The following is a 57,671-nucleotide window of genomic DNA, read 5'->3' as shown; positions in this document are numbered from 1 at the left end:
TGGTGGCCTGGTTGGTGATCGACGTCTGGCCGCAGAAGAGGAACACCGGACGAACGTTCTGGCTGCGCTCGGCGGTGAGCCGGGCGAGCAGCGCGTACTCCTCCCTGCCGTTCTCCACGCGGTAGCGCTCCGAGCCGACGAGGAAGCAGCCGCGGTCCGGACCCGGTTCGGCGTCCACGTTCACCCGCACCCCGGGAAGCAGGGAGGACAGATGGGCCGCCATACGGCGGTTCGACGCCGGCCCGCCCACGCAGAACTCGGTGCGCTCACCGAAGCCCTGGCGTGCGGTGTCGTGCGGGAGGATCTGCGCGTGGGCGTTGCAGTCCTTGATCAGCGCGGCGAGTTCGAGAAGCGCGAACACGTCATAGCGCATCACCGTCAACTCCGGCCCCGTGGCACCGCGGTTCACGACCAGCAGGGACTCGGAATTGTCGGGCAGCCCGAAGAACGCCTGCTTGCGGCGGAGCTTGCGCCGGTAGAGATAGGTGCGGGCCACCCAGCCGAGCGCGGCGCTGATGCCCGCCGCTATCACGCCCAGGACGATGTTGCGCACGTCGTCATTCATGGGCGCGCATGGTAGCGGGCCCGACGCACCGGTGTTCGACGCCTGCCTGACGCTGCCATGGCGATGAATTAAGCTGCGCGGACGGCCTTTGACTGGAGGTGCGGATGCGTCGCCCTGTCGCACGGAATCTGACGGTCCTGGCGGTTTCGGCCGCCGTGGTGGTGTCGGTGGGAGCGGCGGCGCCGCCACCCGCCGCCCAGAGCCCCGGGGGTGAGAAATCCCCGCTGGCCGTCGGCTACGGCGGCGCCGTCTCCAGCGTCGACCCCGACGCGTCCGCCGCCGGGATCGAGGTCCTGCGCAAGGGCGGCAACGCCGTCGACGCGGCCGTCGCCACGGCCGCCGCGCTCGGCGTCACCGAGCCCTACTCCGCCGGCATCGGCGGAGGCGGCTACTTCGTCTACTACGACGCCGAGTCCCGGACCGTACGCACCATCGACGGCCGAGAGACCGCCCCGCTGAGTGCCGACAAGAACCTGTTCGTCGAGAACGGCTCGCCCGTCCCCTTCGCCGAAGCCGTCAGCAGCGGCCTCAGCGTCGGCACCCCCGGCACGCCCGCCACCTGGCAGACGGCGCTCGACCGGTGGGGCAGCAAGCGGCTCTCCAGCGTGCTGAAGCCGGCCGAGCGGCTCGCCCGCGACGGCTTCACCGTCGACGAGACCTTCCGCTCGCAGACGGCGTCCAACGAGACCCGCTTCCGCTACTTCCCGGACACCGCCGACCTGTTCCTGCCGGGCGGCCGGCTCCCCGCCGTCGGCTCCACCTTCAAGAACCCCGATCTCGCCCGTACGTACGCCGAGTTGGGGCGCAAGGGCGTCGACGCGATCTACCACGGCCGACTCGGCCGGGACATCGTCGACACGGTCAACAAGCCGCCGGTGGACCCGGACTCCGGCTGGAACGCCCGGCCCGGCGACCTGACCGCGAAGGATCTGGCCGCCTACCGCACCAAGCTCCAGGCGCCCACCAGGACCTCCTACCGCGGCCTCGGTGTCTACTCCATGGCGCCGTCCTCCTCCGGAGGCACGACCGTCGGTGAGGCGCTCAACATCCTCGAGCGGACCGATCTGTCCAAGGCGAGCAAGGCGCGCTATCTGCACCGCTTCATCGAGGCCAGCCGGATCGCCTTCGCCGACCGGGGCCGGTGGGTGGGCGACCCCGCCTTCGAGGACGTGCCGACGAAGGAACTGCTGTCGCAGCGGTTCGCCGACTCGCGCGAGTGCCTCATCAAGGACGACGCGGTGCTGGCCAGCCCGGTGACGCCGGGCGATCCGCGCGACCCGAAGGCCTGCGGCTCCGGCGGTACGGCCGCTCCCACGACCTACGAGGGTGACAGCACCACGCATCTGACCGTGGCCGACAAGTGGGGCAACGTCGTCTCCTACACCCTCACCATCGAGCAGACCGGTGGCAGCGGGATCACCGTCCCCGGGCGGGGGTTCATCCTCAACAACGAGCTGACGGACTTCTCCTTCACCCCGGCGAACCCGGCCGTGCACGACCCGAACCTGCCGGGGCCGGGGAAGCGGCCCCGGTCCTCGATGTCGCCGACGATCGTGCTCGACCGGCACGAGCGGCCCGTGGTGGCGCTGGGGTCGCCGGGCGGCGCGACGATCATCACGACGGTGCTGCAGACGCTCACCGGGTTCCTGGACCGGGGGCTGCCGCTCGTCGACGCGATCGCCGCGCCCCGGGCGAGTCAGCGCAATGCCGCGCAGACCGAGCTGGAACCGGGGCTCGACGGTGACGTGAGGAAGCGGCTCGAAGCGATCGGGCACTCCTTCAAGGCGAACCCGGAGATCGGTGCGGCCACGGGTGTGCAGCGGCTGCCCGGCGGGAAATGGCTGGCAGCAGCGGAGACCGTACGGCGTGGCGGCGGATCGGCGATGGTGGTGCGGCCTGTGCGCTGAGGGCCGGGTGCGGGGGCGTGGGGACTGAGCGCGCCCACGCGGCGGAGCCGCACATCGAGACAGCCCCGCGCCCCTCTAGGGCTCGGTCGCACCCTGCGTCTCGAAGACCAGGCGGTTGTCCTCCACGTCCACCGTCACCCGGCCGCCCTCGTCGACCCTGCCGTCCAGCAGCAGGCGTGACAGCTCGTTGTCCACCTCGCGCTGGATCGTGCGGCGGAGCGGGCGGGCGCCGTACTCCGGCTGGTAGCCGCGCTCGGCCAGCCATTCCACCGCCCGGTCGCTGAAGGTCACCGTGATGCCCTTGCCCTCCACCAGGGACCGGGTGCGGTCCAGCAGGAGGTTGGTGATCCGGCGCAGCTGCTCCGTGGTGAGCTGGCGGAAGACGACGATCTCGTCGATGCGGTTGAGGAACTCGGGGCGGAAGTGCTCGCGCAGCGGGCGCAGGATCTGCTCGCGCCGGGCCTCCTCGTCCGCGTCCGCGCCGCCCGACGCGAAGCCCACGGAGGCGCCGCGGCGGGTGATCGCCTCGGAGCCGAGGTTGCTGGTCATGACGATGACCGTGTTGGTGAAGTCCACCGTGCGGCCCTGGGAGTCGGTCAGGCGGCCGTCGTCGAGGACCTGGAGCAGGATGTTGAAGACGTCCGGGTGGGCCTTCTCCACCTCGTCCAGCAGGAGCAGCGAGTACGGGTGGCGGCGCACGACCTCGGTGAGCTGGCCCGCCTCCTCGTGGCCGACGTAACCGGGCGGGGCGCCGACCAGGCGGCTGACGGTGTGCCGCTCCTGGTACTCGCTCATGTCGAGGCGGACCATGCGGTCCTCGCTGCCGAACAGGACCTCGGCGAGCGCCCGGGCCAGTTCGGTCTTGCCGACGCCCGTCGGGCCGAGGAACAGGAAACTGCCGATCGGCCGGTCGGGAGACGCGAGCCCGGCGCGGGAGCGCAGCACCGCGTCCGAGACGACCCGCACGGCCTCGTCCTGTCCGACCACCCGCTGGTGCAGGTGCTCCTCCAGGCCCAGCAGGCGGTCCTTCTCCTCCTGGGTGAGGCTGCTGACCGGGATGCCGGTCTGCCGGGACACCACCTCGGCGATCGCCTCGGCCCCGACCACCAGGTCCTGGCCCTCGTCGACCTCGCCGTCGCCGCCGGCCTCGGTGATCCGCCGCTTCACGTCCACGATCCGGTCGCGCAACTGGGTGGCCTGCTCGTAACTCTCGTCCGCGACCGCCTGGTCCTTGTCCCGGGTCAGCTGTTCCAGCTCCCGTTCCAGGGCTCGTACGTCCGTGCCCTTGGTCCGGGCCCGCAGCCGCACCCGGGCACCGGCCTGGTCGATCAGGTCGATCGCCTTGTCGGGCAGCCGGCGGTCGGTGAGGTAGCGGTCCGACAGCTCCACGGCCGTGACCAGGGCCTCGTCGGTGTAGCGGACCTGATGGTGGGCCTCGTAGCGGTCCTGCAGGCCGCGCAGGATCTCGATCGCGTCCGCGGCGGTCGGCTCCGGCACCATGATCGGCTGGAAGCGGCGGGCCAGCGCCGCGTCCTTCTCGATCCTGCGGTACTCCTCCAGCGTGGTGGCGCCCACGATGTGCAGCTCGCCCCGGGCCAGGGCCGGCTTGAGGATGTTGCCGGCGTCCATCGAGCTGCCGTCGCCGCCACCGGAACCGGCGCCCACGACCGTGTGCAGCTCGTCGATGAAGATGATCAGCTGGTCGGAGTGGGCGCGGATCTCACCCACGATGTTGTTCATCCGCTCCTCGAAGTCACCCCGGTAGCGGGTGCCCGCGACCACGCCCGTCAGGTCCAGGGCGACCACGCGGCGCCCGATCAGCACGTCGGGCACGTCCGCCTCGGAGATGCGCTGCGCCAGCCCCTCCACGATGGCCGTCTTGCCGACGCCCGCGTCACCGATCAGCACCGGGTTGTTCTTGCCGCGCCGGGAGAGGACCTCGACGGTCTGCTCGATCTCCTCGTCCCGGCCGATCACCGGGTCGATCCGGCCCTGCCGGGCCAGCTCGGTGAGGTCACGGCCGTACTTGTCGAGGGTCGGCGTGTTCGTCGGGCGCGGGCGCTCGGACTGCGGCACCTCGGGCGCCTCGGGCGGTTCGGAGGGGGCGAAGCGGGCCGCGTTGAGGATGTGCCCGGCCGCCGAGTCGGGGTTCGACGCGAGGGCGCTCAGCACGTGCTCCGGGCCGATGTAGCCGTAGCCGCGGGCCCGGGCCATGTCGTGCGCGTCCAGCAGGGCCCGCTTGGCGGCCGGGGTGAGCGAGAGGGCGGTCGGCGGCGGAGCGTCGTCCGGCGTGTGCTGGGCGGGCCCCGACCGGTCGTCGATCTGCGACGCCAGTGAGTCGGGATTCGCGCCGGCCTTGCTGAGCAGGGTGCGGGTGGGCTCGGTGGCGAGCGCCGCCCGCAGCAGATGCTGCGTGTCGAGGTCCCGGCTGCCGTGCTCGGCGGCGTACTGGGCGGCGCCGCGGACGAGCTCCCGGGCCGGCTGACTGAGCAGCCGGCCGAGATCGATCTGCCGGGGACCGGGACGCGGTCCGCCGAAGAAGCGTGCGAGGAATTCTCCGAAGGGATCCGAGCCGTAGCCCTCCGGGCTGGTGAAGCCGCTGCTCATGGGCCTTCCGTTCCCGGCGTCCCCGGCGCGCGGGCGAGGGACGCCCTCGCTGGTCGACGTGCCGGGGTCGGGTAACCCGGGTGGCAGCCGGTTACACCTGGGGCGCGCTCGTAGAACACCTTCGCACGATCGTCGGCCAGGGGCACCTTCGGGGCATACCGGGAGGAAAAGGAACGTGTGGTGAGGTTGTCAGCGGGCGGTCAGGATCCTCGGCCCGGACTCCGTGATCGCCACCGTGTGCTCCGCGTGGGCGGCGCGGGAACCGTCGTTCGTCTTCAGGGTCCAGCCATCGGGGGCCGCGTGGAAGTCGTCCGTGCCGCCCGCGATGACCATGGGCTCGATCGCCAGCACCATGCCGTGCCGGAGCCGCATGCCGCGCCCGGGACGGCCCTCGTTCGGCACTCCGGGATCCTCGTGCATGCGGCGGCCGATGCCGTGGCCGCCGAAGCCGTCCGGGATGCCGTAACCGGCGCTCCGGCACACCGTGCCGATCGCATGGGCGATGTCGCCGATGCGGTTGCCCACGACGGCCGCCTCGATGCCGGCCGCGAGGGCCCGCTCGACGGTCTCGATCAGGCGGAGATCCGCCTCGCGCGGGGTGCCCACGACGAAGCTGAGCGCGGAGTCGCCGACCCAGCCGCCCAGCTCGGCACCGAAGTCGATGGAGACGAGGTCGCCGTCGCGCAGGCGGTAGCGGCCCGGGACGCCGTGGACGATCGCGTCGTTGACGGAGACGCAGAGGACGGCCGGGAAGGGGGTCGGTGCGAAGGACGGGCGGTACCCCAGAAAGGGTGAGGTCGCGCCCGCCCCGCGCAGTACGTCGTGCGCCACCTCGTCCAGTTCCAGCAGGGAGACGCCCACGTCGGCGGCCTTCTGCGCGGCCGTCAGGGCGCGGGCGACGACCTGGCCCGCCTCGTACATCGCGTCGATGGAAGTGTCTGTCTTGAGCTCAACCATGCCAATTACTATACCGGTATTAGAATGGGGCCATGGTACGCACCCCTCTCACCCCCGAAGAGCGCGAACGCGGCGAGCGGCTCGGCAAGCTGCTGCGTGAGGCGCGCGGCGGCCGGAGCATGACGGAGATCGCGGCGAGCGCGGGCATCTCCGCGGAGACCCTCCGGAAGATCGAGACCGGGCGGGCTCCGACCCCGGCCTTCTTCACGGTGTCCGCGCTTGCCGGAGCGCTCGGGCTGTCCATGGACGAACTGGCCGGGCGGTGCGCGCTGGCGCCCCTCTGAGGCTCCCGCGCCGCGCGTGAAAACTCCCCGTAGCACGCCCGTAACACGACTGGTGTTGCCTACGGGACGGAGTGCTCCGGTCTCACGGGAGTTGAGCGATGGCGGCGGATCAACTCCCGGCTGAAGTCGGGGAGTTCGCGACCTACCTGGGCGGTCTGCTGGCGCGTCTCGACCCGTCCGGCGGCTGGTGCGCGGTGTTCTGGCAGCGCGACCCGGAGGGCATGCGGGCCTGTCTCGACGGGCGCGAGATGCCGCCCTGGGACGTGGTCGAGGCCCTGCTCCAGGACCTCGCCGGGCAGTACGGCCCGGGGGGAGCCGACCCGGAGACGGACCACGCCCGCGCCCTGCACGCCGCCGCACTCGCCGCGTACGACACCCGGCCCGGGGGCCGCGACGCCCTCGGCGACCGCCTCGACGCCATGCTGCGCGAACAGAAGTACGCCGCCGAACGCCAGGCCGCCCTGGCCCGCCACCTCACCTCGGCCACGACCCGCGAACAGGCGGACGCCCTGCGCCTGGACCTGGCCTGGGCACGCGACGACCACGAACGGGCCGGTGCGCGGTGCGCGGAACTCCGGGCACGGCTGGCTCACGTGGACCGGCGTGAGCAGCAGGTGTCCCCGAGGGCGTGGGACGACGGCGACGGGCTGAGCGGCACCGGGTCCGAACCGCCACCCACCGGAGATCCGTACGAGCCCGGGACACCCCCGGCCGGGACCGGCGCCGCCGGAGCCCCGCGGGCGGGGCGGCTCACCCGGCAGCATCCGGCGGGCCGGGCCGCGCCCGGGGAGGCCGTCGCGGGTGGCATGTCCGGCCCCGGCCCCCGGCGCTACGACGGAACCGATGCCGCCGGGCGGTATGACGCCGGGGACGGTGCCGGGGCCCCGGGGGCGGGGCGGCTGGCCCCGCAGTATCCGGCGGGTCGGGCCGCGCACCGGGAGGCCGTCGTGGACGGCACGTTCGACGGGCCTCCCGCCTGGGCTTCAGCCCCGGCCGTCCCCGGCGTGTTCGCCGCTCCGGTTCCCGAACCGCCGGCCCCTCCACCCCCTGCCCCCAAGCAACGCAAACGCCGTCGCGGCAGTGCCCGCTTCGCCGGGATGGTGGACGAGGAAGCCGTACCCGTCGCCGTGCCGCCCGCTGCCGTCCGGGACCTGCCCGCACCCGCCCCCACGGCCACCGGCCGCACCCCCCGGGGCGCGCGCTTCGCCGGGGTCGCCGAGGAGGCGGTGGTGCAGCGCCCGGCTCGGGAGGCCGGTGTGGCCGGGGCCGCGGACCGGGCCGACGTCGGACGGACCGTGGAAGTGCTGGCCCGGCTGCGGAGCGAGGGCCGCAGTGGGGAGGCCCACGCGGTGCTGGCCGAGGTCGCCTCGTGGCAGCCCGCCCGGTTTCCGCTGCTCGCGGAGCGGCTGCACCTCGCCGGGCTGGACGCCGACTGGCAGACCGTGCTGTGGGAGGCCGCCGCACTGCCCGCCGGGCGGCTGGTCGCCGCCGCCGACGCGCTGGTCGCGGCCGGGCGGGCGGGGGACGGGCAGCAGATGCTGCGGCAGGGCGTCGCGCGGCCGCCGGGCGAAGTCGGGGAGGCCGTCCTCGCCCTGGCCGCCGAGGGGCTGCACCGCGAGGTGCGCGTGCTGCTCGACGCGTATGTGCGGGCCCGTGCCCCCGAGGAGACCGCCCGCAGCGCCGAACCCGATCCGCGTCGCCTCGTACCGCTCCTGCTGGAGGCCGCCCGGGGCGTGTCGGACGAGCGCCGCTGGGATCTCGTGCATGCTCTGCGGGTCGCCGGATTCCCCGCCTGACCGGTGACGTCGCACCCCGGGCGACTCACCCGCAGGAGTGTGAATCGCGCATTGCCCAGCGGGTTGGCGACGATGGTCTTGGCAACCCCGTGCCAGAGGCTTACGTTCGTGGCTCTACGGCTCGCTTCTACGGGCGTAGAGGCGCAGACGTCGCGTCGAAGGAGCAGCTCATGGCCAACGTCGTACGTGCCGCCCTGGTCCAGGCCACCTGGACCGGCGACACCGAGTCCATGGTGGCGAAACACGAGGAGCACGCCCGCGAGGCGGCCCGCCGGGGCGCGAAGATCATCGGTTTCCAGGAAGTCTTCAACAGCCCCTACTTCTGTCAGGTCGAGGAGCCGGAGCACTACCGCTGGGCCGAGCCCGTCCCCGACGGGCCGACCGTGCGGCGGATGCGGGCGCTCGCGCGCGAGACCGGCATGGTGATCGTCGCGCCGGTGTTCGAGGCGGAGCAGCCCGGCTTCTACTACAACACCGCGGCCGTGATCGACGCCGACGGCACCTACCTCGGCAAGTACCGCAAGCACCACATCCCGCAGCTCAAGGGCTTCCGCGAGAAGTTCTACTTCAAGCCCGGCAACCTCGGCTGGCCCGTCTTCGACACGGCCGTCGGCAAGGTCGGCGTGTACATCTGCTACGACCGCCACTTCCCGGAGGGCTGGCGGCAGCTCGGCCTGGCCGGGGCCCAACTGGTCTACAACCCCTCGGCCACCCACCGGAGCCTGTCGTCCCACCTGTGGCGGCTGGAGCAGCCCGCGGCGGCCGTCGCCAACGGGTACTACATCGCCGCGATCAACCGCGTCGGGCAGGAGGAGTACGGCGACAACGACTTCTACGGCACGAGCTACTTCGTCGACCCGCGCGGGCAGTTCGTGGGGGACGTCGCCAGCGACAGCCAGGAGGAGCTCGTGATCCGGGAACTGGACATCGACCTCATCGAAGAAGTGCGGCAGACGTGGGCCTTCTACCGCGACCGCCGCCCCGACGCCTACGAAGGGCTGGTGCAGCCGTGACCAACGACCTCCTGGGCCGCCACCGGGCCGTGCTCCCGGACTGGCTCGCCCTCTACTACGAGGAGCCCCTCGAGATCACCCACGGCGAGGGCCGCCACGTCTGGGACGCGCAGGGCAACCGTTACCTCGACTTCTTCGGCGGCATCCTCACCACCATGACGGCGCACGCGCTGCCCGAGGTGACCAAGGCGGTGAGCGAGCAGGCCGGCCGGATCGTCCACTCCTCCACTCTCTACCTCAACCGCCCGATGGTCGAACTCGCCGAACGCATCGCGGCGTTGAGCGGCATCCCGGACGCCCGCGTCTTCTTCACCACCTCCGGCACCGAGGCCAACGACACCGCCCTGCTGCTGGCCACGGCGTACCGGCGCAGCAACACCATCCTGGCGATGCGCAACAGCTACCACGGCCGTTCCTTCAGTTCCGTCGGCATCACCGGCAACAGCGGCTGGTCCCCGACCTCCCTCTCCCCGCTCCAGACGCTGTACGTGCACGGCGGCGTGCGCACGCGCGGCCCGTTCGCCTCCCTCGGCGACGACGACTACATCGCGGCCTGCGTCGACGACCTGAAGGACCTGCTCGGCCACACCCGCGCCCCGGCCGCGCTGATCGCCGAGCCCATCCAGGGAGTCGGCGGCTTCACCGCCCCGCCGGACGGGCTGTACGCCGCCTTCCGCGAAGTGCTGCACGAGCGCGGCATCCTGTGGATCGCCGACGAGGTGCAGACCGGCTGGGGCCGCACCGGCGAACACTTCTGGGGCTGGCAGGCCCACGGCCGGAGCGGACCGCCCGACATCATGACCTTTGCCAAGGGCATCGGCAACGGCATGTCCATCGGCGGGGTCGTCGCCCGCTCCGAGATCATGAATTGCCTGGACTCCAACAGCATCTCCACGTTCGGCGGCACCCAGATCACCATGGCGGCGGGCCTCGCCAACCTCACCTACCTGCTGGAGCACGACCTCCAGGGCAACGCCCGGCGCGTCGGAGGCCTGCTCATCGAGCGGCTGCGGGCCGCCGCCGCGCACGTTCCGGCCGTACGGGAAGTACGCGGCCGGGGGCTGATGATCGGCATCGAGATCACCAGGCCCGGGACCGACGAGGCCGATCCGCAGACCGCCGCGGCCGTCCTGGAGGCGGCCCGCGAGGGCGGCCTGCTGATCGGCAAGGGCGGCGGGCACAACACCAGTTCGCTGCGCGTCGCCCCGCCGCTGTCCCTCAACGTCGCGGAGGCCGAGGAGGGCGCCGCGATCCTCGAGAACGCTCTGAGGAGCATCCAGTAGAAGTGCACTGAGCAAGGGACCCGCCACCATGACCATCACCCTGGATTCCCTGGAGCCCGCGCTGTCGGTGCGGCAGGTCCTCACCCTGGAACGGGTCCTCGCCGGGGAACCCGAGGTGGTGGCCGGCGCGAGCCACCTCGACCGTCCCGTGCGCTGGGTGCACGTCGCCGAGGCCGCCGACGTCGGGGTGATGCTCAGCGGCGGCGAGATGGTCCTCACCACCGGCGTGCTGCTCGCCGGTGACGAGGACAAGCAGGCCGAGTACGTCAGGTCGCTGCACCGCGCGGAGGCCGCCGCCGTCGTCCTCGGACTCGGCCGCGCCTTCCCCGCGGCGCCGGACGTGATGCGCCGGGCGGCCGAGCGGTGCGGGCTGCCGATGGTCGTCCTGCACCGGCCCTTCCCCTTCGCCGAACTCACCGAGGAGGTCCAGTCCCGGCTCGTGCGGCGCAAGTTCGCCGCCGTCAGCCTCTCCGAGGCCGTCCGCACCGAACTCACCGCCCTCATCACCGCCGGCGCGCCGCTGCAACGCCTGCTCGACGAGGTCGCCCGGCACAGCGCCTGCCCGGTCGTCGTCACCAACCTCGCCCACCGCGTCCTCGGCACGGCGGGGGAGCGGCCCGCGGTGGACGACGTGCTGCGCGACTGGGAGCGCATCGCCCGGCAGGCCGGCGGCACCGAGGGCGACGGCTGGATCCGGGCCGAACTGGGCGGACGCGGGGAACGCTGGGGCCGGATCGTGCTGTGCGGCTACCGGGGCGACACCGCCACCGGACGGCTGCTGGCCGACCGCGCCGCCGAGGCCCTCGTCCTGCACCGCATGCTCGCCGGCGGCGCCGCCCGCTCCTGGGAGGAGCAGTCCGCGCAGAGCCTGCTGACCGACCTGGTCAGCGGCGTCGTACCGGCACGGCAACTGCTGCCCCGGGCCCGCGCGGCCGGGCTGCCGGTCAACCGGCGCACCTTCGTGCCGCTGGTCGTCCGAGACGGCGACCCCGCCCGGCTCGAAAGGCTCCTGCGGCTGCTGGGCCTGCCCGGGCTGGTCGCCGAACTGGCCGATGGCGCCACCGCCGTGCTGCTCAGCCTGCCGCGGGACCAGGACGCGGGCGCCCTCGCCGCGCACTTCGCGACCCGGCTGCGGGCCGAGACCGGACCGGACCACACGGTCGTGGCCGCGGCCGAACCCCGTGCCGCCTGGGACGACGTACCCACCGGCCTGCGCGAGGCCCAGCACGTCGCGGACGCCGTGGCCGACTCCTCCGCCGTCCTGGACCTCCCACCCGTAGTGCGCCTGAAGGACGTTCACCTGCGGGGCCTGATCCGTCTCCTGCGCGACGACCCGCACGTGCAGTCGTTCGCGGAGCGGGAGCTGGACGGGCTGCTGTGCGAGACCGAGGAGGACCTGCTGTCGGTCCTGCGCACCTACCTGGCCAGCGGCCGCAACAAGTCCCGCACCGCCCAGCTCCACCACGTCTCCCGGCCGGCCCTCTACCGCCGCCTGGAGGCCATACAGGTCCGTCTCGGGGTGGACCTCGACGATTTCGAGCAGGCCGCCTCGGTGCACATCGCACTTCTCGCGCACGACGCGCAACAGCAGTGAAACACCCGACCACCTGGGAAAACGGCGGTGAAACATGGGCCCACGGCAGAGTGACACGGTGGCACGCCGCACGCCCTCGGACGTGACACGGTGCAACTCAAAGACGACCCCGCGACTTCCTAGGCTCACGGCACACCGAGCGACCGGAGGTCCCGATGAGCCGAGTGATCCGTGCCGCCGTCTTCCAGACAGCCTGGACGGGCGACAAGGAATCGATGATCCAGGTCCACGAGCAGGCGGCCCGAGACGCCGCCGCGCAGGGCGCCCAAGTCCTCTGCTTCCAGGAGCTGTTCTACGGACCGTACTTCTGCCAGGTCCAGGACCCGGCCTTCTACGAGTACGCCGAGCAGATCCCCGAGGGCCCGATCGTCCGCCGCTTCCAGGCACTCGCCAAGGAGCTGGGCATCGTCCTGGTGCTGCCGATGTACGAGGAGGAGCAGCCCGGCGTCCTCTACAACACCGCCGCCGTGATCGACGCGGACGGCTCCTACCTCGGCAAGTACCGCAAGACGCACATCCCGCAGGTCAGGGGCTTCTGGGAGAAGTTCTACTTCCGCCCCGGCAACTCCGGCTGGCCCGTCTTCGACACGGCGGTCGGCAAGGTCGGCGTCTACATCTGCTACGACCGCCACTTCCCCGAGGGCTGGCGTGCCCTCGGCCTCGCGGGTGCCGAGATCGTCTTCAACCCGTCGGCCACCTCCCGCGGCCTGTCCGGCTACCTCTGGCAGCTGGAGCAGCCGGCGGCGGCCGTCGCCAACGAGTACTTCGTCGGCGCGATCAACCGGGTCGGGGTCGAGGAGTACGGCGACAACGACTTCTACGGCACGTCGTACTTCGTGGATCCGGAGGCCCAGTTCGTCGGCGAGGTGGCGAGCGACAAGGAGCCCGAACTGGTCGTGCGCGACCTGGACATGGCCAAACTCCGCGAGGTCCGCGACCGCTGGCAGTTCTACCGGGACAGGGCCCCGGGGGCGTACGGACCGCTGACAGCACCTTGAGACGTCCGCGGAGGACGTGCCCTCCGGGGCGCGGGGAACTGCGCGACCAGCCACTGACGACCCGCACAGACCCACTGCGAGGAGCGACCACGACATGAGCAGCCGAATCGTCATCCGCGGCGGCCTCGTCATCACAGCCTCCGACGAGATCCACGCCGACATCCTGATCGAGGACGGCCGCATCGCCGCCCTTGCCGCCTCCCACACCCCCGCCGCCGAGGCCTTCACCGCCGACCGGGTCATCGACGCGACAGGAAAGTACGTCATCCCCGGCGGCGTCGACGCCCACACCCACATGGAGCTGCCCTTCGGCGGCACCTTCGCCTCCGACACCTTCGAGACCGGCACCCGCGCCGCCGCCTGGGGCGGTACGACGACGATCATCGACTTCGCCGTGCAGAGCGTCGGCCACAGCCTGCGCGAGGGCCTCGACGCCTGGCACGCCAAGGCCGACGGCAACTGCGCCATCGACTACGGCTTCCACATGATCGTCTCCGACGTCAACGAGCACACCCTCAAGGAGATGGACCACCTGGTCGAGGAGGGCGTCACCTCCTTCAAGCAGTTCATGGCCTACCCGGGCGTCTTCTACAGCGACGACGGCCAGATCCTGCGCGCCATGCAGCGCTCCGCCGACAACGGCGGCCTGATCATGATGCACGCCGAGAACGGCATCGCGATCGACGTCCTGGTCGAGCAGGCCCTGGCCCGGGGCGAGACCGACCCGCGCTACCACGGCGAGGTCCGCAAGGCCCTGCTGGAGGCCGAGGCCACCCACCGCGCCATCAAACTCGCGCAGGTGGCCGGTGCGCCCCTGTACGTCGTGCACGTCTCGGCGACGGAGGCGGTCGCCGAGCTGGCCCGGGCCCGCGACGAGGGACTGAACGTCTTCGGCGAGACCTGCCCGCAGTACCTGTTCCTGTCCACCGACAACCTCGCCGAGCCGGACTTCGAGGGGGCGAAGTACGTGTGTTCCACCCCGCTCAGGCCGAAGGAGCACCAGGCCGCGCTGTGGCGGGGCCTGCGCACCAACGACCTCCAGGTCGTCTCCACCGACCACTGCCCCTTCTGCTTCACCGGACAGAAGGAACTCGGCCGCGGCGACTTCTCCAAGATCCCCAACGGCCTGCCCGGCGTGGAGAACCGCATGGACCTGCTCCACCAGGCGGTCGTCGACGGGCACATCTCCCGCCGCCGCTGGATCGAGATCGCCTGCGCGACCCCGGCCCGGATGTTCGGCCTCTACCCGAAGAAGGGCACCATCGCGCCGGGCGCCGACGCCGACGTCGTCATCTACGACCCGCACGCCGAGCAGGTCATGTCCGCGGAGACACATCACATGAACGTCGACTACTCGGCGTACGAGGGCAAGCGCACCACCGGCCGGGTCGAGACGGTCCTCTCGCGCGGCGAACTGGTCATCACCGAGCGGGAGTACACCGGCCACGCCGGGCACGGCGTGTTCACCCCGCGTTCCACCTGTCAGTACCTCAACTAGGAGTGGCGCAGATGGACTTCGGACTCGTCCTGCAGACCGACCCGCCTGCCTCGCGGGTGATCAGCCTGATGAAGCGGGCGGAACGCAACGGCTTCACCTACGGCTGGACCTTCGACTCCGCCGTGCTGTGGCAGGAACCGTTCGTGATCTACAGCCAGATCCTGGCCAACACCACGACCCTGAAGGTCGGGCCGATGGTGACCAACCCGGGCACCCGCACCTGGGAGGTCACCGCCTCCACCTTCGCCACCCTCAACGACATGTTCGGCAACCGCACGGTCTGCGGCATCGGCCGCGGCGACTCCGCGATGCGCGTGGCCGGCCGCAAGCCCAACACCCTCGCCCGGATCAGCGAGGCCATGAAGGTCATCCGGGACCTCGGCAGCGGACGGGAGGCCGACCTCGGCGGCGGCACCGTCGTCCGGTTCCCGTGGATCAGCCAGGGCGCCGAACTCCCCGTGTGGATGGCCGCATACGGCCCGAAGGCCCTGAAGATGACCGGCGAGGAGGCCGACGGGTTCATCCTCCAGCTGGCCGACCTCTATCTGACCGAGTACATGGTCAAGGCCGTGAAGGAGGCGGCCGTCGCCGCCGGCCGGGACCCCGCCGAGGTGACCGTCTGCGTGGCCGCCCCGGCGTACGTCACCGAGGACGACTCGCCCGAGGCGCTCGCCCACGCGCGCGAGCAGTGCCGCTGGTTCGGCGGCATGGTCGGCAACCACGTCGCCGACCTGGTCTCCAAGTACGGCGAGCACTCGGCCGCGGTCCCCGACGAACTCACCGAGTACATCAAGGCCCGCGAGGGCTACGACTACTCCCACCACGGGCGCAGCGGCAACCCCGACACCCAGTTCGTGCCCGACGAGATCGTCGACCGGTTCTGCCTGATCGGCCCGGCCGAGAAGCACATCGAGAAGCTGGAGGCGCTGCGCGCGCTCGGCGTGGACCAGTTCGCCGTCTACGACATGCACGACGCGCAGGAGGCCGTGATCGAGGCCTACGGATCGCGGGTGATCCCGGCCCTCAACGGCTGACCTCCGCCGCCGCACCCCCCTGTGAACTCCCCCTTCCCAGCGGCTCGGGAAGGGGGCCCCGGACGCTCCCCGGCGCACCCGGAGCGCACCCCCCATCGGCGTCACCGCACGGCCTTTCCCGTCCCACCTCCCCTGATTGGCCCGGCCCATGACCGATACCGCTCCCACGGCCCCACCGCCGACCACCCAAGTCACCCTCGCCGACGGCCGGGTGGAGATCGCCCCGGGTGCCCCCGCACCGACCGGCCCCTACGCCAACGAGGACCTGCTGCCGGTCCCGGTCGAGAAGCGCACCTGGACCACGTACAACTTCTCCGCGCTGTGGGTCGGCATGGCCCACAACACGGCCTCCTGGACCCTGGCCTCCGGACTCATCGCCGTCGGCATGGACTGGAAGCAGGCGGTGCTCACCATCGCCCTGGCCAACGTGATCGTGCTGATACCGATGCTGCTCACCGGCCACGCCGGACCCAAGTACGGCATACCCTTCCCGGTCTTCGCCCGGGCCTCCTTCGGTATCCGCGGCGCCAACCTCCCCGCTGTCGTACGGGCGTTGGTGGCGTGCGGCTGGTTCGGCATCCAGACCTGGATCGGCGGCGAGGCCATCTACTTCCTGGCCGGCAAGCTCATCGGCACCGGCTGGACGGACGCGGCCAAGGTCGGCGGCTACGCCTGGACGATGTGGCTGTCGTTCGCGATCTTCTGGGCGCTGCAAGTGGTCATCATCTACCGGGGCATGGAGACGATCCGCCGCTTCGAGAACTGGGCGGCGCCCTTCGTGCTCGTCGGCGCGTTCGTGATGCTGTGGTGGATGAGCGACAAGGCGGGCGGCTTCGGCCCGCTGTTCGACCAGCCCTCGAAGCTCGGCTGGGGCGCCGACTTCTGGAAACTGTTCGCCCCCGCCCTCATGGGCATGATCGGCTTCTGGTCCACCCTGTCGCTGAACATCCCGGACTTCACCCGCTACGGCAGGAGCCAGAAGGCGCAGACCCGGGGCCAGGCGCTCGGTTTGCCGACCACCATGACCCTCTTCGCCTTCCTGTCGGTGATGGTCACCTCGGGCAGCCAGGCCGTCTACGGCGAGGCCATCTGGGACCCGGTGCAGCTCGCCGCCAAGACCGACAACACGGTGGGCCTGCTCTTCGCGCTGGTCACCGTCCTGGTGGCGACGCTCTCCGTCAACGTCGCGGCCAACCTGGTCTCGCCGGCGTTCGACTTCTCCAACATCGCGCCCCGACGCATCAGTTTCCGCGCCGGCGCCCTCGCCACCTGCGTCCTCGGGGTGCTGATCTGCCCGTGGAAGCTGTACTCCGACCCGCAGGGCTACATCTTCACCTGGCTCGGCCTGGTCGGCGGGCTGCTCGGCACCGTCGCGGGCATCCTCATCGCCGACTACTGGATCCTGCGCCGCTCCCGGCTCGACCTGGCCGACCTGTACCGCCCGGGTGGCCGCTACTGGTACGAGGGCGGCTGGAACTGGCGGGCCGTCGTCGCCTTCGCGGCCGGTGGTGTCCTCGCCGTCGGCGGTGCGAGCTTCAAGCCGCTGACCGACGGCCGTCCCATCCCCGCACTGGCCGGTCTGGCCGACTACGGCTGGGCGGTGGGCCTGGGCACGTCGATGGTCCTGTACCTGCTGCTGATGGCTCTGCGAGGTCGTGACCGCACGGTTGTCTGACGAGGAGCCGGACCGGCGCTGGAGGGCGGCGATCAGCCCTTGTCGGCCTCCAGCACGGCCACCGCTTCCTTCGCGGCCTTGATGGCGCCCTTGTTGATCGTGTCCGTACTGGGCGCCTTCTTCGACTCGAAGTCACTGCCGTTGTAGGTGATCATCACCAGCGCGTTGGAGGCGCGGGCGATCACGACGCCCTCGCGGGTCTCCTGCTTGTCCTCGGTGGTGAGGTTCACGACGGAGTACGCGCTGTCACCCAGACCGGGGACGGCCCCGCCGCCGCTCTTCTTCCCGGTGTGCGCCTCGTACGACTTCTGCGCGGCCTCGTCCGACTGCATGACCTCGTAGGACACGTCGAGCCAGCGGTAGTCGTACCCCTTGAGCGCGTTCCAGGAGCAGGTGCGCCGCAGCTTCGAGTCCGTGGACGGGATCTCCTTGCCGGCCGTCTTGGCGCCCGGCACCAGCGACTCGATCGTCTTCTTGGCGACGCTCTCGCACGGGGCGGGCGCGGCCGGATACGTCTTCGGCGCCGTCGACGTCGACGGGGCGGACGCGGACTGCGTCTCGGTCTTCTCTTCGGCCGGTTTGTGCTCGGCGGCCTGCGGCGCGGCGAGCGGACCGGACGACAGCGCCCAGCCCACCGTGGCGAGTACCACCACCGGGGACAGACGGGCGGTCAGGGCCAGGGGCAGAGGTAGGGAACGCACGGCGCCCTTCTCGTGGGAGACGACGGTGCGGAACGGGTCCGCACGGCGGACGGGACGACAGTGTCACACGAGTCCCTGCGGGGTGGAAGGGCGGTCCCCGCACACACGCTGCGGGAATACCGTTCGCACCGGAGCGGTCGCGCTGCGCAGCCCTGAGCCGTGACTTCGCCGCCCTCATCCCGTACAAGTCGGCACATACCCCAACTCCCCACCCTTCGCGACGACATCCTCGACTGCTATGCCCTCGGCATGGAGGGCACCCGTCTCGGACAAGCCGGGTCGGCTCGAGTTCTGGCGGACCCGGGACGTGCTCCGGCGGCTCCTGCCCGCCGACGCCCCCCCGCACGCGTGCTGGACGTCGGCGGCGGCAGCTGCGTGCACGCCGAGCGGCTGGCGCGCGACGGGCACCGGGTCGAACTCGTCGATCTGCGCCGCTGCACGTGGAGCAGGCCGCGCGAAGGCCCGCCGCATCGATCGGGCCCGCACGCCCGGGGCGTGAGCCCGGTCCCGGGGGCGGCACGTACCTTCGGACACTCGGAAGAAATCCCCTCAATCCGTCCCTTTCGTCGGAGCGCGCGCGGCCAGTCCCGCTTGAGGCATGAGAAGAATCCAGCCACCAACCCATTGACCCCCGTGGTGTTAGCGCTAACACTTTCCCTCATGCCGCTGGCGTGATTCGCCTGTCGGCCGCCTGAGAGCCCCACCTCGCCGGGCACCCGACTCTTGGCAATACTGCCTGTTCACTGCCCTCGCCGCCGCTGACGAGGCGCCCGACGGAGCGTAAATGTGATCGATAACATCTCCACCGCCGTGTCCTCGCCACCAGCGGGCAAAAGTCGCCACTCCCCAGCCGGTGCACCCCGTCGGCATCCTGGGCGGGGCCGGATCCGCACCACTGCCGAGGCGTACCTGCTGCTCGCGCCGAGCCTTGCCGGGCTCGTGTTCTTCCTGGTCGCGCCGATCGCCGGAGTCGTCGCCATCAGCTTCTTCGACTGGAACCTGATGGGCGCCCCGCGCTTCGTCGGGCTGGCGAACTACCGCGAGATGATGGGTGACAGCGAGGTGTGGCGCGCGATGCGCAACACCGTCTACTACGTGCTGCTGAACATCCCCGCGCAGACCGGTCTGGCCCTGCTGCTCGCCCTGGCGATGAACCGGAAGCTGCGCGGCGGCAAGGTGTTCCGGGTGCTGTTCGTCCTGCCGTGGATGGCCATGCCGGTGGCCCTCGGCATCGTCTGGAGCTGGGCGTTCGACCCGCAGCACGGCGTCGTCAATCAGTTCCTGGCCCTGTTCGGCGTGGACGGCCCGGCCTGGCTGTCGTCCACCGGCTGGGCCATGCCGGTGCTGGCCTCGGTCAACATCTGGCAGTACACGGGCTACACCATGCTGTTCCTGCTGGCGGGCCTCCAGTCGATCCCCGAATCGCTGTACGAGGCAGCCGACCTGGACGGGGCGGGATCCGCGCAGCGCTTCTTCCGGATCACGCTGCCACTGCTGCGCCCCTCGATGTTCTTCGTGCTGGTGACCAACACGATCGGGTCGTTCCAGATGTTCGACACCGTCTACGTGATGACCCAGGGCGGGCCGGGAGGGTCGACGGACACGCTGAACTACCACATCTACCAGCAGGCGTTCCAGCTGTTCCGCAGTGGCTACGCCTCGGCGCTGGCGATGCTGCTGTTCGCCGTGATCCTGCTGGTGACCGCCGTCCAGGTCCTGTACTTCCGCAAGCGCACCGTCTACGACTTCAGCTGAGGGCGGCCACGACCATGTCTTTTTTCTCCACTGCCGTCCGCAGAGCGACGCTGTACGGGATCCTCGCCGCCGGAGCGCTGCTGTCGGTCGCCCCGTACCTGCTGACGCTGAACGGCGCGTTCAAGCGGCCGTCGGACCTGCTGTCGACCGAGGCCTGGGTTCCCGCGCATCCGGCCACGTCCGGCAACTTCGCCGCCGTGTGGAACCAGTACGGAATGTCGTCCTTTCTGCTGCACACCCTGGCTGTGGCGGTCATCGTCACCGCCGGTCAGGTGGTGTTCAGCGCACTGGCGGCGTACGCGCTGGCCCGGCTCGAGTTCCCGGGGCGCGACTGGCTCTTCTGGGGCTATCTCGCCACCATGATGGTGCCTCAGATGATCACGCTCGTACCGCTGTTCCTGATGATGCGTGAAATGGGAATGGTGGACACGTACGCGGGGCTGATCCTGCCCACTGTCTTCGGCACCCCGTACGGCGTCTTCCTGGTACGTCAGCACTTCCGCACCGTTCCCAAGGACCTGGAAGCCGCCGCCCGCATCGACGGGGCGAGCACCTGGACCATCCTCGTACGGATCATGCTGCCGCTGAGCCGTCCCATCCTCGCCACGCTCGCGATCATCACGTTCGTCAATACCTGGAACAACCTGATCTGGCCGCTGATCATCACCAACAGCGACCGGACCCGGGTGATCACCGTCGGCATCGCCGCCCTCCAGGGCGAACACGTCTCCGACCTGCCGCACATCGTGCTGGCCGGAGCCGCGCTGGCCCTGCTGCCTCTGATCGCCGTGTTCCTCCTCTTCCAACGGCACATCGTCCGCTCCATCGCCCTCACCGGCCTCAAGTAAGCCGCCCTCCGCCCCCGCACTGCCTCGACCACCCGCACCGAAAGGGACGCCCAGCCATGTCCACATCCTCCAGAAGAGCCCTGGCCGCCACGGCCACCGGCGCAGTCCTGCTCTGCCTCACCACCGCCTGCGGCTCGTCCGGCTCGGACACCGCCTCCTCCGGTGGCGCCGTCACCCTGCGGTACGCCGTCTGGGACGCTGTCCAGGAGCCGGCGCTGAAGAAGTCGATCGCCGCGTTCGAGAAGCAGCACCCGAACATCAAGGTCAAGATCGAGCTGAACGCCTGGGCGCAGTACTGGAGCAAGCTGCAGACCCAGATGGCCGGCCGCACCGCGCCCGACGTCTTCTGGGACCACGTGGCGTACTTCCCGCAGTTCTCCCAGCAGGGCGTCCTCGCCGACCTCGGCCCGTACATCAAGGCCGACAAGCTGGACACGTCGATCTACGACGCCAAGCTCCTGTCGGGCTGGCAGCAGGACGGCAAGCAGTACGGCCTGCCGAAGGACTGGGACACCATCGCCCAGGTCTACAACAAGACCATGCTGAAGAAGGCGGGGCTGACACAGGACGAGCTGGGCGGCCTGTCCTGGAACACCACCGACGGCGGCAGCTTCGTCAAGGCCCTGCAGAAGCTGACCGTCGACGTCAACGGCAAGCACCCGAACGAGAAGGGCTTCGACAGCAAGCACGTCAAGCAGTACGGTCTCGCGCTCGGGTCGTCCAACGGCCAGACGGACTGGTGGAACGCGGCCCTGCAGAACGGCTGCAAGCTCCAGGACAAGGAGTGGGGCAAGTGGACGATCAACCAGCCCTCCTGCGTGGAGGCCATCCAGTTCATCCGGGACCTGCGGCTGAAGTACCACGTCGCGGTACCGGCCTCCGTCACCAACACGCCCAACGGGGCGTCTCTGCCGCAGGTGCTGGCCCGTAAGCAGGCGGCCGTGGTGTGGGACGGCAGCTGGGACCTCAACGCCTACCAGGGCTCGATGAAGGGCGACTTCGGCGTCGCCGAGCTGCCCAGTGGCCCGGTCGGGAAGGGCACGGTGTACAACGGGCTCAGCAACGCCCTGTACGCGGGCAGCAAGCACCCCAAGGAGGCGTGGGAGCTGGTGAAGTGGCTCGGGTCGGAGGAGTCCCAGAAGATCATCGTCTCCGAGGGGGCGGTGTGGCCGGGCATCCCCACGCTCAACAAGGACTACGTGGCCGTGTGGAAGCAGCGGGGCGTGGACGTCAGCGCCTTCTCCAAGGAAGCCGAGGGCACGACCGTCGGATACCCGCTGACGACGTCCTCGGCGACGTACAACGTCAAGGTGCAGGACGCCTTCAACCAAGTGTGGCTGGGCCAGCAGTCGCCCAAGGCCGCGGCGGACTCCGTCAACGAGGAGTCCAACGCGGCGATCAAGTAGGCATCCGCAGGCAGCGGACGCCACGACCGACGATCCGACGGGAGTCCACGGACATGCAGAACCACACCCCGGCGCGCCGCGACGAGGAGCCGTCCCAGGACGGCGCCGACCGGCAGCGGTCCGTCAGCATCTTCGACGTCGCCAAGGCGGCCGGGGTGTCCCACCAGACCGTCTCCCGGGTGGTCAACGGCAGCCCCAAGGTCAAGAAGGCCACCCGGGAACGGGTGCTGCAGGTCATCGACGAACTCGGCTACAAGCCCAACCGGCTCGCCCGGGCACTGGCCGGGGGAGTGGTGCGCTCGGTCACCGTGCTCACCTCGGACACCACCCTGTACGGCGCCTCCCTCGCCCTGCGGGGCATAGAGGAGGCGGCCCGCGCGGCGGACTTCGCCGTGTCGGTCAGCGTCCTGGACGAGAACGCCCCGTTGACGCCGGACGACGTCGCCGGGCGGCTCGCCCGTCCCGGAGAACCCGTCCTGGTGATCGCCTTCAACGAGCCCGGCGAACGGGTCTGGCGGGCGTTGCCCGCCGAGTTCTCCGCGGCCGCCGTGGTGGAGCGGCCACATGAGGCCGGACAGGCCGGCGGCGGCAGGCCGGAAGCCTGGCTCGACGACCGGGCGGCGGCGGCCCAGGCCACCCGCTACCTGCTCGGCCTCGGCCACCGCACCGTCCACTACATGACGATCCCGTCCTCCACGACCAGGGTCGGGCAGCGCGCCGAGGGCTGGCGGGACACGCTCAGCGCGGCCGGTCATCCCGTATCCGAGCCGCTCGAAGGCGGCTGGAGCCCGCGATCCGGGTATCTGGCCGCTCGCAGCGTGGTCGCCGACCCGCAGGTCACCGCCGTGCTGTGCGGCAACGACGATCTCGCGCTCGGTGTCCTGCGGGCGGCCCGGGAGGCGGGCCGTGACGTGCCGGGCGACCTCAGTGTCATGGGCTTCGACGACGCGCCGTACGCGGCGTACACCCACCCCACCCTGACCACCGTACGGCTGGACTTCGAAGGGCTGGGGCGGGGCGCCTTCGGGATGCTGCACCGGCTGCTCGACCCCGACAACGCCCCGGCGCCCTCCCTGTGGGCCGAACCGGAACTGATCGTCCGGGAGAGCACCGGCCCGGCGCGGCACCGGCCCGCCTGACCGCCCCTGGTCCCCGGGCCCACCTGTTTCCGCCCACCCACACCCCTACCGCTCCGTCCGCGGGGGATGTGAGCGATAACATCCCGGTTCCCCCGATCCGTCCTCCCGCAGTGCCGCGGGAGGAGAAAGCCAGGTTTCCATGTCCCTCGACACTAGCACCCCGGGCGTCACGCCACCCGGCCGAAGAAGAGCACACCTCACCAGAGCGCTACTGGCCTGCGCGGCCCTTGTGGGCACCGCACTCGCCGTGCCCCAGACAGCGGCCGCCGCCACCCAGACCTTCACCGTCGACCTCGGCACGACCACCGGAACCGTCCTGCGCGGCTCGAACGGCGCGCTCTACGGACAGAGCGACGACGGCGTCCCCAGCGACAACCTGCTGGCGCCCCTGAAGCTCACCACCGGATCGCAGAAGCCCCCGAACGGTGCCCAGCACCCCAACGGGGACATCCTGGAAGTGGCCCCGTCGTTCTTCCGCAACGGCGGCGGCACGATGTACACCAACATCCAGGACATGTACTCGAACTGGCCGTACCAGAACCTCGGCCTCAGTGACTACCTCACCAAGGTCGACAGCGCGGTCAACGCGATCAAGGGGACCTCGTACGCCGACAAGGTCGTCTTCGTCCCCTTCAACGAGCCCGACGGCATCTGGTACACCGGCATCAAGAGCGGCGACGCCACCGTCTACCAGAACGCCCTGAACAAGTTCAACTCCGACTGGAGCACGGTCTACGACCGGATCCGGAGCATCATCCCCGGCGCGAAGATAGGCGGGCCCAACACCGCCGCCTGGAACAGCAAGTTCTTCGGCGACTTCCTGACCTACGCCAAGTCCAGGAACCAGCTGCCGGACGTGTTCACCTGGCACGAGCTCGGCCCCGGCTCCCTCGCCTCCTACCGCGGCCACTACGCCACGTACCGCTCCCTGGAGAGCGCACGCGGCATCAGCCCGATCACGGTCAACATCGACGAGTACGCCAACCGGCGCGATCTGTCCGTGCCCGGCCAGATGGTGCAGTGGGCGACGATGTTCGAGGACACCAAGGTCTACGCCCAGCAGCCCTACTGGGACGCGGCCGGCAACATGGACGGCAACACGGCCCTCACCAACAGCCCCAACGGCACGTGGTGGTTCTGGCGCTGGTACGCCGGAATGACGGGGCAGACCGTCAAGGCGACCCCGCCGCAGCCCAACGTCCAGGACACCCTCCAGGGCATGGCCTCGCTGGACACCGGCCGCAAGCAGGCCCAGGTGGTCCTCGGCGGATCCGCCACCGACACCGACGTGGTGATCAACAACATTCCGAGCAGCACCTTCGGCAGCAAGGTCGAGGTCACCGTGCAGGCCCTGGACTGGGCCGGCTACGACGGCGTGTCCGCGCCGCCGCAGACCATCTCCCGCGCCGCCTTCACCCCCTCCAGCGGGTCCGTCACCGTTCCGCTGACCGGCCTGAACCGCATGTCGGCCTACCGCATCACGGTCACCCCGAACGGCGGCGGCACCGCCGCCACGCCCACCGTGCCGCAGAGCACCTCCTACGAGGCCGAGAACGGCACCATCACCAGCGGCACGATCACCACCGAGGGCAACGGCGCCAACTACAACGAGTCCCAGAAGTACGCGGCCTCCGGCACCAAGGACGTCACCGGCCTCAGCGCGGCGACCAGCAAGGTCGCCCTCGCGGTGAGCGCCCCGTCCTCCGGCACGTACAACCTGCGGATCTTCTACGGCAACCAGACCGGTACCCCGGCCCAGCAGGCGCTGCGGATCGACGGCGCCAGCCCGAAGTTCGTCACCTACCCGTCCACCCTGAACTCCCAGTACCGCTCCACGGTCACCGTCCCGGTGACGCTGAGCGCGGGCAGCCACACCATCTCCCTCGCCAAGTCCGACGCCACCCTGGGCACCGGCGTGGGTGACGTGACCCTCGACAAGATCGACCTGACGGCCGCGCAGAGCAATCCGGAGACGCTGTACGAGGCCACGTTCGCCGACACCAGCGGCACCCCCGGCTGGTCGTACGGGGACGTGGGCGAGGCCGGGACCGGCGCCGTCGTCCTGGACTCCGGCGACAGCACCACGTTCGACGCCTACGCGCCCAGCAACGGCTACTACACGGTGAAGACCGCCTACGCCTCCTCGGGCGGAACGGCCGCCCTGGCCCTGAACGGCGCCACCGTCGCCACCCTGGCCAACTCCAGCGGCGCGGCGGCCACCGCGAGCAACCGCCTCTACCTCGTGGCCGGCATCAACCGGATCAAGGTCAGCCCGAACACCGGCGCCACGGTCACCCTGCGGAACCTGAAGGTGGCCGGCTCGGGTGACACCACCGGCGTCACCAAGATCGAGGCCGAGAGCGGCACCCTGGCCGGCGCGGCCAGGATCCAGTCGAACGTGTGGGGCTCCGGCGACAAGAACGTCGGCTACATCGGCAACGGCAGCGCCAACACGCTGACCTTCGGCAACATCAGCGCACCGGCCGCGGGCCGGTACGCGGTGGTGATCCACTACGCCAACAACGACCGGTCGGGCACCGACAGCTACAACACCAACATCAAGTCCCGCACCGCGCAGCTGACGGTGAACGGCGGCGCCCCGGCCACGTCGACCTTCCGCAACACCTACGGCTGGAGCGACTTCTGGTCGCTGGGCACCACCGTCAACCTCAACGCCGGAACCAACACCCTGAAGATCTCCAACTCATCCGCCTACGCACCCGACATCGACTACATCGAGGTCGCCCGGGTGAACGGCTGACCGTTCCCCTCCCAGGGCCGCCGCCGCACCCGGCGGCGGCCCTCTCTCCCCTCATGCCACCGCCCGTTCCCGCCACGACTGCCGCAGCCCGAAAGGCCGCCATGCCGAACATCGCCCACGACCCCGAGCACCGCCTGTGGGTCCTGTCCGGACCCGGCTCCAGCTATGTCCTCCACCTCGACGACGGCCACCGACTGCGTGGTCTGCACTGGGGTGCCCGGCTCACCCTCGGACAGGCCCTCTCCCTCCTGGACCGCCCCCAGCCCGGCCGCCGGTCGTTCGAGGACCCCGCCGACGGCACCCTCGACCTCGACACCGCGGGAGCCATGCGCTACGCCCACGCGGGCGTCCAGGTCCGCTTCCCGGACGGCGTGCGCGACCTCGAACCGCACCCGGCGGGCGAGGAGGTGCTGCACCACGAGGACGGAACGGAACTGGTCCTGCGGTTCGCCGACCGGCACTACCCGCTCACCCTGGAGTCCCACTACCGCCTGCGCACCGGCACCGACGTCATCGAACGCCACCTGGTCCTGCGTCACACCGGCGCACCGACCGACGGCACGATCACGATCGTCCGCGCCGACTCCGCCACCTGGGTGCTGCCCAGGCTGGGCGAATACCGTCTGAGCCAGGCGCGGGGCCAGTGGTGCGCCGAGACCCAACTGAACCGGACCCCGCTGCCCTACGGGGAGACGGTTCTCACCAGCCGACGCGGTACCACCGGGCACCAGGCCAACCCGTGGGCCATGATCGACGACGGCGGAGCCGACGAGGTCCACGGCTCCGTCTGGTCGTGCGCCCTCGCCTGGAGCGGCAGCTGGCGGCTCACCGCCCAGCGGCTGCCCACGGAACGGGCCACCCTGTCCGCGGGGTTCGGCCATGACCCGATCACCTGGGAACTGGCGCCGGGTGAGGAACTGGCCACGCCCGTCTGCGCCGGGGCGTACACCGAGGGCGGCTTCGGAGCCGCCAGCCGCCTGTGGCACCGGCACGTACTGGACCACGTACTGCCGTATCCGGAAGAGCTGCGGCCGGTGCTCTACAACTCCTGGGAGGCCACCGAGTTCGACATCGACGTCCGCGGGCAGATCGAGCTGGCGGAGAAGGCCGCGGCACTCGGCGCCGAGCTCTTCGTGATGGACGACGGCTGGTTCGGCGCCCGCACCCACGACGCCGCCGGACTCGGCGACTGGACGCCCAACCCCGACCGCTTCCCCGACGGCCTCACCCCCCTCATCGACCGGGTGCACGACCTCGGCATGCAGTTCGGCCTGTGGGTCGAGCCCGAGATGGTCAACCCCGACAGCGACCTCTACCGCGCCCACCCCGACTGGGTGCTGCACCACCCCCACCGCCGCCGCACCGAGCACCGCAACCAGCTGGTGCTCAACCTCGCCCGCCCCGACGTGGCCGCCTGGCTGCACGGTCGGCTCGACGAACTGGTGTCGAAGAACGCCGTCGACTTTCTCAAGTGGGACATGAACCGGCCCTTCACCGAGGCCGGGTGGCCCGACGCCGGGAGCGACCCCGACCGGCTGTGGATCGACCACGTGCGCAACCTCTACGCCCTGCTCGACCGGCTGCGCGCCGACCACCCCGGCCTCCGCATCGAGACGTGCAGCAGCGGCGGCGGCCGGCTCGACCTCGGCATCCTCGCCCGCACCGACCAGGTGTGGACCTCCGACAACACCGACGCGCTGGACCGCGTCGAGATCCAGCACGGCTTCTCACAGCTGTACCCGGCCCGGGTCATGGGCGCCTGGGTCACCGACAGCCCCAATCCCTACACCGGGCGCCGCGTGCCCCTCGACTTCCGTTTCCACGCCGCCATGAACGGCGTCCTGGGCGTCGGCGGCGATCTGAACCGCTGGAGCGAGGCGGAGCTGGGCCGGGCGGCCGAACACGTCACCGCGTACAAGGGCGTGCGGCACCTCGTGCAGCTCGGCGAGCAGCACCGGCTGCGGCACCGCGACGACAGGGACCTGAACGCCGTGCAGTACGTGGCTCCCGACGGCAGGGAGACCGCCGTGATCGCCCTCAGAACGGCGCGGCACTTCGGCCACCACGACCCGGCCCTGCCCCTGCGTGCCCTCGAACCCGCGGCACGGTACCGGGACTCCGTCACCGGAGTCGTGCACCACGGGGCCATCCTCCTCACACACGGGCTGCAGCTGGACCTCGCCGCCGACGACTACGCCTCCGCACTGGTCCACCTGATACGGGAGCCCGCCTGATGACCCGGCCACCAGGACGAAGCCGCCAGCCGCGTCGGGTCGGCATCCGGCGTGACCCGGCTGGAGCGGCAGCGGTGAGGTCGGTCGACGACGGCCACGAGGCCGTGCCGGCAGTGTTCGTAGCGGGCGGCCGCAAGTCAATCCGGATCCGTGGGGGGTACGCCGACGGCTCCCCCTTCCGCATGAGAGCGTAAAGCGTTCGACAGCCTGCGGGGGCAGCCGGTTCCGAGCGTCGGCCGGTCTGGCCGACGCTCGGAATCCGAAAGGTGAAAGACCGCATGTTCACCACCCGCCCCACCCTCCAGGGCACCTTCGGCATGGTCTCCTCCACCCACTGGCTCGCCTCGCAGTCGGCGATGGCCGTTCTGGAGAGCGGCGGCAACGCCTACGACGCGGCCGTGGCGGGGGCCTTCGTGCTGCACGTCGTCGAGCCGCACCTCAACGGCCCGGCCGGTGAGGTGCCGATCCTGCTCGCCCCGGCCGGCGGCGAGGTGCGGGTGCTGTGCGGGCAGGGCGTCGCGCCGGCCGGGGCGACCGTCGCGCACTACCGGGGCCTCGGCCTGGACCTCGTCCCCGGCACCGGGCCGCTCGCCGTCGCCGTACCGGGCGCGTTCGACGCCTGGATGCTGCTGCTGCGCGACCACGGCACCCTGTCCCTCGACGAGGTGCTGACGTACGCCATCGGCTACGCCGAGCACGGCCACGCGCCCGTGGAGCGCGTCGGCGAGACCGTCGAGACCGTGCGCGAGCTGTTCGAGACGGAGTGGACCTCGTCGGCGGACGTCTACCTCCCGGGCGGCAAGGCACCGCGCCCCGGCGAGCTCTTCGCCAACCCCGCACTTGCCGCCACCTGGAAGCGCCTGCTCGCCGAGACCTCAGGCGCGGGCGACAGACAGGCACGGATCGAGGCCGCCCGGCAGGTGTGGCGCACCGGGTTCATCGCCGACGCCCTCGTCCGCCAGGCCGGGCGCCCGACCAGGGACACCAGCGGGGAACGCCACACCGGCACCCTCACGGCCGCCGACCTCGCCGCCTGGTCCGCGACCTACGAGACGCCGGCGACGTACGACTGGAACGGCTGGACCGTGTGCAAGCCGGGCCCCTGGAGCCAGGGCCCCGTCCTCCTTCAGCAACTCGCCCTGCTCCCGCCCGAACTGCCCCCCTACGGCTCGGCCGACTACGTCCATCTCCTGGTCGAGAACTGCAAGCTCGCCATGGCCGACCGGGAGGCCTGGTACGGGGACGCCGCCGCCGTGCCCCTCGACGACCTGCTGTCCGACGCGTACAGCACGGCCCGCCGCGCCCTCGTCGGCGAGCGGGCCGAGAACGGCCTGCGGCCCGGCAGCCCCGGCGGACGCACCCCACGGCTGTGCGCGCACGCGCGCGTGGCGGCCGCCGCCCGGGAAGGCCTCGACGCCCTGGGCGCCGGCGAACCGACCGTCGCCAGGAGCCCGGCGTCCCCCGTGCCGGGCGAACCGGAGATCCTCGCCGACGGGACCACCCGCGGCGACACCTGCCACCTCGACGTCGTCGACCGCTGGGGGAACATGGTCTCGGCCACGCCCAGCGGCGGCTGGCTCCAGTCCAACCCCGTCGTGCCCGAGCTCGGCTTCCCGCTCGGTACCCGGCTCCAGATGGCCTGGCTGGAGGAGGGGCTGCCGGGTTCTCTCACCCCCGGTCGCCGCCCCCGCACCACCCTGACGCCCTCGATCGCCCTGCGCGACGGCGTGCCCGTCATGGCGTTCGGCACGCCCGGCGGGGACCAGCAGGACCAGTGGCAGCTGCACTTCTTCCTCGCGGTCGCGCTGCGCGCCCCGGTGCGCGGCGGCCTCGACCTCCAGGGCGCGATCGACGCCCCGAACTGGCACAACGACAGTTTCCCCGGTTCCTTCTACCCGCGCGGCATGCGCCCGGGGAGCGTGACCGTGGAGTCCCGCACCGACCCCGAGGTCGTCGAGGAGCTGCGGCGCCGCGGCCACGACGTGACCGTGGGCGGCCCCTGGTCGGAGGGCCGGCTGTGCGCGGTCGCGCGGGACCCGGAGACGGGCGTCCTGTCGGCGGCGGCGAACCCGCGCGGGATGCAGGGGTACGCCGTGGGCCGGTGATCGGCCGGGCAGTCGCCCGCGCGCGCCCGCGGCCCCCCGCCGTGCCGAGCCGGGACGTCCCGCTGTTCATCGCGCTGCCACCCGCAGTGCACCCGGCGGGTGGGGATTGTCAGTGGCGCGTGTTGTCATGGAGGGGTGATCGACAGCAACGAAACCATCGAAGAGTTTCTCGCAGAGCACGCCTCCGACGTCGAGGAGGCGATCCGCAAGGCGGCCGCTACCGAGATCATGCCGCGCTGGCGCCAGCTCGCCGCGCACGAGGTCGAGCAGAAGAGCGGTCCGCACGACCTGGTGACCGACGCCGACCGCAAGGCCGAGCTGTATCTGACCGAGGAGCTGGGCACCCTGCTGCCCGCCTCGGTCGTGGTCGGCGAGGAGGCGGTCCACGCCAACCCGGCGTCGTACGAGGCGATACGCGGGGACGCCCCGGTCTGGATCGTCGACCCGGTCGACGGGACACGCCAGTTCGTGCGCGGCGAGGCCGGGTTCTGCACCCTGGTCGCGCTGGCCCACCGCGGCACCCTGCTCGCGTCCTGGACGTACGCGCCCGCCCGCGACCGGCTCGCCTACGCCCAGCGGGGCAAGGGCGCCCACCTCGACGGGGAGCGGCTGTTCGCCGGAGTGCCGCAGCCCGGCCGGGACCTGCGCGTGGCCACCTCCCACCCGGACTACACGACGGAAGAGGAGAAGCACGCCCTGCTCGGCCTGCGCGCCGACGGTGTGGCACCGCGCCCGTGCGGCTCGGCCGGACTGGAGTACCTCGCCATCGCCCGCGGTGAGTCGGACGCGGTGGCGTTCTCCTGGGAAGCCGCCTGGGATCACGCGGCCGGTCTGCTCCTGGTCGAGGAGGCGGGCGGCGCCCACCTGACGCTCGCCGGCGAGCCGTTCCGCATCGCGGGCGGCAACGCCCTGCCCTTCACCGCCGCCCGCGACGCGGCCACGGCCCGCCGGGTGGTGAGCCTGCTGTCGGGTGGGGCATGAGCGGGCCAGAATTGCATGCCGCACACAGTTGATTACCCAGTGTGCGCAAATGAGGGGTTCCGGCCGCCGCAAACCGGCCCCCTGCACGGGAAATCACCGGCGGCCGGTGACTGTCAGTTCCCGGGCATATCCTGATCCTCAGTGGCCGTCGGCTGACGAAGGGGTCCGAAGGTGCCGTCGATGCTCGATGCCGTCGTAGTGGGTGCGGGACCGAACGGGCTGACCGCGGCCGTGGAGCTGGCCCGCCGCGGCTTCTCCGTCGCCGTCTTCGAGGCCCGGAGCACGGTGGGCGGCGGAGCCCGCACCGAGGAGCTCACCCTCCCCGGCTTCCGGCACGACCCGTGTTCCGCGGCCCACCCCCTCGCCATCAACTCACCGGCGTTCCGCGCCCTGCCGCTCGAGCGGTACGGCCTGGAGTGGCTGCATGCGGAGCTGCCCATGGCGCATCCCTTCCCGGACGGCACGGCTGCCGTCCTGGCCCGCACGGTCGGCGAGACGGCCGCCTCCTTCGGCCCGCGCGACGCCGGCGCGTACCGCAGGCTCGTCGAGCCCTTCCTGCCCAAGTGGGACACCCTCGCCCGGGACTTCATGTCCCTGCCGCTGACCGCGCTGCCCCGCGACCCGGTGACCCTCGCCCGCTTCGGCCTGGCCGGGCTGCCCCCGTCGACGCTGCTGATGCGCCGCTTCCGCGACGAACCGGCCAGGGCCCTGTTCTCCGGGCTCGTCGCCCACGTGATGGCACCGCTCGGCGGCTTCGCCACCGGCGCCATCGGCCTGGTCTTCGCCCTCGCGGCGCACGCCCGCGGCTGGCCCGTCGCCCGCGGCGGCTCCCAGTCCCTCTCCGACGCCCTCACCGCCTACCTGCGCGACCTCGGCGGCAGCGTCCACACCGACTACGAGGTCAAACGCCTCGACGACCTGCCGCCGGCCCGGGCGTACGTCTTCGACACCTCGCCCACCGCCCTGGCCCGCATCGCCGGCTTCGGCAACCACTACGGCCGCTACCGCTACGGACCGGGCGTCTTCAAGGTCGACTACGCGCTGGACGGCCCCGTGCCCTGGACCGCGAAGGAGGCCCGCGCCGCAGGCACCGTGCAGATCGGCGCGAGCAGCGCGGAGATCGGCGCGGCCCTGCGCGCGGTGTCCCGGGAGGGCCGGGCCCCCGACAAGCCGTTCCTGATCACGGTCCAGCCGAGCGTCGCCGACCCCACCCGGGCCCCGGCCGGCAAGCACGTCTTCTGGGCCTACGGGCACGTCCCGAACGGCTGGACCGGTGACCTCACCGACACCATCGAGCGCCAGCTGGAGCGCTTCGCCCCGGGATTCCGCGACCGCGTCCTGGCCCGCGCCACGGCGGGACCGCCGGAACTCGCCGCCCGCAACGCCAACTACGTCGGCGGGGACATCGCCTCCGGGGCGGTCTCCGGCCTCCAGCTCCTGCTGCGCCCCAGGCCCACCCTGTTCCCGTACCGCACCCCGCACCCGGCCGTGTTCATCTGCTCGTCGGCGACCCCGCCGGGCCCCGGAGTGCACGGCATGTCGGGGCACAACGCGGCGAAGGCCGTCTGGAAGCGACTGAGGCAGACATGACCACCATCGAACTGGTCCGGGGCGACATCACCCGCGAGAGCGTCGACGCGATCGTCAACGCGGCCAACTCCTCACTGCTGGGCGGGGGAGGAGTCGACGGAGCGATCCACCGCCGCGGCGGCCCCGCCGTCCTGGAGGACTGCCGCAGGCTCCGCGCGGGGCACCTCGGCAAGGGCCTGCCCACCGGCCGGGCCGTCGCCACCACCGCGGGCGACCTGGACGCCCGCTGGGTCATCCACACGGTCGGCCCGGTGTTCAGCGCGACCGAGGACCGCTCCGCCCTCCTCGCCTCCTGCTACCGCGAGTCGCTCCGCGTCGCCGGCGAACTCGGCGCCCGTACCGTCGCGTTCCCCGCCATCTCCACCGGCGTCTACGGCTGGCCGATGGACGACGGCGCCCGCATCGCGGTCGAGACCGCACGGGCGGCGGACACGACGGTCGAGAAGGTCAGGTTCGTCCTCTTCGACGAGCGGGCGTACGAGGCGTTCGCCGCGCATCTGCGCTGAGGCACGGGAGGGCAGCGCTCAGACGGGCTCCGGCTCGAAGTGCCGCAGCAGGTGCCGGCCGGGCTGGACGACGCCGTAGGTGCTCTCCGGTACGGCGTTCCACACGCCGGGGAGATCGCCCAGCGGCTCCGAGACGACCAGCCGGGTCTCGTCGGAGACATGGTTCAGGAACCCCAGGTCGGGGTGGAGCGCCCGGATGTCCTCCACCCGGCTGCTGTAGTACAGAGACCGCGACGTGCCCGCGCTGGAGTAGCGGAAGAACCACACCCTCTCCCCGTCGGTCACCGCGATCGTCATCTGGAGCGGCTGCGGCACTCCGTGCTCGCTGCCCAGCCGCTCGATCAGCCCCGTCATCCGGGCCACGGCGCCCGGCGGATCGGCGTCCAGCCCGAAGGTCAGCGCCACATGGAACATCACCTCGGAGTCCGTCGTGCCCTCCAGCGACGGGAACAGCCCCGGGTCCACCGCCAGCATGAGATCCCGGCGCAGTTCGCGGAACCCGTCGATCGCCCCGTTGTGCATCCACATCCACCGCCCGTGGCGGAACGGATGACAGTTCGTCTGCTGCACGGCCGAGCCGGTGGAGGCGCGCACATGGGCGAAGAACAGTGACGAGCGGACGTGGTCGGCGATCTCCCGCAGATTGCGGTTGCTCCAGGCCGGGCCGGTGTCGCGGATGACGGCGGGCGTGCGCAGGTGCCACGCGTACCAGCCGACACCGAAACCGTCGCCGTTGGTGGTCTCGACCCCCATCCGCGCGTGCAGGCTCTGGTCGATCAGAGAGTGCTCCGGGCGGTAGAGGACGTCGTCGAGCAGCACGGGAGTGCCCGAGTAGGCGAGCCAGCGGCACATGGCCGATACCCCTGTTCCGAGCCGCCCGGGCCGGGCCGCACGGCTCCCTTGATGGTGTGCGTGGACCTCAGGGAACCAAGCCCGGGCCTGGGGCCGCATCGCCCGCCGCGGGTGGTTGCGGCCCCGGGCCCGGGCGTGCGGGGGCGGGTGAACGCTGAGATCCTGAGCGAAACGAGCGCCGCTCGTGATCGACGGCAGACGGCGGTGGGGTCCATGGCCGTGACCGAGGAGACCGATGCGGAGCCCGAGGGCCTCGATCCCACGGGCGATCCGCTGCTGCGCACCCGGCTCGCCCTGCCGGAGCGGCCCGGCACCTTCCTGCGCCGGGTCCGCCTGGCCCGCCACCTCGACCGGGCCCTGAAGACACCGCTGACGATGGTCAACGGATCGGCGGGGGCCGGCAAGACCCTCCTGGTCGCCGACTGGGCCGCCGGCCTTCCGGAACCGGTCGCCTGGCTCACCACCGACACCGCCGACCAGGCCCCCGGGATCTTCTGGGCGTATTTCCTCCAGGCGCTGCGTGCCGCCGGTGTGCCGCTGACCGGCGGAGCAGGCTGCCCGGCGGAGGCGACCCGCGTGGACCGGCGCACCCTGACCTGCCTGGCCGCCGCGCTCGAACACCGGGACCGGCCCACCGTCGTGGTGCTCGACGAGTTCGACCGGGTGACCTCCCCCGAGATCGCGCAGCAACTGCAGTTCGTCCTCCACCACGCCGGAGGGGGCATGCGCCTGGTCCTCGTCACCCGCACCGAACCCCTGCTTCCGCTGCACCGCTACCGGGCCTCGGGGGAGATCACCGAGATCCGGAACGCCGAGCTGGCCTTCACCGCCGAGGAGGCCCACGACCTGCTGTCACGGCACGGCCTGCGACTGCCCGCGAGCGCCGTGCAGGCCCTGGTGGAGCGGACCCAGGGGTGGGCCGCGGGCCTGCGCCTGTGCGCGCTGGCGGCCCTGCAGGGCCCAGACCCGCAGGCCTACGTGAAGCAGTTCGAGGCCGACCACAGCACGGTGGCCGACTTCCTGCTGGCCGAGGTACTCGACCGGCAGCCGGCCGGCACCCAGGACCTGCTGCTGCGCATCAGCGTCCTGGACCGCTGCTGCCCCGACCTGGTGAACGCGCTGACGCTGCGGCGCGACGCGGAGCCGATCCTGGCCGCGCTGCACCGCGAGAACGCGTTCGTCCACTACCTCGGACACTCCTGGTACAGCCTCCACCCCCTGTTCGCCGAGATCCTCCGCGCCCACCTGCGGGAGCGCCGCCCCGGCCTGGAGCCGCAGCTGCGCGGCCGGGCCGCACGGTGGCTACGGCGTTCCGGGGCTCTGCCCGACGCACTCGCCCAGGGAGCCGCCGCGGACGACTGGGAGTTCACCGCCCGCGCCGTCGTCGACGACCTCGCGATCGGGCAGCTCTTCACCGGACTGCGCTCCGAGGACCTGTCCGCCCTCTTCGCCCGGATGAGCCCCGAGGCCGAAGGACCGGCCCCCGACCTCGTACGGGCCGCCCGCGAACTGGGCCGGCGCGATCTCGCACACGGCCTGGCCCATCTGCACCGGGCCGAGGAGCAACTCGGCCGGAACAGGGCCGAACCTGCACCGGTGCGGCTGAGCTGCGCCCTCCTCGAAGCCCTGGCCGCCCGGCTCACCGGCTCCCCGGGCAGAGCCGAGCGCGCCGCGGAGCAGGCGAGACGCCTCAGGCCGGACGTCCCCGAGCACCTCCTCGACGAGCACCCGGAGCTCACCGCCCTCCTGCTCACCCACCTGGGCTCCGCCCGCCTGTGGGCCGGACGGTTCGAGGACGCCCGGATCGCCCTGTCGGCGGTGGCCGGATCCCCGGACGGGGCGGCGATGGCACTGCCCCGCTGGGAGGCCCTCGGCCACCTGGCGCTGATCGACTACCTGAACGGCTGGCCCGGCCGGGCGGAGCACAAGGCCCTGGCGGCGGCCGGCCAGGCGGAGCGGTACAGCCTCCCTCAGCGGTCCGGGTCCGCCATCGGCCCGCTCGTCCTGGCCGCCGTCCTCGTCGACCGCGACGAACTCGACGAGGCCGAGGCTCTCCTCGACGAGCGGGGCGCCTCCCGCCCGGCCTTCGAGGACCCGGTGGCGGAGGCGGCCCGGACCCTCGCCCGGGGGCGCCTGCTCCTGGCCCGGGGGGACGCCCGGGCCGCGCTGGCAGCGGCGGAGGCGACGATCCCGGCGACCGTGAGCTCGCCGTGGGCGCAGGACCACAGCGCCCTGCTCGCGTCCGCCGCCCACCTGGCCCAGGGGCACCTCGAGCCGGCCCGCAAGGCCGTGGAGCGCGTGACCCGCCACCGCACGGCCCGCGCGGTCGAGGAGGCACGGGCCCGGCTCGCGGAGGGGCGGCCCGACCGGGCGCTGGCCCTGATCGACGGGCTGCCGGAAAAGGACCGGCCAGGTCCGGCGGTGACCGTCCGCGCCACCCTGGTCCGTGCCCAGGCCGCCCATCAGACCGGCGACCACACCACCGTCGGCCGCCTGGTCGCCCGCGCGCTCCAGGACGGCCGCCGCGAGCAGCTGCGCCGGCCGTTCCTGGAGGCAGGCCCGTGGATCCGCCCGCTGCTGAGCACTGGCCGGCTGCGGCACCTCGCCGGCGGCTGGCTCGTCTCCGGCCCGGGCCCCTCCGCCGACGGCGGGCCCGCCGCGCCGGACCCCTACCCGGTCCGCGCCGTCGAGGCCCTGAGTGCCCGTGAGCGGGACGTGCTGCGCGGACTGGCCGAGCTGATGTCGACGGAGGAGATCGCCGCCGACCTCCATGTGTCCGTGAACACCGTGAAGACCCATCTCAAGAGCATCTACCGCAAGCTCGCGGTCAGCAGGCGCGGCGACGCGGTCCGGCGCGCCCGCGCCCTGCGGCTCCTGTGAGTCGCGGTGAGGTTCACCTGCGCCGGGTGAGTCCAGACGCGCCGCCGGATCGGACCATGGCAGGACAAGGGCGCACTCCGCCCGCCGCCCCAGGCCGTCCGGGGGAGAGGAGCACATGCGCTACGAGATCCGCGTCGACGGACAGATGTCGGAGACGCTGGCCAAGGTCTTCCCGGAGCTGGACCACGTGGTGATGGCCGGTCAGACGGTCCTGTTCGGCCCGGTCACCGACGAGGCCCACCTGTACGGGCTGCTGACCCGGTTCCAGTCGCTGGGACTGAGGGTCGTGGAGATGCGCCAGCTGCCGGAGTGACCCGGCATCCCGCCCCTGAGGCCGCATCCCGCCCCGAGGCCGGGGGAATCACTGCGCGGCCGCGCGGACCCGGCCCGAGCGGACCGCCGCGCCCAGCGCCTCGAAGTCCCGCTCGTTCTGGTCGGCGTACGCCTGGGCGAACACGGCGAGAGCGCGGTCGAAGCGGTCGCCGCCGCCCAGGTAGGCCGCGAGGGCGACGGGATCACCGGAGCGGGCGTGGGCCCGTGCCAGGCTCGCCCCGCACAGCCGTCCGAACAGCCGCAGCAGGCCGGGGTCCATGGTCTCCGGCCGGGCGATGCCCTTCCAGTCCCGCAACTGCCGTACGTAGAAGTCCCGCTCGTGCCCGTCGAGCCCCACCGCGTGGGTCCAGCCCAGCAGGATGTCGCTCGTCGTCTGGATCAGCCGCTGGCCCGCCACCACGCGCCGGCCCTGGTTGTCCCAGCGGTCGCCGCCGCAGTGGGCGGCGAGCACCGACTCCTGCGCCTCCTTGGCCTGGAGCAGCAGGGGATCGTCGTCGTCCCGGCCGAGCAGCAGCACGATCCAGCATCGGGTGCCGACGCTGCCGACCCCGACCACCTTGCGGGCGATGTCCACGGGGCGGTAGCGGCGCAGCAGATGCCGGCGCTCGGACGACAGGGTCCGGGCGTACCCCTCCAAAACGGCGTGCAGCTCCTTGTCCCGGCCGTGCGGCGAGGAGTCGTCCGCCAGATCCCGCAGCGGGGTGATCAGCGGCGGGTCCGGCGTGATCCGCCGCCCCTCGGCCGTGGCCCGGGTGAGTTTCGCGTAGGCCTGGACATGGGTGCGGGTCCGGGCGTCGGCCGTGGCCTTCGCGGTGCGGCGCCGCGCCTCCTTGGACATCGACGCGGCCATCAGCTCGCGCAGGCGGTCGGCGTCGTCCTGGGCGTACCAGATGTCCAGGGTGCGCATCCCGGCGAACTCCCGCATCCGCCGCCGGTAGGCCCGGACACACGTCTGCACCGCGCTGGTCTGCTCCGCCGCCGAGAAGCCGTTGGCCCGGCCCGCGACGGCGAAGCTGGCCGCGAGCCGTTTGACGTCCCACTCGAACGGCCCGGCCAGCGTCTCGTCGAAGTCGTTGATGTCGAAGACCAGGTGGCGCTCCGGCGAGGCCAGCAGCCGGAAGTTCAGCAGATGGGCGTCCCCGCACAGCTGCACCCGCAGCCCGGTGTCCGCGGTGGCCCCGAGGTCCGCCGCCATGATCGCCGCAGCGCCGCGGTAGAAGCGGAACGGGGACTCGAGCATGCGGCCGTAGCGGATCGGCACCAGCTCCGGTACGCGGGTGGCCGACTGGCGGTCCACCACCTCGACGGGGTCGAACCGGTCCGGCCCCGCCTCGAACCCGGCCTGGGACGACCGCGGCACCCGGCGGCGCGCGTCCCGGCCCGCGGCCGCCCGCTCGGCCGGTGACACGAAGGCTGTGAAGGGGCTCGATACGGTCATGGCTCAGTCCTCCGGCCGTGAGGGGAAGTCGTCCGAGGGCTCCCGGCCCTGCCGGCGCAGTCCCGCCTGCACCGCGCCGGCGAGGATCCGTGCCGCCACGCCCACCAGCAGCAGCCCGCCCGCCATCTGCGTCATCGTCAGCACCCGCCCGGTCTGGGAGCGGGCCGTGATGTCGCCGTAGCCGACGGTGGCGAACGTCGTGAGCGTGAAGTACAGGGAGTCCGTCTTGGTCAACGGCTCACTGAACGAGCCCGGCGTCGTGTGCTCCAGCAGGAAGTAGGCGCCCGCGAAGAGCAGCAGGAACAGCGCCAGCGTCGTGGCCAGGGCCTCGACGGCCTTCAGCCGGGGGTAGGGCGAGGTCACGATGGCCCGCACCTCCCACCAGAAGACCACGACCACCAGCAGCAGACCGCAGGCCAGCAGCACCGAATCGCCGCTCGTGCCGCGCCCGTCCAGGGGCAGCAGGTAGTAGACCGTGATGAGCCCGGCCGCGATGAGCGCGGCACGCAGGAGGGCCGAGACCGCCGCACGCCGCCGGTACGGCACCTCCGCTGGATCGTCCATCGTGCGTCTCTCGGTCTCGGTCCTGCCCCCGGCGCCCGGGCACCCCGCACGGGCCTGCCCTCCCACCTCAGCGCCCCGGCGCCCCGTAGGGATCACCCGCCACGGGTGAGGCGGCCCGGCCCGGGCCCCGCGCAGGCTGGGGTCTACGGGGACGGCCGTCGGGCGTGCCCCCGGGACGGAGGACCGACATGAGCGCGCAGAACTATCTGGCGTACGACTTTCCGCTGCTGAGCGCCTTCTGGTCGATGCTGTGGTTCTTCCTCTGGATCATGTGGTTCGTCCTGCTCTTCCGGGTGGTCCTCGACATCTTCCGCGACGATTCCCTGGGCGGCGGGGCCAAGGCCGGCTGGCTGGTCCTCTGCGTGGTCCTGCCCTTCCTGGGCGTGTTCGTCTACGTCCTCGCCCGCGGCCGGAACATGGGACGCCGGGAGACGGACCAGGCCCGCGCCCAGCAGCAGGCCTTCGACAGCTACATCAGGCAGACCGCCCGGGGCGGCGAAAGCCGGCCCAGCAGCGTCGACGAGCTCGCCAGGCTGTCCGAGATCCGCTCCCGCGGCGACATCACGGACGAAGAGTTCCGCAGGGCTAAGGAGCTGGTGCTCAGCGGTTCCGGAGCCTCGGCCCCCGGCACCCCCACCTCCGGTCGCTGACCGCGCCGGACGCAGCAGAAGCGAGGTAGCAGATGACCGCCACACACCCTACGCACGGGCACAGGACGGCGAAGCACGGCTTGGCCACCGGCACGATGGTCTTCGCGGCCGTCATGCTCATGATCACCGGGATGCTGGCCGTCTTTCGCGGCATCGCGGCCATCGCCGAGGACGAGGTCTTCGTCTCGACCCGCAACTACACCTTCGCGTTCGATCTCACCGGCTGGGGCTGGATCCACCTCATCCTGGGCGCGGTGGCCGTGCTCATCAGCATGGGCCTGTTCCAGGGGGCGGGCTGGGCGCGCGTCACCGGCGTGGGCATCGCCGCACTCGTCATCATCGCCAACTTCCTCTCCCTGCCGGCCTACCCGGTCTGGTCCGTGATCATGATCGCGATGTCCGCGTTCATCATCTGGGCCCTGTGCACCCCACGCAGGGGCGACGCCTGAGCCGTCACGGCTCAGGCCCGCCTGCGGACCAGCAGCAGGGCCACGTCGTCGTCCGGTTCGGGACTCAGCGCGCTGAGCAGACTGTCGCTCGCGCGCTGAAGACTGGGCCCCGCGCTCCGGAGCAGCCGGGTCAGTGTGTCGAGGCCGGTGTCGATCGGCTCCGCGCGGTTCTCGACCAGCCCGTCCGTGTACAGGGCGAGCAGGGAGCCGGGGGCGAGTTCCAGCTCCACCGTGCCGAACTCCACGCCGCCGACGCCGAGCGGGACACCGCCCGGCACGTCGACGAGCTTCGCGCTGCCGTCCGCCCCGGCGAGCACCGGCGGCAGATGCCCGGCGCTGGACAGCTCGCAGGTGCCGCGCCCCAGGTCGCACACCGCGTACACGCACGTGGCGATCGCGTCGCCGAGCGAGCCGGCGATGTCGTCGAGGTGCCGCAGCAGCTCGGCGGGCGGCAGGTCCAGCCGGGCCAGCGCCCGCGTCGCCGTGCTCAGCTGCCCCATGATCGCCGCGGCCTGGACGCCCTTGCCCATGACGTCCCCGACGACCAGCCCGGTGCGCCCCGGGCCCAGCGGCAGGACGTCGTACCAGTCGCCGCCGACCTCGCTGAGGGCCGGGCGGTAGCGGGCGGCGATGTCCAGTCCCTCCCGTTCGGCGGGTGTGCTCGGCAGCAGGCTGCGCTGCAGGGTCAGGGCGGTGCCGCGTTCGCGGCCGTAGAGGCGGGCGTTGTCTATGCAGATCGCGGCGCGGGCGGCCAGTTCCGAGGCGAGCACCTGGTCCCGGCCGTCGAAGGGGCGCTCGTTGACCGTGCGGTACAGCGAGAGCGTGCCGAGGACCTTGCCCCGGGCCACCAGCGGCAGCGCCAGGTAGGAGTGGGCGCCGGCCTCGTGCAGGGCCTGGGCGGCCCGTGAGTCGCGGGCCAGACGTCGCAGCATCTTGCCGTCCACCCGCTCGACCAGGACCGGGCGGGCGCTGCGGACGCACTGCGTGATGATCCGAGACGAGCCGTACGTGGCCAGCTCGCCCACGGGGTCGGCGGCGTGGATGGCGTCGGTGGGGTAGCCGGCCGCGACGGCCAGCGCCCGGAACTCGGCCGGTGTGCCGCCCGACACGGGCGCGATGGTGCCCCGGGCCACGACCGACTCCAGGACGTCCACGGCGGCCAGGTCCGCGAGATGCGGCACGACCACGTCGGCCAGCTCCCGGGCGGTCTGCTGGAGGTCGAGCGTGGTGCCGATCTTCATCCCCGCGTCGGCGATCACCGACAGGTGCTGGCGCGCCTGCGCCACCTCGGCCGCGGCCTGCTGGCGCTCGGTGACGTCCAGCACGGCCATCGCGAGCCCGAGCACCCGGCCGTCGGTGTCCTCGATGCGGTGGTACGACTCCGAGTAGGCGCGGTCCTGCGAGTCCGCCGCCGTCCGCCCGACGGTCTGCTGGTCGAGCAGGGGTCTGCCGGTCTCCAGGACGTGCCGCATCCGGGCCTCGATGGCCGTCACGTCCAGATCCGGCAGCACCTCCCCGACCCGGCGCCCCAGTACGGCCTCCTCGGGCACGCCGTTGATCCGCTCCAGCGCGGGGTTGACCCCGACCCAGCGCAGGTCGTTGTCGAAGACGGCGATGCCGAGCGGGGTCTGGTTGACGAGGCTGTGCGAGAGGGCGAGGTCGCGCTCCACCTTCCGTACGGTCGTCGCGTCCGTGGCGAGTCCCAGCAGGTGGGGCTGCCCCTCGGGGTCGAGGAGGCGCATCGTACGGAACTCCACGGCGCGTTCCGTGCCGTCGCGGTGCCGCAGCGGGAAGACACCGGCCCAGTGGGTGCCCGTGCTGACCTGGGCGAACAGCTCCCTGCCCCGGGGCCGGTTCTCGGGGGAGACCAGGAGGGTGTCGGCGCGCTGGCGCAGGGCCTCCTGCGCGGTCCAGCCGAGCAGCTGCTCGATCTCGGGGCTCCACAGCGCGATGTGCCCACCCGCGTCCAGGACCACCGCCGCGACCTTCAGCAGATCGAGCAACCCGCCGGGCGCGGTCGTGACGGGGTCGCGGTCCGAGGTCGCATACCCGTTCATGCGAGCCGCTCCTTCCGGCGCGGCAAAGGTACCGCCATGATCTGTTGCGCTGGCTGTCCGATGAGGTCACATTACGGTCGGAGGAGCGGCACTGTCGCGCCGAAATGACAAAATGGCGCGGGTCGGACCAGGAGCGAGAGGAGCGGCGCAGTGAGGGACCGGACGTTACGCGAGAGCCTGGTCACCGCCTCGGGAACGGTGCGCTGGGACCGGCTCGGCGAGCCCGGCGGCGAGCCGGTGGTGCTGCTGCACGGGACGCCCTTCTCGTCGTACGTGTGGCACGAGATCGCCCCCGCCCTGGCCGCCGCCGGGCACCATGTGCACCTGTGGGACATGGCGGGTTACGGCACCTCCGCCATGCACGCCGGCCAGGACGTCTCGCTGGGTGCCCAGGGCCGGATCTTCACCGAGCTGCTCGCGCACTGGGGACTTGGGGAACCGTCCGTGGTCGCACACGACTTCGGCGGATGCGTGGCCCTGCGGGCCCACCTGCTGCACGGGGCCCGCTACCGGCGGCTCGCGCTGGTCGACCCGGTGGCACTCAGGCCCTGGGGCTCCCCTTTCTTCCGGCTGGTCGGGGAGCACAGCCAGGTCTTCGAGCAGCTCCCGGCGGCGTTGCACGAGGCCCTGGTACGCGAGTACGTCTCCTCCGCGAGCCATCCCGGCCTGCGGCCCGCCACCCTCGACGCGCTGATCGGGCCCTGGACGGGGGAGGAGGGCCAGGCCGCCTTCTACCGGCAGATCGCGCAGGCCGACCAGAGCTACACCGACGAGATCCAGCCGCTGTACCCGACGATCGACCTGCCGGTCACGGTCTGCTGGGGCACCGAGGACACCTGGGTCCCGTTCGCCAAGGGGCAGGAGCTCACCGCCCTGATCCCGGGTGCCCGCCTGGTGCCCGTCCCGGAGGCGGGGCATCTCGTTCCGCTGGACGCGCCCGCCCGGCTGACGAGCGAGTTGCTCGGCTTCCTCACGGCCTGAGAGCCCGTCCGGCACCGGGGAACCATCAGGACCGCACAAAGTCCGACGGGGTCATTGCTTCGTTTGTGTTCGAGTCCTAGGGTGTGCCTGCTCAGCAGTTGCTCCGTCACCGTCAGTTGCACGCGTCCCAACAGAAACGCCCATCAGGGGTGGGCAGTTGGGCATCCCATCTGACATGCCCTCAGTCCGTGCAGCACCCTGTCGAACCGAGGAAGGCCACGGTCATGCCGCACCCGCACCCGCACCCCTCTCCCGCCGACCGGCCGGTCGTCAGCCGCCGCCGACTGCTGGAGGGAGGAGCCGCCGTGCTCGGCGCGCTCGCCCTGTCCGCGTCGCCCGCCGCGGCACACGCGGCCGGCCGGCGCCCGGCGGCGGACGGCCCACCGGAGTGGAACGACGGCCTGAGCGTGTACCGGGTGGGCACCGAGCCGCCGCACACCACCCTCATGCCCTACGCGGACCTCGGGCAGGCACTGAAGGGCGACCGCGAGCGCTCGCCGTACCGGCTGAGCCTCGACGGCACCTGGAAGTTCGCCTACGTGGACCGCCCCGACGACCGGGACACCGACTTCCACCGCACCGACGTCGACGACTCCGGCTGGGACACCATCCCCGTGCCCTCGGCCTGGCAGCTGCACGGCTACGACTTCCCGATCTACGTCAACATCACCTACCCCTGGTGGGGCCCCAACGGCGGCGGCGAGGACGCCCAGCCGCCGGCGGCCCCGACCCGCTACAACCCCGTCGGCCAGTACCGCCGCACGTTCACCGTGCCCCGCAACTGGAAGGGCCGGCGCACCTTCCTGCACTTCGAGGGCGTCAAGTCCGCCCACTACGTGTGGATCAACGGCGAGCTGGTGGGCTACCACGAGGACTCCTACACCTCCGCCGAGTACGACATCACCCCCCACCTCAAGCCGGGCACCAACCAGATCGCCGTCGAGGTGTACCGCTACTCCGACGCGGAGTGGCTGGAGGACCAGGACATGATCCGGCTGAGCGGCATCTTCCGCTCGGTCCACCTGTACTCCACGCCGAACGTGCACCTGCGCGACTTCCGCCTGGACACCCCGCTCGGCGACGGCTACACCTCCGCCGAGCTCAAGGTCACCGCGCACGTGCGCGACTACGGAGGCGAGGGCGCGGGCCGCTACACCGTCGAGACCCAGCTCTACGACGCGCGCGGCCACGCCGTCTGGTCCCGGCCCCTGAACGGGTCCGCCGACGTCCCCGACGGCGACGAGGCGACGGTCGAGGCCTCCAGAGCCGTCCCCTCGCCGAAGCTGTGGTCGGCCGAGCACCCGAACCTGTACACGGCCGTGCTCCGCCTGCGCGACCCGGCCGGCAAGGTGGTGGAGACCCTCTCGCACCGGGTCGGCTTCCGCGAGTTCGCGCTCAAGGACGGCCTGATGCGCATCAACGGCAAGCCGGTCTCCTTCCGCGGCACCAACCGCCACGAGATGCACCCCGTCACCGGCTCGGCGCTCACCCGCGCGCAGATGGTCGAGGACATCGAGATCATCAAGCGGCTCAACATCAACAGCGTCCGCACCTCGCACTACCCCAACAGCCCGCTCTGGCTCGACCTCGCCGACGAGTACGGCCTGTACCTCGTCGACGAGACCAACCTCGAAACCCACGGCATCCGCGACAAGTTCCCCGGCAGCGGCCACCCCGAGTGGACCGAGGCATGCGTGGTCCGCGCCCAGAACATGGTCCACCGCGACAAGAACCACGCCTCGGTGGTCATCTGGTCCCTGGGCAACGAGGCGGGCGGCGGCACGACCTTCAACGCCATGTACGACTGGATCCGCTCCTACGACTCCTCGCGCGTCATCCAGTACGAGGGCGACGACCGCCCGGGCATCAGCGACATCCGCTCCGAGATGTACGACAGCCCGCAGCGGGTCGAGCAACGCGCCAAGGACACCGCCGACACCCGGCCGTACGTGATGATCGAGTACTCCCACGGCATGGGCAACTCCAACGGCAACTTCAAGAAGTACTGGGACATCGTCCGCCGCTACGACGTCCTCCAGGGCGGCTGGATCTGGGACTTCGTCGACCAGGCCCTCAGCTGGCCCACCCCGGCCCGTAAGCTGCTCACCGAGTCCGGCCCGGGCTCGCTGCGCGGCGAGATCATCGCGCCCGCCGGCACCTTCGACCGCGCCAAGGGCATCTCCGGCGGCACCGTCTTCTCCCGCGACCCCCGCCTCGACCTCACCGGCTCCCTCACGCTGGAGGCCTGGGTCACCCCGCACGTGACCGGCTTCCACCAGCCGATCATCGCCAAGGGCGACACCCAGTACGCCCTCAAACAGTCCGACAAGACCCTGGAGTTCTTCATCCACGGCGGCGGCCAGTGGGTCACCGCGAGCTGGGCGCTGCCCGACGGCTGGACCGGCAAGGAGCACCACATCGCGGGCGTCTTCGACGCGGACGCGGGCACGCTCACCCTGTACGTCGACGGACAGGTGCGCGGCACCCGGACCACCACCCGGCGCCCCGGCGACAACACCGCGTCCCTGTCGCTCGCCACCGACATCGACAACCCGACCCGCGAGTTCAGCGGCACCATCCGCCGGGCCCGCGTGTACGCCCGCGCCCTCAGCGCCGCCGAACTGGCCTCGGACACCCGCAAGCCCGACGACGAGGGCGTGCGCTTCTGGTTCGACGCGGCCACCGTCGGCATCACCGAGAAGCGCCCGCGCGACAAGACGTTCTACGCCTACGGCGGCGACTGGGGCGACAACCCCAACGACGGCGCCTTCGCCGGGGACGGCATCGTCCTGCCCGACCGCTCCCTCACCGGCAAGTCCGCCGAGGTCAAGCAGATCTACCAGGCCGTCAACGCCACCCCGGCTCCGGGCGGCCCCGGCGCCGTCACGCTCACCAACGAGTACCTGTTCACCAACCTCCGCGAGTTCGACGGCCGTTGGTCCCTCGTCGCCGACGGCGAGGTCGTCCAGCGCGGCCGGCTGACCCGCGACCAGCTGAACGTCGCACCGCTGAGCAGCAAGGACATCAAGGTGCCGGTGCGGCTCCCGGCGAAGCCCGAACCCGGCACGGAGTACTTCCTGGAGCTCTCCTTCACCACCAGGGAAACCACCCGGTGGGCCAAGGCCGGCTTCGAGGTGGCCAAGCAGCAGCTCGCCCTCGACGCGGGCAGCCCGGCCGTGCAACCCGCGCCGCTGCGCGGCGTGCCCGCCCTCAGCCACACCGACGGGGACAAGACCGTCACCGTCAAGGGCAAGGGCTTCGCCGTCACCGTCGACAAGAGCACCGGGACCATCACGTCCTACGAGGCGGGCGGCACCCGGCTCATCACCTCCGGACCCGTCCCGAACTTCTGGCGGGCGCCCACCGACAACGACCGCGGCAACGGCCACCACACCCGCAACCAGCTGTGGCGCGACGCCGGAGCGAAGCGGAAGGTCGCGGACGTACGGGTACGGCCCCTGGACGACCGGGCCGTCGAGGTCACCGTCACCGGCACGCTGCCCACCGGCACGGCGTCCACGTACAGCACGACGTACACGGTCTTCGGCAACGGCGAGATCAAGGTCGACAACACCCTGCACCCGGGCGCGGCGAACCTGCCGTACATCCCGGAGGTCGGCACCCTGCTGTTCCTGCCGCGGAACCTGGACCGGCTGCACTACTACGGCCGGGGCCCCGAGGAGAACATGTGGGACCGCAACAACGCCACCGACGTGGGCCTGTACTCAGGCACCGTCTCCGGGCAGTGGACCCCGTATCTGCGCCCGCAGGAGAACGGCAACAAGACCGATGTCCGCTGGGCCGCGCTGACCGACGGCAGGGGGCGCGGACTGCTCGTCTGCGGTGAGCCGCTGCTGGAGGTCAACGCCTCGCACTTCACCCCCGAGGACCTGTCCGTCGGGGCCCGCCACGACTACCAGCTCACCCCCAGGGACGCGGTGGTCCTGCGGGTCAACCACCGCCAGATGGGCGTGGGCGGCGACAACAGCTGGGGCGCGCACACGCACGACGAGTTCAAGCTGCTCGCCAGCCGCGACTACGCGTACACCTACCGGCTGCGGCCGCTGACGCGGGTGAGCGAGGCGATGGAGGCCTCGCGGCGGCCGACGGCGACCGACTGACGGTATGGCAGCGGCGCCGCCTCAGCCGGCGGCGTCGCTGATGCCCAGGCGCAGATGCTCCACGTTGTCCGCGTCCAGGCGTACGCGCTCGGCGGCGTCCTGCACGGGGGTGACGGCTCCATGACCCAATGAATCCTGGGGCACGTCGATGTCGGATTCTCGCCAGCCCCGCGCGGCCCGATGCCGGATGCTGGACCCATGCAGACGGGGATGCACACCGACACCGAGCGCTGCGTGCGCGCCGTCCGGTCCAAGGACGCACGGTTCGACGGCTGGTTCTTCACGGCCGTCCTGACCACCGGCATCTACTGCCGTCCCAGCTGCCCGGTGGTGCCGCCCAAACCGGAGAACATGGTCTTCCACCCCAGCGCGGCAGCCTGTCAGCAGGCCGGCTTCCGGGCCTGCAAACGCTGCCGGCCCGACACCAGCCCCGGCTCCCCGGAGTGGAACCAGCGCGCCGACCTCGTGGCCCGTGCCATGCGGCTGATCGCCGACGGGGTCGTGGACCGCGAGGGCGTTCCCGGCCTCGCCGGCCGGCTCGGTTACAGCACCCGGCAGGTAGAGCGGCAGCTCCTCGCCGAGCTGGGCGCGGGCCCCCTCGCGCTCGCCCGGGCCCAGCGCGCCCAGACGGCCCGGCTCCTCATCGAGACGACCGCCCTGCCCATGGCGCAGATCGCCTTCGCCGCCGGCTTCGCCTCCATCCGGACCTTCAACGACACGGTCCGCGAGGTCTTCGCCCTGCCCCCGGGCGAGCTGCGCGCCCGCGCCCCGAAGCGGCAGGGCGCGAGCACCCCCGGCGCCCTGGCGCTGCGGCTGCCGTTCCGCGCCCCGCTCAACCCCGACAACCTCTTCGGTCACCTCGCCGCGACGGCCGTACCCGGCGTGGAGGAGTGGCGCGACGGCTCCTACCGCCGCACCCTGCGCCTGCCGTACGGCCACGGCATCGTGGCCCTCACCCCGAACCCGGACCACATCGCCTGCCGCCTCACCCTCAGCGACCTGCGCGACCTGACCGTCGCCATCAGCCGCTGCCGCCGCCTGCTCGACCTGGACGCCGACCCCGTCGCGATCGACGACCAGCTCCGCACGGACCCGGTCCTGGCGCCGCTGGTCGGCAAGGCACCCGGGCGGCGCGTGCCGCGCACGGTCGACGAGGCCGAGTTCGCCGTCCGGGCCGTGCTCGGCCAGCAGGTCTCCACCGCCGCCGCCCGCACCCACGCGGCCCGTCTCGTCACCGCGTACGGCGAACCGGTCGAGGACCCCGAAGGCGGCCTCACGCACCTCTTCCCGGCCCCCGAGGCACTGGCGGCGCTCGACCCCGAGACGCTGGCGATGCCGCGCACCCGCCGCACGACCTTCACCACCCTGGTCCGCGCCCTCGCCGACGGCGACCTCCACCTGGGCGTCGAGAGCGACTGGCCACGCACCCGCGAGCGGCTCCTCGCCCTGCCCGGCTTCGGCCCCTGGACGGTGGACGTCATCGCCATGCGCGCCCTGGGCGACCCCGACGCCTTCCTCCCCACCGACCTCGGCATCCGCCGTGCCGCCCGGGAACTGGGCCTGCCGTCCACTCCCGCCGCGCTCACCGCACGCGCCGCGGCCTGGCGCCCCTGGCGGGCCTACGCGGTCCAGTACCTCTGGGCGACCGACAGTCACCCGATCAACTTCCTTCCGGTATAGGGGCGTCCGATGAAGCAGCACACTGTGACCGACAGCCCGTACGGCCCCCTCACCCTCGTCGCCGACGACGGAGTCCTGTGCGGCCTGTACATGACCGACCAGCGCCACCGCCCGCCGGAGGAGACCTTCGGCGCCCGCGACGACACCCTCTTCGCGGAGGCGGAGGAGCAGCTGAAGGCCTACTTCGCGGGCGACCTCGAGGAGTTCACGGTCGAACTCCGCCTGAACGGCACCCCGTTCCAGCGCACGGTCTGGGACGAACTGCGCCGCATCCCGTACGGCCAGACCCGCACCTACGGCCAACTGGCCGACGCCCTGGGCGCCCCCACCGCCTCCCGCGCGGTGGGCCTCGCCAACGGCCGTAACCCCATCGGCATCATCGTGCCGTGCCATCGTGTGATCGGGGCGAGCGGGAGCCTGACGGGATACGGCGGCGGGCTGGAGCGCAAGCGGCGCCTGCTGGACTTCGAACGCGGAGCCTCCCTCTTCTGACGCCACAGCTCATCAAATTTGACTAGACTGTGGTCATGCCGGAGAAGACGATCCCGATCCTGCCGTGCCGGACCCTCCAGCCCGTCCTCGACTTCTACACCGCCCTCGGATTCGAGGTGACCTACCGGCAGCGCAGCCCCAACCCCTACGCGGTCGTGGAACGCGACGGCATCGAGCTGCAGTTCTTCGCGATGAAGCAGTACGAGCCGACCGAGTCGTTCAGCACCTGCTACGTCCTGACCGACGACGTCGAGGGCCTCTACCAGGCGTTCCGGGCCGGGCTCAAGGAGACGTACGGCAGGATCCCCACCCGGGGGCTGCCGCGGGTCGGGCCGCTCAAGGACATGTCGTACGGCGTGCGGCAGTTCCTCATGACCGACCCCGGAGGAAACTGCGTCCGCGTCGGGCAGCGCACGGGCCGGGAGCACCGCCACGGGCCCGCCCCCGAGGAGACGTTCGCGCGGGCCCTGCACTTCGCGTCCCTGCTGGCGGACTCCAAGGGGGACGCGGCGGGCGCCGCCAAGGTCATCGACCGCGTGCTGTGCCTGACGGACGAGAAACCGACGCGCGTCCAGCTGCTTCAGCTCCTCGTCCTGCGCGCGGACGTGGCGGGGCGACTCGGCGACGATGAGGCGTCCGCGAGCGCCCTCGCCCGGGCCGCCGCGCTCGACCTCACCGGAGCCGAACGCGACCTGGGCCGCGACGCGCTCACGCGCCTGGCGGACCTGCGGGGCTCGCCTCGGCTGTGAGGCCGCACAGTACCTCCGGCAGCGCCGTGCCGATCGGATCGCGGACGAGCTCGTCGGCACGGTCGTCGTAAGGCGTCGGCTCGGCGTTGACGATGATCAGCCGGGCGCCGTGGTCGGCGGCGACACCGGCGAGCCCGGCGGCGGGCTGGACCTGAAGGCTCGTGCCGACGGCGACGAAGATCTGGCAGCCCTTGCTGATGGCGACCGCCTGGCCGAGGACGACGGGGTCGAGCCGCTCGCCGAACATCACCGTCGCCGGCTTCAGGATCCCGCCGCACTCCAGGCAGGGCGGGTCGTCCTCACCGGCCTCGACCCGGGCGAGCGCGTCCGCCATCGGGCCGCGGGCGTGGCAGCCGGTGCAGACGGAACTCCGCGCCGTGCCGTGCAGTTCGAGCACCTTGCGGGCGGGCATCCCGGCGAGCTGGTGCAGCCCGTCCACGTTCTGGGTGATCACCCGCACCGGCACACCGGACCGCTCCAGCTCGGCCACCGCCCGGTGCGCGGCGTTGGGCTCCGCCCGCAGCGTCCCGTTCTCGCGCCGCATCTGCCAGGAGCGGCGGCGGATCTCCGCGTCACCCATGTAGTACTCGTACGTGACGAGCTTCTCGGCCTCGGGATCCCGCCGCCACAGTCCGTTCGGCCCGCGGTAGTCCGGGATTCCGGAATCCGTGCTGATGCCGGCACCGGTGAGCAGGGCGACGAGGGGCTTGGCCATGTCACCGAGGGTAGGCCGGGGCACAGGGCGGCGGCGAGCGGATATCGAACGGGCCGTCCAGGGGCGCGGTGCGAGCGGCGGGCCCGGTCAGAACACCCGCCGGCCGTTCTCCAGCTCCGCCGTGCCCGAGCCGTCGGCCAGCACGTCCAGGGCGGCCAGGACACGGCCGCCGAGGGCGCCCGGCAGATACGCGGTCAGCTCATCGCGCGGAACCAGCCGCCAGGACAGCAGTTCCTCCTCCTGGAGGCGGATCGCCTTGAACTCGTCCTCGCTCAGCACCCCACCGTCGTACAGGTACGCCACCAGCGGCGGACGGCCCGTGCCGTGCACCCAGTCCACCGCCAGAAGCCGGCCGGGCTCCCGGTCCAGGCCGATCTTCTCGGCCGTCTCGCGGCGCGCGCCCTGCCGCGGGGTCTCGCCGTCGTCGGACTCGACGGTGCCGCCGGGCAGCGCCCAGCCCTCCCGGTAGTTGGGCTCGACGAGCAGCACCCGGCCCTCGCCGTCCCGGAACAGCGCGGCGGCGCCGGCCAGGACGCGGGGCAGGGACGCGATGTATGCGGCGAAGTCAGGAGAGGAAGTCACCGGTGCAGGGTAACCAGCAGATCCCGCCTCATCCCCCCGCGGTCAGGCCGCCGGCTCCACCAGCCGCAGCGTCCGCTCCGCCAGCTCGCTGATCCGCACCCCGTCGAAACCGAACACCGCGCTGCGGACCGTGTCCTCCAGCGGGGCCTTCCACTGGTCAGGGATGGCCGCCGCCCCGCCGAACACGCCGGCCACCGAGCCCGCGGTCGCGCCGTTGGAGTCGGTGTCCAGGCCCCCGCGGACGGTCAGCGTGATGGTGCGCGTGAAGTCGCCGTCGCCGTAGAGCAGACCGGCGGTGAGGACGGCCGCGTTCGGCACGGTGTGGATCCAGCCCATGCCGCCGGTCTCCTCGGCGACCGTGGTGAGGGTGTCCTCCCAGGACATCCGGGTGTCGTGCAGGGAGACCACCCGGCGTACCGTGCGGGCGAGGCGGCTGCTCGCCGGAATCACCGCCAGGGCCTCGTCGACTGCGTGCCGCACGGTGGGCGCCGTGAACGCCGCCGCGATCAGCGCCGCCGCCCACATCGCCCCGTAGACCCCGTTGCCGGTGTGCGACAGCACCGCGTCCCGCCGGGCGAGCAGGGCGGCGCGGCGCGGGGCGCCCGGGCAGGTCCAGCCGAAGATGTCGGCGCGGATGAGGGCGCCGATCCACTCCTGGTACGGGTTGTCGTACGTCGCCGTCAGTGGCGGCTTCAGCCCGCCCGTGAGGTTGCGGTACGCGGCCCGCTCGGCGGTGAACGTCTGCAGATACGGCAGCCGCAGCAGCCACAGGTCCCCGACCTGCTCGGTACTGAAGCCGAAGCCGTGGGTCTCCAGCAGGTCGAGACCGAGGATCGCGTAGTCGACGTCGTCGTCACGGCAGCTGCCGTGGATGCGGCCGCGAACGCACTGGCGCCACTCGGGGCGCAGCGCGGTCGCCTCGTCGCCGGTGGGCTCGGGCAGGTAGTCGGTCAGGGGGAGGGCGGCGGCCCGTCTGAGGTAGCGGTCGATGCGGTCGCGTGACCAGACCTCGCCCTGCTCGACGGGCTTGCCGAGCATGTTGCCCGCGATGCGGCCCTGCCAGCCGCCGAGGATGCGACCGGCCAGCGCTGCTTCGGTGTCGACGGGGGTCATGCTTGAGGTCTACCCGTTTCGGGGTGGGGTGTGCGGCCCGTTCGGGGATGCGGGTGCGTTGTGGCCGTTCGCGCAGTTCCCCGCGCTCCTGAAGGCGTCGTTCCAGGGGTTGGGCAGAGGCTGACGCCAGGGGCGTCCTCCGGTTAAGGTCACAGCGGCGCGACTGGCCTTGACGTGCGTGAGGGCCCGGAGAGCAAGGGGAGTGCAAGTGGCGGACGCTGCAGTGAGCGACACCTGGAAAGCACCGCGGGTGCTCGTCGCCGCGGACAAGTTCAAGGGGTCGCTGACGGCCGTGGAGGTCGCCGAGCGGGTCACGGCCGGGCTGCGCCGGGTCGTGCCGGACCTCGAGGTCGAGGCGCTGCCCGTGGCCGATGGCGGCGACGGGACCGTGGCCGCGGCGGTCGCGGCCGGGTTCGAGCGCCGGGAGGTACGGGTCGCCGGCCCCCTCGGCGACGAGGTGACGGCGGCGTTCGCGCTGCGCGACGGCACCGCCGTGGTGGAGATGGCCGAGGCGAGCGGGCTGCAGCGGCTGCCCGCCGGGGTCTTCGCCCCGCTCACGGCGTCCACCTACGGTTCCGGCGAGCTGCTGCGGGCCGCGCTGGACGCGGGCGCCCGCACGATCGTCTTCGGAGTCGGCGGCAGCGCCACCACCGACGGCGGAGCCGGGATGCTGTCCGCGCTGGGCGCCCGGTTCCTGGACGCCGACGGGGAGCCGGTGCCCCCGGGCGGCGGCGGACTCGCCGAGCTGGCCACCGCCGACCTGTCGGGACTCGATCCGCGCCTCGGCGAGGTCGAGCTGGTCCTCGCGAGCGACGTCGACAACCCGCTGACCGGCCCGAAGGGCGCACCGGCGGTCTACGGCCCGCAGAAGGGCGCCTCGCCCGACGACGTGGCGGCCCTGGACACCGCCCTCGCGCACTTCGCGAAGGTGCTGGAGGGACCGGCCGGCCCGAAGGCCGCCGAGTACGCGGCATCGCCGGGTGCGGGCGCGGCGGGCGGCATCGGCTACGGCGCCCTGCTGCTGGGCGCGGCGTTCCGCCCCGGCATCGAGGTCATGCTCGACGTCCTGGGTTTCGCGCCCGCCCTGGACCGTGCCGACCTGGTCATCACCGGCGAGGGCTCCCTCGACGAGCAGACCCTGCACGGCAAGGCCCCGGCGGGTGTCGCCGCGGCGGCCCGTGCCGCGGACAAGGACGTCGTCGCGGTCTGCGGCCGCCTCGCCCTGCCGCCCCAGGTTCTGGGCCGCGCCGGTTTCCGCCGGGCCTACCCCCTGACGGACGCCGAGCCGGACGTGGCGAAGTGCATCGCCGAGGCGGGCCCGATCCTGGAACGGGTCGCGGAGCGCATCGCCAGGGACTTCCTGACCTGAGCCTTCGCAGAACAGGCGAAGGGCCCCGAACCGTCACCGGTCCGGGGCCCGAGCCATGTCAACGCCAGGGCGTTACGGCAGCTGCGCCGCCCGCGCCTCGCGGCGGTTGTCGCGGAAGTTGTTCACGCGCCGAGCGGTCGCGAACAGCGGAATCACCGCCCCCGTGACCAGCTGGAGCGCGCACCCCGTCTGCAGGAGGAGCTGTCCGCCGGGCGCGCCGAAGGCCCAGGCCGCCAGCAGACCCATGGACAGGACGATCCAGATCAGCATCGCCACCGCGAGCCAGCCACGCGGCTTGGGGTACTCGACCCGGCTCACCATCAGCCACGCCGTCCCCACGATCGCCAGCAGGGTGGCCTCGAACGGCAGCTCCAGCAGCACGATCGCCACGACCGTCAGCGCGCCGAACGGCGAGGGCATGCCCTGGAAGGTGCCGTCCTTCACCGTCACGCACGAGAAGCGCGCGAGCCGCAGCACCACCGCCAGCAACACCACGATCGCCCCGACCGCGGCCACCCGCTGGTGCGCGTCGTTCGCGACCATGCCGTAGACGAGGACGAAGTACGCCGGCGCCAGACCGAAGCTGATCAGGTCGGAGAGGTTGTCCAGCTCCGCGCCCATGGGGGAGGAGCGCAGCTTGCGCGCCACCAAGCCGTCGAAGAGGTCGAAGACCGCCGCGCAGAGCATGAGGATGACCGCCGTGGCCGCGCTGTGGCGGGCCATGCCGGTCTCCTGGCTGCCCGTGAGGTGCGGGATCAGGATGCCGGTGGTGGTGAAGTACACCGCCATGAAGCCGCACGTGGCGTTACCCAGCGTCAGGGTGTCCGCTATCGACAGGCGAAGAGAGAGGGGCATTTCCTCTTCTTCGTCGGCCTCGTCGACTTCCGGGACCCAGCCGGCCTTGGTGTCAGGATCAATCACGGTCAATGCGAGTCACCCCAGCCACAGTCTTCTGACCGACCTCGACCGCGACCTCCACGCCCTCGGGCAGGTAGAGGTCGACGCGTGAGCCGAAGCGGATCAGGCCGATCCGCTCGCCCTGCTCCACCTTCGTGCCCTGGGGCACGTAAGGGACGATGCGGCGGGCGACCGCGCCGGCGATCTGGATCATCTCGATGTCGCCGAGCTCGGTGTCGAAGTGCCAGACGACGCGCTCGTTGTTCTCGCTCTCCTTGTTGAAGGCGGGAACGAAGCCACCGGGTACGTGCTCGACCGACGTCACCGTGCCGGCCAGGGGCGCGCGGTTGACGTGGACGTTCAGCGGGCTCATGAAGATCGCGACGCGGGTGCGGCCGTCCTTCCACGGCATGATGCTCTGCACCACACCGTCGGCGGGAGAGATGACCCGGCCCTGGGTGATCTCGCGCTCGGGGTCGCGGAAGAACCACAGCATTCCCGCCGCGAGCGCGGTGGCGGGAACAGCGACGGCCTTGGCGGCGCCGGAGCGCCGGGACCGGGCCAGGCTGAGGGCTGCGGTGGCGACGGTCGGAAGGAGCCACGGCGATGCTCCGCGCGCGAGGCGTACGCCGGCCCGGCTGTCGCGAGGTGCAGAGGTTTGGCTGTGGGGCATGGATGACCTTCGTAGCGGAGATGATGCCGCACTCTGACGGGGGACGGCGGCTTTCCGGCGATCGTAGCGGCTCGGGGCCGTAACTGGGTAAGCCAGGCAGCCGAGTCGGCGGCAGAAGAGTGCTGACGGGGTGTGATCTTCTTCTCCAAGAAAACACCCCGTATCCGGACATCTAGCCCTGGAATCGATACTCTTCGAGCAGCCGCCTGCCGATGATCATTTTCTGGATCTCGGCGGTACCTTCACCGATGAGCAGCATCGGGGCCTCACGGTAGAGGCGCTCGATCTCGTACTCCTTGGAGAAGCCGTAGCCGCCGTGGATCCGGAAGGCATCTTCGACGACCTCCTTGCAGTACTCGGAGGCGAGGTACTTCGCCATCCCAGCCTCGAGGTCGTTTCGCTCCCCGGAGTCCTTTTTGCGTGCTGCGTTCACCATCATCGCATGGGCGGCCTCGACCTTGGTAGCCATCTCGGCCAGCTTGAACTGGATCGCCTGGTGCTGGGCGATCGGCTTCCCGAAGGTGTGACGCTGCTGCGCGTACTGGACACCCAGTTCGAACGCACGCTGGGCGACGCCGCAGCCACGCGCCGCCACGTTGACGCGGCCGACCTCGACGCCGTCCATCATCTGGTAGAAACCACGGCCGGTGACCCCGCCGAGCACGCGATCGGCGGGAATCCGCAGGCCATCCATGATGAGCTCGGTCGTGTCGACCCCCTTGTACCCCATCTTGTCGATCTTGCCGGGGATCGTGAGGCCGGGGCGCACCTCGCCGAAACCGGGCTCCTTCTCCACCAGGAAGGTGGTCATCGACTTGTGGGGCGCGGTGCCCTCGGGGTGACCTTCGTCACTCTTGACCAGAACGGCCACCAGAGACGACGTTCCGCCGTTCGTCAGCCACATCTTCTGGCCGTTCAGGACGTACTCCTCGCCGTCCTTCACCGCCTTCGACGTGATCGCCGACACGTCCGAGCCGAGGGCCGGCTCCGACATGGAGAACGCGCCCCGGATGTCACCGGCCGCCATCCTCGGCAGGAAGTGGTCCTTCTGCTCCTGCGTGCCGTGCTGCTTGAGCATGTACGCCACGATGAAGTGCGTGTTGATGATGCCGGACACCGACATCCACCCGCGGGCGATCTCCTCCACGCACAGCGCGTAGGTCAGGAGCGACTCGCCCAGACCCCCGTACTCCTCGGGGATCATCAGGCCGAACAGGCCCAACTCCTTCAGACCGTCGACGATCTGCTGCGGGTACTCGTCGCGGTGCTCCAGCCCGGTCGCGACCGGGATGATCTCCTTGTCCACGAAGTCCCGGACGGTGGACAGGATCTCCTGCTGGACGTCCGTCAGACCGGCGGTCTGGGCGAGTCGCGCCATGGCTACTTCTCCTGCTCCTTGAGCTCGGGGCGGCCCGGCTGCTCGCCGCCGCGCTCCTTGATGTACGTCTCGGTCGGCACCATCACCTTGCGGCGGAACACGCAGACCAGCGTGCCGTCCTGCTTGTAGCCCTTGGTCTCGACGTAGACGATGCCGCGGTCGTTCTTCGACTTCGACGGCCACTTGTCGAGCACGGTCGTCTGGCCGTAGACCGTGTCGCCGTGGAAGGTCGGCGCCACGTGCTTGAGCGACTCGATCTCCAGGTTGGCGATCGCCTTGCCGGAGATGTCCGGCACGGACATGCCGAGCAGCAGCGAGTAGATGTAGTTCCCGACGACGACGTTCTTGCCGAAGTCCGTCGTCTTCTCCGCATAGTTCGTGTCCATGTGGAGCGGGTGGTGGTTCATGGTGAGGAGACAGAACAGGTGGTCGTCGTACTCCGTGACCGTCTTTCCCGGCCA

The 57,671-nt window shown here is 71.6% G+C and carries 45 protein-coding genes (2 of these 45 running past the window's edge); 30 read left to right on the top strand and 15 right to left on the bottom strand.

All coding sequences use genetic code 11. The annotated features are described in order from the left end of the window. A protein-coding gene (locus IO24_RS0116860; protein ID WP_031136548.1) for a hypothetical protein crosses the window boundary here: on the bottom strand, positions 1-565 show its 5' portion. 194 nt of this gene lie to the left of the window's left edge; only the first 565 of its 759 coding nucleotides appear in the window; its start codon is at positions 563-565; its stop codon lies beyond the left edge, outside the window. A 104-nt stretch (positions 566-669) separates the two neighbouring features. Between IO24_RS0116860 and ggt the strand changes: the two genes are divergently transcribed. Then, the gene (gene ggt, locus IO24_RS0116855) at positions 670-2,472 is read left to right on the top strand and encodes a gamma-glutamyltransferase (RefSeq protein WP_031136546.1); all 1,803 of its coding nucleotides are present in this window, start codon (positions 670-672) and stop codon (positions 2,470-2,472) included. A 75-nt stretch (positions 2,473-2,547) separates the two neighbouring features. Here the strand turns inward: ggt and IO24_RS0116850 are convergent, their stop codons facing one another. Both IO24_RS0116850 and map read right to left on the bottom strand, forming a co-directional pair. Next, positions 2,548-5,079, bottom strand: coding sequence for an ATP-dependent Clp protease ATP-binding subunit (locus IO24_RS0116850; protein WP_031136545.1), 2,532 nt, complete (start codon positions 5,077-5,079; stop codon positions 2,548-2,550). A gap of 189 nt (positions 5,080-5,268) precedes the next feature. Then, positions 5,269-6,036, bottom strand: coding sequence for a type I methionyl aminopeptidase (gene map / locus IO24_RS0116845; RefSeq protein ID WP_031136543.1), 768 nt, complete (start codon positions 6,034-6,036; stop codon positions 5,269-5,271). A 32-nt stretch (positions 6,037-6,068) separates the two neighbouring features. Between map and IO24_RS0116840 the strand changes: the two genes are divergently transcribed. The 9 genes from IO24_RS0116840 to IO24_RS0116800 all read left to right on the top strand — a co-directional run bounded on the left by IO24_RS0116840 (position 6,069) and on the right by IO24_RS0116800 (position 17,211). Continuing rightward, positions 6,069-6,320, top strand: coding sequence for a helix-turn-helix domain-containing protein (locus IO24_RS0116840; RefSeq protein WP_031136540.1), 252 nt, complete (start codon positions 6,069-6,071; stop codon positions 6,318-6,320). 98 nt (positions 6,321-6,418) lie between these two features. Next, the gene (locus tag IO24_RS0116835; RefSeq protein WP_031136538.1) at positions 6,419-8,116 is read left to right on the top strand and encodes a hypothetical protein; all 1,698 of its coding nucleotides are present in this window, start codon (positions 6,419-6,421) and stop codon (positions 8,114-8,116) included. 170 nt (positions 8,117-8,286) lie between these two features. Continuing rightward, positions 8,287-9,129 (top strand): nitrilase-related carbon-nitrogen hydrolase, encoded by an 843-nt coding sequence (locus IO24_RS0116830; protein ID WP_031136537.1) that lies wholly within the window; start codon positions 8,287-8,289, stop codon positions 9,127-9,129. After that, positions 9,126-10,412, top strand: coding sequence for an aspartate aminotransferase family protein (locus IO24_RS0116825; protein WP_031136535.1), 1,287 nt, complete (start codon positions 9,126-9,128; stop codon positions 10,410-10,412). Before IO24_RS0116830 ends, IO24_RS0116825 begins: the two co-directional genes overlap by 4 nt. 28 nt (positions 10,413-10,440) lie before the next feature. Further along, a complete protein-coding gene (locus IO24_RS0116820) occupies positions 10,441-12,006 on the top strand; it encodes a PucR family transcriptional regulator (RefSeq protein ID WP_031136533.1) in 1,566 nt (521 codons plus the stop codon). A gap of 155 nt (positions 12,007-12,161) precedes the next feature. Beyond that, positions 12,162-13,004 (top strand): nitrilase-related carbon-nitrogen hydrolase, encoded by an 843-nt coding sequence (locus IO24_RS0116815; protein ID WP_031136531.1) that lies wholly within the window; start codon positions 12,162-12,164, stop codon positions 13,002-13,004. 94 nt (positions 13,005-13,098) lie between these two features. Continuing rightward, a complete protein-coding gene (gene hydA, locus IO24_RS0116810; protein WP_031136530.1) occupies positions 13,099-14,502 on the top strand; it encodes a dihydropyrimidinase in 1,404 nt (467 codons plus the stop codon). A gap of 11 nt (positions 14,503-14,513) precedes the next feature. Next, positions 14,514-15,536, top strand: coding sequence for a TIGR03842 family LLM class F420-dependent oxidoreductase (locus IO24_RS0116805; RefSeq protein ID WP_031136529.1), 1,023 nt, complete (start codon positions 14,514-14,516; stop codon positions 15,534-15,536). A gap of 148 nt (positions 15,537-15,684) precedes the next feature. Next, entirely contained in the window at positions 15,685-17,211 is a 1,527-nt protein-coding gene (locus IO24_RS0116800) for an NCS1 family nucleobase:cation symporter-1 (protein WP_031136527.1), read from the top strand. Between the two features lie 32 nt (positions 17,212-17,243). Here the strand turns inward: IO24_RS0116800 and IO24_RS0116795 are convergent, their stop codons facing one another. After that, a complete protein-coding gene (locus IO24_RS0116795; protein WP_031136525.1) occupies positions 17,244-17,912 on the bottom strand; it encodes a hypothetical protein in 669 nt (222 codons plus the stop codon). Between the two features lie 786 nt (positions 17,913-18,698). On the opposite strand from IO24_RS0116795, the gene IO24_RS0116790 reads away from it, so the two are divergent. The 10 genes from IO24_RS0116790 to IO24_RS0116740 all read left to right on the top strand — a co-directional run bounded on the left by IO24_RS0116790 (position 18,699) and on the right by IO24_RS0116740 (position 33,237). Further along, positions 18,699-19,667 carry a carbohydrate ABC transporter permease gene (locus tag IO24_RS0116790; protein WP_234335228.1) on the top strand — a complete coding sequence of 323 codons (969 nt, stop codon included), beginning with the start codon at positions 18,699-18,701 and terminating at the stop codon, positions 19,665-19,667. Positions 19,668-19,681: 14 nt separating this feature from the next. After that, positions 19,682-20,515: a carbohydrate ABC transporter permease gene (locus IO24_RS0116785; RefSeq protein WP_045296241.1), complete on the top strand. Its 834-nt coding sequence runs from the start codon at positions 19,682-19,684 to the stop codon at positions 20,513-20,515. A gap of 56 nt (positions 20,516-20,571) precedes the next feature. Further along, positions 20,572-21,921 (top strand): ABC transporter substrate-binding protein, encoded by a 1,350-nt coding sequence (locus IO24_RS0116780; RefSeq protein WP_051905918.1) that lies wholly within the window; start codon positions 20,572-20,574, stop codon positions 21,919-21,921. Positions 21,922-21,974: 53 nt separating this feature from the next. After that, on the top strand, positions 21,975-23,060 hold the full coding sequence (locus IO24_RS0116775) for a LacI family DNA-binding transcriptional regulator (RefSeq protein ID WP_031136518.1): 1,086 nt from the start codon (positions 21,975-21,977) through the stop codon (positions 23,058-23,060). A gap of 139 nt (positions 23,061-23,199) precedes the next feature. Further along, positions 23,200-25,821, top strand: coding sequence for a carbohydrate-binding protein (locus IO24_RS0116770; RefSeq protein ID WP_078899292.1), 2,622 nt, complete (start codon positions 23,200-23,202; stop codon positions 25,819-25,821). 101 nt (positions 25,822-25,922) lie between these two features. Next, positions 25,923-28,055 (top strand): alpha-galactosidase, encoded by a 2,133-nt coding sequence (locus tag IO24_RS0116765; RefSeq protein ID WP_031136514.1) that lies wholly within the window; start codon positions 25,923-25,925, stop codon positions 28,053-28,055. A gap of 278 nt (positions 28,056-28,333) precedes the next feature. Continuing rightward, a complete protein-coding gene (locus tag IO24_RS0116755) occupies positions 28,334-30,160 on the top strand; it encodes a gamma-glutamyltransferase family protein (RefSeq protein ID WP_031136512.1) in 1,827 nt (608 codons plus the stop codon). Between the two features lie 135 nt (positions 30,161-30,295). Beyond that, positions 30,296-31,141 carry an inositol monophosphatase family protein gene (locus IO24_RS0116750; RefSeq protein WP_031136511.1) on the top strand — a complete coding sequence of 282 codons (846 nt, stop codon included), beginning with the start codon at positions 30,296-30,298 and terminating at the stop codon, positions 31,139-31,141. A 180-nt stretch (positions 31,142-31,321) separates the two neighbouring features. Then, positions 31,322-32,731 carry a phytoene desaturase family protein gene (locus tag IO24_RS0116745; RefSeq protein ID WP_031136510.1) on the top strand — a complete coding sequence of 470 codons (1,410 nt, stop codon included), beginning with the start codon at positions 31,322-31,324 and terminating at the stop codon, positions 32,729-32,731. Next, the gene (locus IO24_RS0116740) at positions 32,728-33,237 is read left to right on the top strand and encodes an O-acetyl-ADP-ribose deacetylase (RefSeq protein WP_031136508.1); all 510 of its coding nucleotides are present in this window, start codon (positions 32,728-32,730) and stop codon (positions 33,235-33,237) included. Before IO24_RS0116745 ends, IO24_RS0116740 begins: the two co-directional genes overlap by 4 nt. Positions 33,238-33,255: 18 nt before the next feature. Here IO24_RS0116740 and IO24_RS0116735 read toward each other — a convergent pair whose 3' ends face one another. Further along, entirely contained in the window at positions 33,256-34,089 is an 834-nt protein-coding gene (locus tag IO24_RS0116735; protein ID WP_031136506.1) for a class II glutamine amidotransferase, read from the bottom strand. Positions 34,090-34,302: 213 nt separating this feature from the next. On the opposite strand from IO24_RS0116735, the gene IO24_RS0116730 reads away from it, so the two are divergent. Both IO24_RS0116730 and IO24_RS0116725 read left to right on the top strand, forming a co-directional pair. After that, the gene (locus tag IO24_RS0116730; RefSeq protein WP_031136504.1) at positions 34,303-36,969 is read left to right on the top strand and encodes a winged helix-turn-helix domain-containing protein; all 2,667 of its coding nucleotides are present in this window, start codon (positions 34,303-34,305) and stop codon (positions 36,967-36,969) included. Between the two features lie 115 nt (positions 36,970-37,084). Further along, positions 37,085-37,282 carry a hypothetical protein gene (locus IO24_RS0116725; RefSeq protein ID WP_031136502.1) on the top strand — a complete coding sequence of 66 codons (198 nt, stop codon included), beginning with the start codon at positions 37,085-37,087 and terminating at the stop codon, positions 37,280-37,282. A 48-nt stretch (positions 37,283-37,330) separates the two neighbouring features. Here the strand turns inward: IO24_RS0116725 and IO24_RS0116720 are convergent, their stop codons facing one another. Together IO24_RS0116720 and IO24_RS0116715 are read right to left on the bottom strand one after the other, a co-directional pair. Then, a complete protein-coding gene (locus tag IO24_RS0116720; protein WP_031136501.1) occupies positions 37,331-38,740 on the bottom strand; it encodes a DUF2252 domain-containing protein in 1,410 nt (469 codons plus the stop codon). Between the two features lie 3 nt (positions 38,741-38,743). After that, positions 38,744-39,304, bottom strand: coding sequence for a potassium channel family protein (locus IO24_RS0116715; RefSeq protein ID WP_045296240.1), 561 nt, complete (start codon positions 39,302-39,304; stop codon positions 38,744-38,746). A 188-nt stretch (positions 39,305-39,492) separates the two neighbouring features. Between IO24_RS0116715 and IO24_RS0116710 the strand changes: the two genes are divergently transcribed. Together IO24_RS0116710 and IO24_RS0116705 are read left to right on the top strand one after the other, a co-directional pair. Then, entirely contained in the window at positions 39,493-39,954 is a 462-nt protein-coding gene (locus IO24_RS0116710) for an SHOCT domain-containing protein (RefSeq protein ID WP_031136497.1), read from the top strand. Between the two features lie 32 nt (positions 39,955-39,986). After that, positions 39,987-40,403, top strand: a complete 417-nt coding sequence (locus tag IO24_RS0116705; protein WP_031136495.1) for a DUF7144 family membrane protein — start codon at positions 39,987-39,989, stop codon at positions 40,401-40,403. Positions 40,404-40,414: 11 nt separating this feature from the next. Here the strand turns inward: IO24_RS0116705 and IO24_RS0116700 are convergent, their stop codons facing one another. Next, positions 40,415-42,460 carry a SpoIIE family protein phosphatase gene (locus tag IO24_RS0116700; protein ID WP_031136494.1) on the bottom strand — a complete coding sequence of 682 codons (2,046 nt, stop codon included), beginning with the start codon at positions 42,458-42,460 and terminating at the stop codon, positions 40,415-40,417. Positions 42,461-42,610: 150 nt separating this feature from the next. Here IO24_RS0116700 and IO24_RS0116695 point away from each other — a divergent pair, with 150 nt between their 5' ends. The 5 genes from IO24_RS0116695 to IO24_RS0116670 all read left to right on the top strand — a co-directional run bounded on the left by IO24_RS0116695 (position 42,611) and on the right by IO24_RS0116670 (position 50,483). Then, a complete protein-coding gene (locus IO24_RS0116695) occupies positions 42,611-43,441 on the top strand; it encodes an alpha/beta fold hydrolase (protein WP_031136492.1) in 831 nt (276 codons plus the stop codon). Positions 43,442-43,665: 224 nt separating this feature from the next. Further along, a complete protein-coding gene (locus IO24_RS0116690) occupies positions 43,666-47,562 on the top strand; it encodes a glycoside hydrolase family 2 TIM barrel-domain containing protein (RefSeq protein WP_031136490.1) in 3,897 nt (1,298 codons plus the stop codon). Between the two features lie 210 nt (positions 47,563-47,772). Beyond that, the gene (locus tag IO24_RS0116680; protein WP_031136488.1) at positions 47,773-49,242 is read left to right on the top strand and encodes an AlkA N-terminal domain-containing protein; all 1,470 of its coding nucleotides are present in this window, start codon (positions 47,773-47,775) and stop codon (positions 49,240-49,242) included. A gap of 9 nt (positions 49,243-49,251) precedes the next feature. Further along, positions 49,252-49,734 (top strand): methylated-DNA--[protein]-cysteine S-methyltransferase, encoded by a 483-nt coding sequence (locus IO24_RS0116675; protein WP_031136486.1) that lies wholly within the window; start codon positions 49,252-49,254, stop codon positions 49,732-49,734. 35 nt (positions 49,735-49,769) lie between these two features. Continuing rightward, the gene (locus IO24_RS0116670; protein ID WP_031136484.1) at positions 49,770-50,483 is read left to right on the top strand and encodes a bleomycin resistance protein; all 714 of its coding nucleotides are present in this window, start codon (positions 49,770-49,772) and stop codon (positions 50,481-50,483) included. Here the strand turns inward: IO24_RS0116670 and IO24_RS0116665 are convergent. From IO24_RS0116665 to IO24_RS0116655, 3 genes are all read right to left on the bottom strand, one after another. After that, complete coding sequence (locus IO24_RS0116665) at positions 50,443-51,198, bottom strand: SIR2 family NAD-dependent protein deacylase (protein ID WP_031136483.1); 756 nt, start codon at positions 51,196-51,198, stop codon at positions 50,443-50,445. The genes IO24_RS0116670 and IO24_RS0116665 overlap by 41 nt on opposite strands. A gap of 87 nt (positions 51,199-51,285) precedes the next feature. Then, entirely contained in the window at positions 51,286-51,780 is a 495-nt protein-coding gene (locus tag IO24_RS0116660) for an NUDIX domain-containing protein (protein WP_031136480.1), read from the bottom strand. A 42-nt stretch (positions 51,781-51,822) separates the two neighbouring features. Beyond that, on the bottom strand, positions 51,823-52,893 hold the full coding sequence (locus IO24_RS0116655) for an ADP-ribosylglycohydrolase family protein (RefSeq protein WP_031136478.1): 1,071 nt from the start codon (positions 52,891-52,893) through the stop codon (positions 51,823-51,825). A gap of 250 nt (positions 52,894-53,143) precedes the next feature. Here IO24_RS0116655 and IO24_RS0116645 point away from each other — a divergent pair, with 250 nt between their 5' ends. Then, the gene (locus IO24_RS0116645; protein ID WP_031136477.1) at positions 53,144-54,262 is read left to right on the top strand and encodes a glycerate kinase; all 1,119 of its coding nucleotides are present in this window, start codon (positions 53,144-53,146) and stop codon (positions 54,260-54,262) included. Positions 54,263-54,334: 72 nt separating this feature from the next. Here the strand turns inward: IO24_RS0116645 and pssA are convergent, their stop codons facing one another. From pssA to IO24_RS0116625, 4 genes are all read right to left on the bottom strand, one after another. Next, positions 54,335-55,117 (bottom strand): CDP-diacylglycerol--serine O-phosphatidyltransferase, encoded by a 783-nt coding sequence (pssA, locus tag IO24_RS0116640; RefSeq protein ID WP_037667928.1) that lies wholly within the window; start codon positions 55,115-55,117, stop codon positions 54,335-54,337. Positions 55,118-55,175: 58 nt separating this feature from the next. Continuing rightward, on the bottom strand, positions 55,176-55,832 hold the full coding sequence (locus tag IO24_RS40700; RefSeq protein WP_031136473.1) for a phosphatidylserine decarboxylase: 657 nt from the start codon (positions 55,830-55,832) through the stop codon (positions 55,176-55,178). A 172-nt stretch (positions 55,833-56,004) separates the two neighbouring features. Next, positions 56,005-57,210, bottom strand: a complete 1,206-nt coding sequence (locus IO24_RS0116630; RefSeq protein ID WP_031136471.1) for an acyl-CoA dehydrogenase family protein — start codon at positions 57,208-57,210, stop codon at positions 56,005-56,007. A 2-nt stretch (positions 57,211-57,212) separates the two neighbouring features. Then, positions 57,213-57,671, bottom strand: partial view of a MaoC family dehydratase gene (locus IO24_RS0116625; RefSeq protein ID WP_031136470.1) — the 3' portion only. 54 nt of this gene lie beyond the right edge of the window; 459 of the gene's 513 nt are visible here — the last part of the coding sequence; its start codon lies off the right edge, out of view; its stop codon occupies positions 57,213-57,215.

The organism is Streptomyces flavovariabilis (genome assembly GCF_000725785.1).
GTDB lineage: Bacteria > Actinomycetota > Actinomycetes > Streptomycetales > Streptomycetaceae > Streptomyces > Streptomyces hawaiiensis.
This window is presented reverse-complemented; position numbering and strand designations above follow the sequence as displayed.

Excerpts from the sequence above, each read along its gene's own strand:
- ggt (WP_031136546.1), top strand. The coding sequence starts at position 670 with ATGCGTCGCCCTGTCGCACGGAATCTGACGGTCCTGGCGGTTTCGGCC.
- IO24_RS0116850 (WP_031136545.1), bottom strand. The coding sequence starts at position 5,079 with ATGAGCAGCGGCTTCACCAGCCCGGAGGGCTACGGCTCGGATCCCTTC.
- map (WP_031136543.1), bottom strand. The coding sequence starts at position 6,036 with ATGGTTGAGCTCAAGACAGACACTTCCATCGACGCGATGTACGAGGCG.
- IO24_RS0116840 (WP_031136540.1), top strand. The coding sequence starts at position 6,069 with ATGGTACGCACCCCTCTCACCCCCGAAGAGCGCGAACGCGGCGAGCGG.
- IO24_RS0116835 (WP_031136538.1), top strand. The coding sequence starts at position 6,419 with ATGGCGGCGGATCAACTCCCGGCTGAAGTCGGGGAGTTCGCGACCTAC.
- IO24_RS0116830 (WP_031136537.1), top strand. The coding sequence starts at position 8,287 with ATGGCCAACGTCGTACGTGCCGCCCTGGTCCAGGCCACCTGGACCGGC.
- IO24_RS0116820 (WP_031136533.1), top strand. The coding sequence starts at position 10,441 with ATGACCATCACCCTGGATTCCCTGGAGCCCGCGCTGTCGGTGCGGCAG.
- IO24_RS0116815 (WP_031136531.1), top strand. The coding sequence starts at position 12,162 with ATGAGCCGAGTGATCCGTGCCGCCGTCTTCCAGACAGCCTGGACGGGC.
- hydA (WP_031136530.1), top strand. The coding sequence starts at position 13,099 with ATGAGCAGCCGAATCGTCATCCGCGGCGGCCTCGTCATCACAGCCTCC.
- IO24_RS0116805 (WP_031136529.1), top strand. The coding sequence starts at position 14,514 with ATGGACTTCGGACTCGTCCTGCAGACCGACCCGCCTGCCTCGCGGGTG.
- IO24_RS0116800 (WP_031136527.1), top strand. The coding sequence starts at position 15,685 with ATGACCGATACCGCTCCCACGGCCCCACCGCCGACCACCCAAGTCACC.
- IO24_RS0116785 (WP_045296241.1), top strand. The coding sequence starts at position 19,682 with ATGTCTTTTTTCTCCACTGCCGTCCGCAGAGCGACGCTGTACGGGATC.
- IO24_RS0116780 (WP_051905918.1), top strand. The coding sequence starts at position 20,572 with ATGTCCACATCCTCCAGAAGAGCCCTGGCCGCCACGGCCACCGGCGCA.
- IO24_RS0116775 (WP_031136518.1), top strand. The coding sequence starts at position 21,975 with ATGCAGAACCACACCCCGGCGCGCCGCGACGAGGAGCCGTCCCAGGAC.
- IO24_RS0116770 (WP_078899292.1), top strand. The coding sequence starts at position 23,200 with ATGTCCCTCGACACTAGCACCCCGGGCGTCACGCCACCCGGCCGAAGA.
- IO24_RS0116765 (WP_031136514.1), top strand. The coding sequence starts at position 25,923 with ATGCCGAACATCGCCCACGACCCCGAGCACCGCCTGTGGGTCCTGTCC.
- IO24_RS0116755 (WP_031136512.1), top strand. The coding sequence starts at position 28,334 with ATGTTCACCACCCGCCCCACCCTCCAGGGCACCTTCGGCATGGTCTCC.
- IO24_RS0116745 (WP_031136510.1), top strand. The coding sequence starts at position 31,322 with ATGCTCGATGCCGTCGTAGTGGGTGCGGGACCGAACGGGCTGACCGCG.
- IO24_RS0116740 (WP_031136508.1), top strand. The coding sequence starts at position 32,728 with ATGACCACCATCGAACTGGTCCGGGGCGACATCACCCGCGAGAGCGTC.
- IO24_RS0116735 (WP_031136506.1), bottom strand. The coding sequence starts at position 34,089 with ATGTGCCGCTGGCTCGCCTACTCGGGCACTCCCGTGCTGCTCGACGAC.
- IO24_RS0116730 (WP_031136504.1), top strand. The coding sequence starts at position 34,303 with ATGGCCGTGACCGAGGAGACCGATGCGGAGCCCGAGGGCCTCGATCCC.
- IO24_RS0116725 (WP_031136502.1), top strand. The coding sequence starts at position 37,085 with ATGCGCTACGAGATCCGCGTCGACGGACAGATGTCGGAGACGCTGGCC.
- IO24_RS0116720 (WP_031136501.1), bottom strand. The coding sequence starts at position 38,740 with ATGACCGTATCGAGCCCCTTCACAGCCTTCGTGTCACCGGCCGAGCGG.
- IO24_RS0116715 (WP_045296240.1), bottom strand. The coding sequence starts at position 39,304 with ATGGACGATCCAGCGGAGGTGCCGTACCGGCGGCGTGCGGCGGTCTCG.
- IO24_RS0116710 (WP_031136497.1), top strand. The coding sequence starts at position 39,493 with ATGAGCGCGCAGAACTATCTGGCGTACGACTTTCCGCTGCTGAGCGCC.
- IO24_RS0116705 (WP_031136495.1), top strand. The coding sequence starts at position 39,987 with ATGACCGCCACACACCCTACGCACGGGCACAGGACGGCGAAGCACGGC.
- IO24_RS0116700 (WP_031136494.1), bottom strand. The coding sequence starts at position 42,460 with ATGAACGGGTATGCGACCTCGGACCGCGACCCCGTCACGACCGCGCCC.
- IO24_RS0116690 (WP_031136490.1), top strand. The coding sequence starts at position 43,666 with ATGCCGCACCCGCACCCGCACCCCTCTCCCGCCGACCGGCCGGTCGTC.
- IO24_RS0116680 (WP_031136488.1), top strand. The coding sequence starts at position 47,773 with ATGCACACCGACACCGAGCGCTGCGTGCGCGCCGTCCGGTCCAAGGAC.
- IO24_RS0116675 (WP_031136486.1), top strand. The coding sequence starts at position 49,252 with ATGAAGCAGCACACTGTGACCGACAGCCCGTACGGCCCCCTCACCCTC.
- IO24_RS0116670 (WP_031136484.1), top strand. The coding sequence starts at position 49,770 with ATGCCGGAGAAGACGATCCCGATCCTGCCGTGCCGGACCCTCCAGCCC.
- IO24_RS0116665 (WP_031136483.1), bottom strand. The coding sequence starts at position 51,198 with ATGGCCAAGCCCCTCGTCGCCCTGCTCACCGGTGCCGGCATCAGCACG.
- IO24_RS0116655 (WP_031136478.1), bottom strand. The coding sequence starts at position 52,893 with ATGACCCCCGTCGACACCGAAGCAGCGCTGGCCGGTCGCATCCTCGGC.
- pssA (WP_037667928.1), bottom strand. The coding sequence starts at position 55,117 with ATGCCCCTCTCTCTTCGCCTGTCGATAGCGGACACCCTGACGCTGGGT.
- IO24_RS40700 (WP_031136473.1), bottom strand. The coding sequence starts at position 55,832 with ATGCCCCACAGCCAAACCTCTGCACCTCGCGACAGCCGGGCCGGCGTA.
- IO24_RS0116630 (WP_031136471.1), bottom strand. The coding sequence starts at position 57,210 with ATGGCGCGACTCGCCCAGACCGCCGGTCTGACGGACGTCCAGCAGGAG.